General features: G+C 70.9%; 39 protein-coding genes (1 of these 39 only partly in view). 27 read left to right on the plus strand and 12 right to left on the minus strand.

What is annotated here, in order from left to right; genetic code table 11:
• The 4 genes from ACIBJG_RS27795 to nusB all read left to right on the plus strand — a co-directional run.
• Positions 1-716, plus strand: the 3' portion of a protein-coding gene (locus ACIBJG_RS27795; RefSeq protein ID WP_399311428.1) for a Pro-rich N-terminal domain-containing protein. The gene continues 160 nt to the left of window position 1, outside the view; the window shows 716 of its 876 coding nt (coding positions 161-876); the start codon falls outside the window, past its left edge; its stop codon occupies positions 714-716.
• 104 nt (positions 717-820) lie between these two features.
• A complete protein-coding gene (locus ACIBJG_RS27800) occupies positions 821-1927 on the plus strand; it encodes an aminopeptidase P family protein (protein WP_399311429.1) in 1107 nt (368 codons plus the stop codon).
• Between the two features lie 50 nt (positions 1928-1977).
• Positions 1978-2544 carry an elongation factor P gene (gene efp / locus ACIBJG_RS27805; RefSeq protein WP_399311431.1) on the plus strand — a complete coding sequence of 189 codons (567 nt, stop codon included), beginning with the start codon at positions 1978-1980 and terminating at the stop codon, positions 2542-2544.
• Between the two features lie 2 nt (positions 2545-2546).
• A complete protein-coding gene (gene nusB, locus ACIBJG_RS27810; RefSeq protein ID WP_136318263.1) occupies positions 2547-2978 on the plus strand; it encodes a transcription antitermination factor NusB in 432 nt (143 codons plus the stop codon).
• Positions 2979-3142: 164 nt separating this feature from the next.
• On the opposite strand, the gene bldD is transcribed toward nusB, so the two are convergent.
• Entirely contained in the window at positions 3143-3643 is a 501-nt protein-coding gene (gene bldD, locus ACIBJG_RS27815) for a transcriptional regulator BldD (protein WP_018103903.1), read from the minus strand.
• 222 nt (positions 3644-3865) lie between these two features.
• Here bldD and pyrR point away from each other — a divergent pair, with 222 nt between their 5' ends.
• The 14 genes from pyrR (at position 3866) to ACIBJG_RS27885 (ending at position 20596) form a co-directional block, all read left to right on the plus strand.
• The gene (gene pyrR, locus ACIBJG_RS27820) at positions 3866-4450 is read left to right on the plus strand and encodes a bifunctional pyr operon transcriptional regulator/uracil phosphoribosyltransferase PyrR (protein ID WP_148016313.1); all 585 of its coding nucleotides are present in this window, start codon (positions 3866-3868) and stop codon (positions 4448-4450) included.
• An 86-nt stretch (positions 4451-4536) separates the two neighbouring features.
• On the plus strand, positions 4537-5526 hold the full coding sequence (locus tag ACIBJG_RS27825; RefSeq protein ID WP_399311432.1) for an aspartate carbamoyltransferase catalytic subunit: 990 nt from the start codon (positions 4537-4539) through the stop codon (positions 5524-5526).
• Positions 5527-5528: 2 nt separating this feature from the next.
• Complete coding sequence (locus tag ACIBJG_RS27830) at positions 5529-6815, plus strand: dihydroorotase (protein ID WP_399311434.1); 1287 nt, start codon at positions 5529-5531, stop codon at positions 6813-6815.
• On the plus strand, positions 6812-7399 hold the full coding sequence (locus ACIBJG_RS27835) for a hypothetical protein (RefSeq protein WP_399311436.1): 588 nt from the start codon (positions 6812-6814) through the stop codon (positions 7397-7399). The genes ACIBJG_RS27830 and ACIBJG_RS27835 overlap by 4 nt, the downstream gene beginning before the upstream one ends.
• The gene (gene carA, locus ACIBJG_RS27840; RefSeq protein ID WP_399311438.1) at positions 7396-8565 is read left to right on the plus strand and encodes a glutamine-hydrolyzing carbamoyl-phosphate synthase small subunit; all 1170 of its coding nucleotides are present in this window, start codon (positions 7396-7398) and stop codon (positions 8563-8565) included. The genes ACIBJG_RS27835 and carA overlap by 4 nt, the downstream gene beginning before the upstream one ends.
• Positions 8558-11866, plus strand: coding sequence for a carbamoyl-phosphate synthase large subunit (carB, locus tag ACIBJG_RS27845; protein ID WP_399311440.1), 3309 nt, complete (start codon positions 8558-8560; stop codon positions 11864-11866). Before carA ends, carB begins: the two co-directional genes overlap by 8 nt.
• Positions 11867-11947: 81 nt before the next feature.
• On the plus strand, positions 11948-13057 hold the full coding sequence (locus ACIBJG_RS27850; RefSeq protein ID WP_399311442.1) for a quinone-dependent dihydroorotate dehydrogenase: 1110 nt from the start codon (positions 11948-11950) through the stop codon (positions 13055-13057).
• Positions 13054-13893: an orotidine-5'-phosphate decarboxylase gene (pyrF, locus tag ACIBJG_RS27855; protein WP_399311444.1), complete on the plus strand. Its 840-nt coding sequence runs from the start codon at positions 13054-13056 to the stop codon at positions 13891-13893. Before ACIBJG_RS27850 ends, pyrF begins: the two co-directional genes overlap by 4 nt.
• 245 nt (positions 13894-14138) lie before the next feature.
• Complete coding sequence (locus tag ACIBJG_RS27860) at positions 14139-14462, plus strand: integration host factor (RefSeq protein WP_024490957.1); 324 nt, start codon at positions 14139-14141, stop codon at positions 14460-14462.
• Positions 14463-14500: 38 nt separating this feature from the next.
• Positions 14501-15118 (plus strand): guanylate kinase, encoded by a 618-nt coding sequence (gene gmk / locus ACIBJG_RS27865; RefSeq protein WP_399311446.1) that lies wholly within the window; start codon positions 14501-14503, stop codon positions 15116-15118.
• Positions 15119-15210: 92 nt separating this feature from the next.
• Positions 15211-15483: a DNA-directed RNA polymerase subunit omega gene (rpoZ, locus tag ACIBJG_RS27870; protein ID WP_003970369.1), complete on the plus strand. Its 273-nt coding sequence runs from the start codon at positions 15211-15213 to the stop codon at positions 15481-15483.
• A 147-nt stretch (positions 15484-15630) separates the two neighbouring features.
• On the plus strand, positions 15631-16833 hold the full coding sequence (coaBC, locus tag ACIBJG_RS27875) for a bifunctional phosphopantothenoylcysteine decarboxylase/phosphopantothenate--cysteine ligase CoaBC (RefSeq protein WP_399311448.1): 1203 nt from the start codon (positions 15631-15633) through the stop codon (positions 16831-16833).
• 239 nt (positions 16834-17072) lie between these two features.
• Positions 17073-18281, plus strand: a complete 1209-nt coding sequence (gene metK, locus ACIBJG_RS27880) for a methionine adenosyltransferase (protein ID WP_399311450.1) — start codon at positions 17073-17075, stop codon at positions 18279-18281.
• Between the two features lie 164 nt (positions 18282-18445).
• Complete coding sequence (locus tag ACIBJG_RS27885) at positions 18446-20596, plus strand: primosomal protein N' (protein ID WP_399311452.1); 2151 nt, start codon at positions 18446-18448, stop codon at positions 20594-20596.
• Between the two features lie 511 nt (positions 20597-21107).
• Here the strand turns inward: ACIBJG_RS27885 and ACIBJG_RS27890 are convergent.
• The gene (locus ACIBJG_RS27890; protein ID WP_399311454.1) at positions 21108-21653 is read right to left on the minus strand and encodes a hypothetical protein; all 546 of its coding nucleotides are present in this window, start codon (positions 21651-21653) and stop codon (positions 21108-21110) included.
• Positions 21654-21894: 241 nt separating this feature from the next.
• On the opposite strand from ACIBJG_RS27890, the gene fmt reads away from it, so the two are divergent.
• The 4 genes from fmt to ACIBJG_RS27910 all read left to right on the plus strand — a co-directional run bounded on the left by fmt (position 21895) and on the right by ACIBJG_RS27910 (position 26330).
• Positions 21895-22827 carry a methionyl-tRNA formyltransferase gene (gene fmt, locus ACIBJG_RS27895; RefSeq protein WP_399311456.1) on the plus strand — a complete coding sequence of 311 codons (933 nt, stop codon included), beginning with the start codon at positions 21895-21897 and terminating at the stop codon, positions 22825-22827.
• A gap of 82 nt (positions 22828-22909) precedes the next feature.
• On the plus strand, positions 22910-24343 hold the full coding sequence (locus ACIBJG_RS27900) for an RsmB/NOP family class I SAM-dependent RNA methyltransferase (RefSeq protein ID WP_399311458.1): 1434 nt from the start codon (positions 22910-22912) through the stop codon (positions 24341-24343).
• A gap of 122 nt (positions 24344-24465) precedes the next feature.
• Positions 24466-25149, plus strand: a complete 684-nt coding sequence (gene rpe, locus ACIBJG_RS27905) for a ribulose-phosphate 3-epimerase (protein ID WP_399311461.1) — start codon at positions 24466-24468, stop codon at positions 25147-25149.
• Positions 25150-25313: 164 nt separating this feature from the next.
• On the plus strand, positions 25314-26330 hold the full coding sequence (locus tag ACIBJG_RS27910) for a sugar-binding domain-containing protein (protein ID WP_326666780.1): 1017 nt from the start codon (positions 25314-25316) through the stop codon (positions 26328-26330).
• 88 nt (positions 26331-26418) lie between these two features.
• On the opposite strand, the gene ACIBJG_RS27915 is transcribed toward ACIBJG_RS27910, so the two are convergent.
• Positions 26419-27441 carry a terpene cyclase gene (locus ACIBJG_RS27915; protein WP_399311462.1) on the minus strand — a complete coding sequence of 341 codons (1023 nt, stop codon included), beginning with the start codon at positions 27439-27441 and terminating at the stop codon, positions 26419-26421.
• Positions 27442-27748: 307 nt separating this feature from the next.
• On the opposite strand from ACIBJG_RS27915, the gene ACIBJG_RS27920 reads away from it, so the two are divergent.
• The 5 genes from ACIBJG_RS27920 (at position 27749) to ACIBJG_RS27940 (ending at position 34170) form a co-directional block, all read left to right on the plus strand.
• A complete protein-coding gene (locus ACIBJG_RS27920; protein WP_399311464.1) occupies positions 27749-29215 on the plus strand; it encodes a GuaB1 family IMP dehydrogenase-related protein in 1467 nt (488 codons plus the stop codon).
• Between the two features lie 195 nt (positions 29216-29410).
• Entirely contained in the window at positions 29411-30868 is a 1458-nt protein-coding gene (locus ACIBJG_RS27925; RefSeq protein WP_399311465.1) for an aldehyde dehydrogenase family protein, read from the plus strand.
• 147 nt (positions 30869-31015) lie between these two features.
• Complete coding sequence (locus ACIBJG_RS27930; RefSeq protein WP_018103925.1) at positions 31016-31471, plus strand: Lrp/AsnC family transcriptional regulator; 456 nt, start codon at positions 31016-31018, stop codon at positions 31469-31471.
• A gap of 150 nt (positions 31472-31621) precedes the next feature.
• Entirely contained in the window at positions 31622-32419 is a 798-nt protein-coding gene (locus tag ACIBJG_RS27935; protein WP_399311468.1) for a carbon-nitrogen hydrolase family protein, read from the plus strand.
• 50 nt (positions 32420-32469) lie between these two features.
• Entirely contained in the window at positions 32470-34170 is a 1701-nt protein-coding gene (locus ACIBJG_RS27940; RefSeq protein WP_399311469.1) for a flavin monoamine oxidase family protein, read from the plus strand.
• Positions 34171-34176: 6 nt separating this feature from the next.
• Here the strand turns inward: ACIBJG_RS27940 and ACIBJG_RS27945 are convergent, their stop codons facing one another.
• From ACIBJG_RS27945 to ACIBJG_RS27985, 9 genes are all read right to left on the minus strand, one after another.
• The gene (locus ACIBJG_RS27945; protein ID WP_399311470.1) at positions 34177-35025 is read right to left on the minus strand and encodes a fumarylacetoacetate hydrolase family protein; all 849 of its coding nucleotides are present in this window, start codon (positions 35023-35025) and stop codon (positions 34177-34179) included.
• Between the two features lie 47 nt (positions 35026-35072).
• Complete coding sequence (locus ACIBJG_RS27950; RefSeq protein WP_399311472.1) at positions 35073-36098, minus strand: hydroxyacid dehydrogenase; 1026 nt, start codon at positions 36096-36098, stop codon at positions 35073-35075.
• Entirely contained in the window at positions 36082-37137 is a 1056-nt protein-coding gene (locus ACIBJG_RS27955; protein ID WP_399311474.1) for a dihydrodipicolinate synthase family protein, read from the minus strand. Before ACIBJG_RS27955 ends, ACIBJG_RS27950 begins: the two co-directional genes overlap by 17 nt.
• 8 nt (positions 37138-37145) lie before the next feature.
• The gene (locus ACIBJG_RS27960) at positions 37146-38174 is read right to left on the minus strand and encodes an NAD-dependent epimerase/dehydratase family protein (protein ID WP_399311476.1); all 1029 of its coding nucleotides are present in this window, start codon (positions 38172-38174) and stop codon (positions 37146-37148) included.
• 6 nt (positions 38175-38180) lie between these two features.
• Entirely contained in the window at positions 38181-38999 is an 819-nt protein-coding gene (locus tag ACIBJG_RS27965; RefSeq protein ID WP_399311501.1) for a carbohydrate ABC transporter permease, read from the minus strand.
• A gap of 131 nt (positions 39000-39130) precedes the next feature.
• Complete coding sequence (locus tag ACIBJG_RS27970; RefSeq protein ID WP_399311478.1) at positions 39131-40036, minus strand: carbohydrate ABC transporter permease; 906 nt, start codon at positions 40034-40036, stop codon at positions 39131-39133.
• A gap of 91 nt (positions 40037-40127) precedes the next feature.
• Positions 40128-41384, minus strand: coding sequence for an ABC transporter substrate-binding protein (locus tag ACIBJG_RS27975; RefSeq protein WP_399311479.1), 1257 nt, complete (start codon positions 41382-41384; stop codon positions 40128-40130).
• A 44-nt stretch (positions 41385-41428) separates the two neighbouring features.
• Entirely contained in the window at positions 41429-42685 is a 1257-nt protein-coding gene (locus tag ACIBJG_RS27980) for a Gfo/Idh/MocA family protein (protein WP_399311481.1), read from the minus strand.
• 42 nt (positions 42686-42727) lie between these two features.
• Positions 42728-44349, minus strand: a 1622-nt coding sequence (locus ACIBJG_RS27985; protein ID WP_399311483.1) for a peptidase C14, incomplete at its 5' end; no start/stop codon positions are given.

Below are 44349 nucleotides of genomic sequence, written 5' to 3' on the forward strand. Positions count from 1 at the left end.
CGCCCCCGGCACCTCCCGCGCCGCAGGGCCAGGGCTGGACGGGGCCGGCGCCGCACCAGGCCCCCGCCCCGGTCTCCCGGGAGACCACCGGGCACATCCAGCTGCCGCCGGGCGGGCCCGTACCGCTGCCCGCACCGCCCGCCGGGCCCGGCACGGGCAACGCGACCCTCGCCGTGCTCCTGATCGGCCCGGCAGGCGCCGGGAAGACCACGGTGGCCAAGCTCTGGGCGGCCCGCCGCCGAGTCCCCACCGCCCACGTCAGCCTCGACGACGTCCGCGAGTGGGTCTGCTCCGGCTTCGCCGACCCGCAGGCGGGGTGGAACGACCAGTCGGAGGCCCAGTACCGCCTGGCCCGCCGTACCTGCGGCTTCGCGGCCCGCAACTTCCTGGCCAACGGCATCTCCTGCATCCTCGACGACGCCGTCTTCCCGGACCGGCCCGTGGTCGGCCTCGGCGGCTGGAAGCGCCACGTCGGCCCCGGCCTGCTGCCCGTCGTCCTGCTGCCGGGCCTGGAGATCGTCCTGGAGCGCAACGCCGCCCGCAGCGGCAACCGCCGTCTCTCCGACGAGGAGGTCGCCCGGATCCACGGCCGGATGGCCGGCTGGTACGGCTCCGGCCTGCCGATCATCGACAACTCCACGTACGACGTGGAGACCACCGCCCGCGTCCTGGACGACATACTCGCCCGCTCCCTCGCCAGCCCCCCGGCCTGGTGAGCCGCCGGCCGGCGGGGCCGCCCGCCGGCTGAGGGCCGGGGGACGACCGCCCGGTCGGGTGCGCTGGCCGGGCGGGCCCGCGCCCGCGCTCGTACGCTCGACGCATGTCAGAGGTGTACGCCGTCCGCCGCGGGCTGCTCCGCGACCGGTGCGCCGCCGTCGGATCCGCGGCCGCTCTGGTCTCCCGCCCCGCCAATGTCCGCTACCTGGCGGGCGGAGCGCCCCCGGGCGCCGTGCTGCTGCTCGGCCCCGACGAGGACGTCCTGCTCTGCCCGCGCCCCCCGACCGGTGATCCGGCCGACGGGCGCACCGACGAACAGCTCCGGGTGGACCTCCTGCCGGTGTCCGGCGGTGATCCCGTGGTCGCCGCCGCGGATCTGGCCACCGCGGGCGGGGCGGAGTCCCTGGCCGTCGAGGAACACGACCTGACCGTCGCCCGGCACCGGGCCATGGCCTCGGTCGCCCCGAAGCTCCGGCTGGCCGATCTCGGAGCCAACGTCGAGCAGCTGCGCATCGTCAAGGACGAGGAGGAGATCGGCTGTCTGCGGATCGCCGCCGAGATCACCGACCATGCGCTGGGCGAACTCCTCGAATCGATTCTGGTCGGCCGTACGGAGCGGCATCTCGCCCTCGAACTGGAACGCCGGCTGGTGGACCACGGTGCCGACGGCCCCGCCTTCGCGACGTCCGTCGCCACCGGCCCCAACTCGGGCCGGGGGCGTCACCGCCCCTCGGACCGACGGGTCGAGGAAGGAGATTTTCTCTCCGTCTGCCTCGGCGCCAACTACCGCGGCTACCGGTGCGAGATCGGCCGCACCTTCGTCATCGGGACGGCGCCGGCCGAGTGGCAGATCGAGCTCTACGACCTGGTTTTCGCCGCTCAGCGGGCCGGACGTGAGGCGCTGGTGCCCGGCGCCGCCTACCGTGATGTGGACCGTGCGGCCCGTCATGTCCTGGAGTCCGCGGGCCATGGTGAGGGCCTCGCACCCCGGACCGGGCACGGGGTGGGGCTCGAAATCGACGAGGACCCGCAGCTGGCACCTGCAGCCATGGGTAAACTGGACGCTTGTGTGCCGGTCACCGTCGAACCGGGGGTCCACCTCCCGGGCCGGGGCGGAGTCCGGATCGATGACACGCTCGTCGTGCGCCCCGAGGCGGACGGCGGACCCGAGCTACTCACCATTACGACCAAGGAGCTGCTCGCGCTCTAGCGCGCATCCTCGGTCGTTCCACCAGCTTCAGTCCAGGAGATTCCGCAACCGTGGCTTCCACGAACGACCTCAAGAACGGCCTGGTGCTCAAGCTCGACGGAGGCCAGCTCTGGTCCGTCGTCGAGTTCCAGCACGTCAAGCCCGGCAAGGGCCCGGCCTTCGTGCGCACCAAGCTCAAGAACGTGCTCTCCGGCAAGGTCGTCGACAAGACGTTCAACGCCGGCGTGAAGGTCGAAACGGCCACCATTGACCGGCGCGACATGCAGTTCTCGTACATGGACGGCGAGTACTTCGTCTTCATGGACATGAACACCTACGACCAGCTGATGGTCGACCGCAAGGCCGTTGGCAAGGCTGCCAACTACCTGATCGAGGGCTTCACCGCCTCCGTCGCCCAGCACGAGGGCGAGGTGCTCTACGTCGAGCTGCCTGCCGCGGTCGAGCTGACCATCCAGCACACGGACCCGGGCGTCCAGGGCGACCGGTCCACCGGTGGCACCAAGCCCGCCACGCTGGAGACCGGCTACGAGATCGGTGTCCCCCTCTTCATCACCACCGGTGAGAAGATCAAGGTCGACACCCGCACGGGCGATTACCTCGGCCGGGTGAACGGCTAACCGTGGCTGCCCGGAATACGGCCCGCAAGCGAGCCTTCCAGATCCTCTTCGAGGCCGACCAGCGCGGTGAGTCCGTGCAGACGGTCCTCGCGGACTGGGTCCGGCACTCGCGGTCCGACACCCGTCAGCCGCCGGTCACCGAGTACACGATGGAGCTCGTCGAGGGGTACGCACAGTACGCGGACCGCATCGACGACCTCATCGTCACCTACGCCGTGGACTGGGAGATCGACCGCATGCCGGTCGTCGACCGGAACATCCTGCGGCTCGGTGCGTACGAGCTGATCTGGGTGGACGCGACGCCGGACGCGGTGGTGATCGACGAAGCGGTGCAGATCGCCAAGGAGTTCTCCACCGACGAATCCCCGTCCTTCGTGAACGGCCTGCTGGCCCGTTTCAAGGACCTCAAGCCGAACCTTCGCCGGGAGCAGTAACCCCGGCGGTGTTCTGCCGCCGAAGGGCCCACGGTCGGACGACCGTGGGCCCTTCGGCATGCTCGGGCCGTCTGCGAGGACGGCCCGGAAAACGGAAACGCCGGGTCCGGCGGGGCGCCCGGAAAGGGCCCCGCCGACCCGGCGGTACGTTTCTGCTGGGGTGGTCAGCCCTCGTCGTGAGCGACCGCGCGGCGCGCGTCGGCGTCCAGGACGCCCCAGCTGATCAGCTGCTCCGTGAGCACGGACGGCGACTGGTCGTAGATCACGGCCAGCGTGCGCAGGTCGTCCTGGCGGATCGACAGCACCTTGCCGTTGTAGTCGCCGCGCTGGCTCTGGATCGTCGCCGCGTAGCGCTGCAGGGGCCCGGCCTTCTCCGGCGGGACGTGGGCGAGGCGCTCGAGCTGGAGAACGAGCTTCGGCGGCGGCTCGGCAGCCCCGCCGGGCGTCGTGCCGGGCAGGAGCTCCTGCACCGGAACGCCGTAGAAGTCGGCCAGCTCGGCAAGGCGCTGCACGGTCACGGCACGGTCACCGCGCTCGTACGAGCCGACCACGACGGCCTTCCAGCGGCCCTGGGACTTCTCCTCCACGCCGTGGAGGGAGAGGCCCTGCTGGGTGCGGATGGCGCGGAGCTTGGCCCCGAGCTGTTTTGCGTATTCGCTGGACATAAGGCTCCCCGGACGCTGGAACATTGTGCGGCTCCGCCGCGTGGCTGGTAACTCACTGTGAGGTTACGCAGCGTTACTTGGGTGCGTCAAGCTGAATGGTCCGGACCGGTACCTCCCGGGGGTGGGGGCAAGGGGCCTGCTCAGGCCCTGGTAACGTGGATGACGCAATTTCGACGTCCTTTAAGATCCGTCCAGAGAGGCGGAGAAGGAGGTCCGTTTCTTATGGACGCACAGCACGACGCCACCGGCAATGCGGCACGCCCCGTTCTCGAGGCTCCCGACATCGCCCGAGTACTGACCCGCATCGCCCACGAGATCGTCGAACGCGCCAAGGGCGCCGACGATGTGGTGCTTCTCGGCATCCCGACCCGGGGCGTCTTCCTCGCCCGCCGGCTCGCCGACAAGCTCGAAGAGATCACCGGCCGCAAGATGCCGGTCGGATCGCTCGACATCACCATGTACCGCGACGACCTGCGGATGCGCCCCGCACGCGCCCTGGCCCGCACCGAGATCCCCGGCGAGGGCATCGAGGGCCGCCTGGTCGTCCTCGTCGACGACGTCCTCTTCTCCGGCCGCACGATCCGCGCCGCACTCGACGCGCTCGGCGACATCGGCCGGCCCCGCGCGGTGCAGCTCGCGGTCCTCGTCGACCGCGGACACCGCGAACTCCCGATCCGTGCCGACTACGTCGGCAAGAACCTCCCCACGTCGCTGCGGGAGACGGTCAAGGTCCAGCTCGCCGAGGAGGACGGCCGCGACGCCGTGCTGCTCGGGGTCGAGCAGGCCGCCCCGGCGGTCGAGCGCTAGCTGTCCTCCCGTACGGCCCACCCGCCGTACGACGGCTTCCGCACGCCCGCACGCCTGAATCCTCCAGCCACCCGGAGAACACCCAGATGAAGCGCCACCTCATCTCGGCCGCCGACCTCACCCGCGACGACGCCGTCCTGATCCTCGACACCGCCGAGGAGATGGCCCGGGTCGCGGACCGGCCGATCAAGAAGCTCCCGACCCTGCGCGGCCGAACCGTCGTCAACCTCTTCTTCGAGGACTCGACGCGTACCCGCATCTCCTTCGAGGCGGCCGCCAAGCGGCTGTCCGCCGACGTCATCAACTTCTCCGCCAAGGGCTCCTCGGTCTCCAAGGGTGAGTCGCTCAAGGACACCGCCCTCACCCTGGAGGCGATGGGCGCCGACGCCGTCGTCATCCGGCACGGCGCCTCCGGAGCCCCGTACCGCCTGGCCACCTCCGGCTGGATCGACGGCGCGGTCGTCAACGCCGGCGACGGCACGCACGAGCACCCCACCCAGGCCCTCCTCGACGCCTTCACCATGCGCCGCAGGCTGGTCGGGGCCGACACCGGACTCGGCAAGGACCTCGACGGCCGCCGGATCACGATCGTCGGCGACATCCTGCACAGCCGTGTCGCCCGCTCCAACGTCCACCTGCTGACCACCCTCGGCGCCCACGTCACCCTCGTGGCCCCGCCCACCCTGGTCCCCGTCGGCGTCGAGCAGTGGCCCTGCGACATCAGCTACAGCCTCGACGAGGTGCTGCCGAAGTCGGACGCTGTGATGATGCTTCGTGTGCAGCGTGAGCGGATGAACGCCGCCTACTTCCCGACCGAGCGCGAGTACTCACGCCGCTACGGCCTGAACGGCGAGCGGATGGCGAAGATGCCCGAGCACGCCATCGTCATGCACCCCGGCCCGATGGTCCGCGGCATGGAGATCACCGCCGAGGTCGCCGACTCCGACCGGTGCACGGTCGTCGAGCAGGTCGCCAACGGCGTCTCGATCCGCATGGCCGTGCTCTACCTGCTGCTCGGCGGCTCCGAGCCCGCCGCCCCCACCGCCACCGCCGCCCGTACCGAGGAGAACAAGTAACCATGAGCAAGATCCTTATCCGCGGCGCGAAGGTCCTCGGCGGCGAGCCCCAGGACGTCCTCATCGACGGCGAGAGCATCGCGGCGGTCGGCACCGGGCTCGACGCCGGCGACGCCACCGTGATCGAGGCGGCGGGCCAGATCCTGCTGCCCGGTCTGGTCGACCTCCACACCCACCTGCGCGAGCCCGGCCGCGAGGACTCCGAGACCGTCCTGACCGGCACCAAGGCCGCCGCGGTCGGCGGCTTCACCGCCGTGCACGCCATGGCCAACACCTTCCCGGTCGCCGACACCGCAGGAGTCGTCGAGCAGGTCTGGCGGCTCGGCAAGGAGTCCGGCTACTGCGACGTGCAGCCCATCGGCGCCGTCACCGTCGGCCTGGAGGGCAAGCAGCTCGCCGAACTCGGCGCCATGCACGATTCGGCCGCCGGAGTGAAGGTCTTCTCCGACGACGGCAAGTGCGTCGACGACGCGGTGATCATGCGCCGCGCCCTGGAGTACGTGAAGGCGTTCGACGGGGTCGTCGCCCAGCACGCCCAGGAGCCCCGCCTCACCGAGGGCGCCCAGATGAACGAGGGCATCGTCTCGGCCGAGCTCGGCCTCGGCGGCTGGCCCGCCGTCGCCGAGGAGTCGATCATCGCCCGTGACGTGCTGCTCGCGGCCCACGTCGACTCCCGGGTGCACATCTGCCACCTGTCGACCGCCGGCTCCGTCGAGATCGTCCGCTGGGCCAAGTCCAAGGGCTGGAACGTCACGGCCGAGGTCACCCCGCACCACCTGCTCCTCACCGACGAGCTCGTACGGTCCTACAACCCGGTCTACAAGGTGAACCCGCCGCTGCGCACCGAGGCCGACGTCATGGCCCTGCGTGAGGCCCTCGCCGACGGCACCATCGACTGCGTCGCCACCGACCACGCCCCGCACCCGCACGAGGACAAGGACTGCGAGTGGGCCGCGGCCGCCATGGGCATGGTGGGCCTGGAGACAGCGCTCTCCGTCGTCCAGCAGACGATGGTGGAGACCGGTCTGATCGACTGGGCCGTCGTCGCCGACCGGATGTCGTTCCGCCCCGCCGCCATCGGCCGCCTCGACGGACACGGCCGGCCCGTCTCGGAGGGCGAGCCCGCCAACCTCACCCTGGTCGATCCGGCATACCGTGGAGTCGTGGACCCCGCGGGCTTCGCCTCCCGCAGCCGCAACACCCCCTACGAGGGGCGCGAGCTGCCGGGCCGAGTGACCCACACCTTCCTGCGGGGCCGTGCCACGGTCGTCGACGGGAAACTCGCGTGACATCACTCAGCCCCACCCACCAGCTGTACCGACTGGCCGCCGAGCAGAAGTCGGCGGAGGTCACCGACTGGTCCGCCCGCATCAGCTGGGTGATCGGACTGGCCGTCCTCATCGCCCTCGTCTACTGGCTGATGCGCCAGGGATGGAAGTGGCGCGGCAGCCTCCAGTCGGATCTCCCCGACCTCGCGACCACCCCGGTCGGCTTCCCGGACGGCGAGAAGCTGCTCACGCTGACCGGGCGCTACCACGCCTCGACGACGGCCGGGCAGTGGCTCGACCGCATCGTCGCCCACGGCCTCGGCACCCGCAGCCGCGTCGAGCTCGCCCTCACCGAGCAGGGCCTCGATGTCGTACGGCCCGGCGCGACGGACTTCTTCGTCCCCGCCGCGGACCTGCGCGAAGCCAGGACCGACAAGGCCCTCGCGGGCAAGGTCCTGCCCGAGGGCGGCCTGCTGGTCATTACCTGGGCGCTCGGCGACCAGCTGATCGACTCCGGCTTCCGCTCCGACCACTCGGCCGAACACGCCGCCTGGGTCGAAGCCGTCAACCACCTCACCAGCACTACGGAAGGCACCGCACGATGACGATCTCCACCCGGGGAGCAGCCAAAGCTCCCGCCGTACTCGTCCTGGAGGACGGCCGCGCCTTCCGCGGCCGCGCCTACGGGGCTGTGGGGGAGACCTTCGGTGAGGCCGTGTTCTCCACCGGTATGACCGGCTACCAGGAAACGCTGACCGACCCCTCGTACCACCGCCAGGTCGTCGTGATGACCGCCCCGCACGTCGGGAACACCGGGGTGAACGACGAGGACCCCGAGTCGAAGCGGATCTGGGTTGCCGGCTACGTCGTGCGCGACCCCGCGCGGGTGCCCTCCAACTGGCGTTCCCGCCGCTCCCTGGACGAGGAGCTCGCGAGCCAGGGCGTCGTCGGCATCAGCGGCATCGACACCCGCGCCCTCACCCGCCACCTGCGCGAGCGCGGCGCGATGCGCGTCGGCATCTTCTCCGGCAACGCGATCGCCGACGAGGGCACGCTGCTCGCCCGGGTGCGCCAGGCCCCCGAGATGAACGGCGCCGACCTCTCCGCCGAGGTCGCCACCAAGGAGACGTACGTCGTCCCCGCGATCGGCCCCGGCGGCGAAGCCCTGCCCATCGGGAGCGCGAAGTTCACCGTCGCCGCGATCGACCTCGGCATCAAGGGCATGACCCCGCACCGGATGGCCGAGCGCGGCATCGAGGTGCACGTCCTGCCCGCCACCGCCACCCTGGAGGAGGTGTACGCGGTGCAGCCCGACGGCGTCTTCTTCTCCAACGGCCCCGGCGACCCGTCCACCGCCGACCACCCCGTCTCCGTCATGCAGGGCGTCCTGGAGCGGCAGACCCCGCTCTTCGGCATCTGCTTCGGCAACCAGATCCTGGGCCGCGCACTCGGCTTCGGCACGTACAAGCTGAAGTACGGCCACCGCGGCATCAACCAGCCCGTGCAGGACCGCTCGACCGGCAAGGTCGAGGTCACCGCGCACAACCACGGCTTCGCCGTCGACGCCCCGCTCGACAAGGTCTCCGACACCGCCTACGGGCGCGCCGAGGTCTCCCACGTCTGCCTGAACGACCAGGTCGTCGAGGGCCTCCAGCTCCTCGACCGGCCGGCCTTCAGCGTCCAGTACCACCCCGAAGCAGCTGCCGGCCCGCACGACGCCGCGTACCTCTTCGACCGCTTCGTTTCCCTGATGGAGGGCCAGCGTGCCTAAGCGCTCCGATATCCAGTCCGTCCTGGTCATCGGCTCCGGTCCGATCGTCATCGGCCAGGCCGCCGAGTTCGACTACTCCGGCACCCAGGCGTGCCGCGTCCTCAAGGCCGAGGGCCTGCGCGTCATCCTGGTGAACTCCAACCCGGCGACGATCATGACCGACCCGGAGATCGCCGACGCCACGTACGTCGAGCCGATCACGCCCGAGTTCGTCGAGAAGATCATCGCCAAGGAGCGCCCCGACGCGCTGCTCCCGACCCTGGGTGGCCAGACCGCCCTCAACACCGCGATCTCGATGCACGAGAACGGTGTCCTGGAGAAGTACGGCGTCGAGCTCATCGGCGCCAACGTCGAGGCCATCAACAAGGGCGAGGACCGCGAGCTCTTCAAGGGTGTCGTCGAGGCCGTCAAGGCCAAGATCGGCTACGGCGAGTCCGCCCGGTCCGTCATCTGCCACACCATGGACGACATCATCAAGGGCGTCGACACCCTCGGCGGCTACCCCGTCGTCGTCCGCCCCTCCTTCACCATGGGCGGCGCCGGCTCCGGCTTCGCCCACGACGAGGAGGAGCTGCGCCGCATCGCGGGACAGGGCCTCACGCTCTCCCCGACCACCGAGGTGCTCCTGGAGGAGTCCATCCTCGGCTGGAAGGAGTACGAGCTGGAGCTGATGCGCGACAAGAACGACAACGTCGTGGTCGTCTGCTCCATCGAGAACTTCGACCCGATGGGCGTCCACACGGGTGACTCGATCACCGTCGCCCCGTCGATGACCCTCACCGACCGCGAGTACCAGCGGCTCCGTGACATCGGCATCGCGATCATCCGCGAGGTCGGCGTCGACACCGGCGGCTGCAACATCCAGTTCGCCATCGACCCGGTCGACGGCCGCGTCATCGTGATCGAGATGAACCCCCGCGTCTCCCGCTCCTCGGCGCTCGCCTCCAAGGCGACCGGCTTCCCGATCGCCAAGATCGCCGCCAAGCTGGCCGTCGGCTACACGCTGGACGAGATCCCGAACGACATCACCGAGAAGACGCCGGCCTCCTTCGAGCCGACCCTCGACTACGTCGTGGTCAAGGCCCCGCGCTTTGCCTTCGAGAAGTTCCCCTCCGCCGACTCCACCCTCACCACCACCATGAAGTCGGTGGGCGAGGCCATGGCGATCGGCCGGAACTTCACCGAGGCGCTGCAGAAGGCGCTGCGCTCGCTGGAGAAGAAGGGTTCGCAGTTCGCCTTCACCGGCGAGCCCGGCGACAAGGCGGAGCTGCTGGCCGAGGCCGTCCGTCCCACCGACGGCCGGATCAACACCGTCATGCAGGCGATCCGGGCCGGCGCCACCCAGGAGGAGGTCTTCGACGCCACGAAGATCGACCCCTGGTTCGTCGACCAGCTCTTCCTGATCAAGGAGATCGCCGACGAGCTGGCCGCCGCCGACAAGCTCGTGCCCGAGCTGCTGGCCGACGCCAAGCGGCACGGCTTCTCGGACGTCCAGATCGCCGAGATCCGCGGCCTGCGCGAGGACGTCGTCCGCGAGGTGCGGCACGCGCTCGGCATCCGCCCGGTCTACAAGACGGTCGACACCTGTGCAGCCGAGTTCGCCGCGAACACGCCGTACTTCTACTCCTCCTACGACGAGGAGAGCGAGGTCGCGTCCCGCACCAAGCCCGCGGTGATCATCCTCGGCTCCGGCCCCAACCGCATCGGCCAGGGCATCGAGTTCGACTACTCCTGCGTGCACGCCTCCTTCGCCCTGAGCGACGCGGGCTACGAGACCGTGATGGTCAACTGCAACCCGGAGACGGTCTCCACGGACTACGACACCTCCGACCGCCTGTACTTCGAGCCGCTGACGCTCGAGGACGTGCTGGAGATCGTGCACGCGGAGTCCCTCGCGGGCCCGATCGCCGGTGTCATCGTCCAGCTCGGCGGCCAGACCCCGCTGGGCCTGGCGCAGGCGCTCAAGGACAACGGTGTGCCCATCGTGGGTACGCCCCCGGAGGCGATCCACGCCGCCGAGGACCGCGGCGCCTTCGGCCGCGTGCTCGCCGAGGCCGGCCTGCCCGCCCCGAAGCACGGCACCGCCACCACCTTCGCCGAGGCCAAGGCCATCGCGGACGAGATCGGCTACCCCGTCCTCGTCCGTCCGTCCTACGTCCTCGGCGGCCGCGGCATGGAGATCGTGTACGACGAGACCCGGCTCTCCTCGTACATCGCCGAGTCCACCGAGATCAGCCCCACCCGGCCGGTCCTGGTCGACCGCTTCCTCGACGACGCCATCGAGATCGACGTCGACGCGCTCTACGACGGCACCGAGCTCTACCTCGGCGGCGTCATGGAGCACATCGAGGAGGCCGGTATCCACTCCGGGGACTCCGCCTGCGCCCTGCCCCCGATCACCCTCGGCGGCTACGACATCAAGCGGCTGCGGGCGTCCACCGAGTCCATCGCCAAGGGCGTCGGCGTCCGCGGACTGATCAACATCCAGTTCGCGCTCTCCGGCGACATCCTCTACGTCCTCGAAGCCAACCCGCGCGCCTCCCGCACCGTCCCCTTCACCTCGAAGGCGACCGCGGTGCCGCTCGCGAAGGCCGCCGCCCGCATCTCGCTGGGCGCGACCGTCGCGGAGCTGCGCGCGGAGGGCCTGCTGCCCAAGCACGGCGACGGCGGCACCCTGCCGCTCGACGCGCCGATCTCCGTCAAGGAGGCCGTCATGCCGTGGTCGCGCTTCCGCGACGTCCACGGGCGTGGCGTCGACACGGTGCTGGGCCCGGAGATGCGTTCCACCGGTGAGGTCATGGGCATCGACTCCGTCTTCGGCACGGCGTACGCCAAGTCGCAGGCGGGCGCCTACGGCCCGCTGCCCACCAAGGGCCGCGCCTTCATCTCGGTCGCCAACCGCGACAAGCGGACGATGATCTTCCCCGCCCGCGAGCTGGTCGCCCACGGCTTCGAGCTGATGGCCACCTCCGGCACCGCCGAGGTGCTCAAGCGCAACGGGATCAACGCGACCGTCGTGCGCAAGCAGTCCGAGGGCGAAGGCCCGAACGGCGAGAAGACGATCGTCCAGCTCATCCACGACGGCGAGGTCGACCTCATCGTCAACACGCCGTACGGGACCGGCGGCCGGCTCGACGGCTACGAGATCCGCACCGCTGCCGTCGCCCGGTCCGTGCCGTGCCTGACCACGGTCCAGGCGCTCGCCGCGGCCGTCCAGGGCATCGACGCACTCAACCACGGAGACGTCGGCGTACGTTCCCTCCAGGAACACGCGGAGCATCTGACCGCAGCTCGCGACTAGCAGCCCAGAGGGGGACACCGGAAACGGTGTCCCCCTCTTCGCGAGACCACCGACGCTTCGCGAGAACACCGAGGACACCCGATGTACAAACTCTTCTTCCAGCTGGTCTTCAAGCGCATGGACCCGGAGCGCGCCCACTACGCCGCCTTCCGCTGGATCCGCCTGGCCGCCCGCGTCCCCGTCCTGCGCACCTTCGTCGCCGCCGCGCTCGCCCCCCGCCACAAGGAGCTGCGCACCGAGGCCCTCGGCCTGCGGATGCACGGCCCCTTCGGCCTCGCCGCGGGCTTCGACAAGAACGCCGTCGCGATCGACGGCATGGCGATGCTCGGCTTCGACCACGTCGAGATCGGCACCGTCACCGGCGAGCCGCAGCCCGGCAACCCCAAGAAGCGGCTCTTCCGCCTCGTCGCCGACCGTGCGCTCATCAACCGCATGGGCTTCAACAATGAGGGCTCCGCCGCCGTCGCCGCGCGTCTGGCCGCCCGCAACCCGGTCTTCCGGACCACCGTCGGCGTCAACATCGGCAAGACCAAGGTCGTCCCCGAGGCCGACGCCACCGCCGACTACGTGAAGTCCACCGAGCGCCTCGCCGCGCACGCCGACTACCTCGTCGTCAACGTCTCCTCGCCCAACACCCCCGGCCTGCGCAACCTCCAGGCCACCGAGTCGCTGCGCCCGCTGCTGACCGCCGTGCGCGAGGCGGCCGACCGGACCGTCACCGCCCGCCGGGTGCCGCTCCTGGTCAAGATCGCCCCCGACCTCGCGGACGAGGACGTCGACGCCGTCGCCGACCTCGCCGTCGAACTGGGTCTGGACGGCATCATCGCCACCAACACCACCATCGCCCGCGAGGGCCTCGGGCTGAAGTCACCGGCCACTCTGGTCAAGGAGACCGGCGGACTGTCCGGCGCGCCCCTCAAGGAGCGCTCCCTGGAGGTCCTGGGCCGCCTGTACGCGCGCGTGGGGACCCGGATCACCCTGGTGGGCGTCGGCGGCATCGAGAACGCCGAGGACGCCTGGCAGCGCATCCTCGCCGGCGCCACGCTCGTCCAGGGCTACAGCGCCTTCATCTACGAGGGCCCGTTCTACGCCCGCGCGATCCACAAGGGCCTGGCCGCGCGCCTGGCCGCCTCCCCGTACGCCACCCTCGCCGACGCGGTCGGCGCGGAAACCCGGAAGGCCGCGAAATGACCCAGGAACCCTTCGGCGCACGTCTGCGCCACGCCATGGACACCCGTGGACCGCTCTGCGTCGGCATCGACCCGCACGCCTCCCTGCTGAGCTCCTGGGGGCTCGGCGACGACGTCGCGGGCCTGGAGCGCTTCACCCGTACGGTCGTCGAGGCGCTGGCCGACCGGGTGGCCGTGCTCAAGCCGCAGTCCGCGTTCTTCGAGCGGTTCGGCTCGCGCGGCGTCGCCGTACTGGAGAAGGCCGTCGAGGAGGCCAGGGCGGCCGGCGCGCTGGTCCTGATGGACGCCAAGCGCGGCGACATCGGCTCCACGATGGACGCCTACGCCGCCACCTACCTGGACAAGGACTCGCCGCTCTACTCCGACGCGGTCACGGTCTCGCCGTACCTCGGCTTCGGCTCGCTGCGGCCGGCGCTCGACGCGGCCGCCATCTCCGGCTCGGGCGTCTTCGTGCTGGCCCTCACCTCGAACCCGGAGGGCGCCGAGGTGCAGCGCGCCACCGCGGCCGACGGCCGTTCGCTGGCCCAGGTGATGCTCGACCACATGGCCGCCGAGAACGAGGGGGCAACCCCGCTCGGCTCGGTCGGCGCGGTCGTCGGTGCGACGCTCGGGGACGCGGGGGTGAACCTCGCGATCAACGGCCCGCTGCTCGCGCCCGGCATCGGTGCCCAGGGCGCCACGCCCGCGGATCTGCCGGGCGTCTTCGGTGACGCGGTCGGCAACGTGGTGCCCAGCGTGAGCCGGGGCGTGCTGCGCCACGGTCCGGACGCGTCAGGGCTGCGCGAAGCCGCCGAGAGGTTCGCGGACGAGGTCCGCGCGGCCGTCTCGGACGGCTGACACTGTCACGTAACAGCCTGTTGACGGAATCCTGACCAAAAATCTCGGTACTTATGCCAGGAATGTCCTGGTCGGCTAAGGCTGACCAGGACTTTTCGTCTGTTCTCGCTGACTCCGGCGGTCCTGGCCGCTAGTCTCCGTCGAGAGCCAACGAGCACAGGTTGTTCGCGGCTCACCAGGTGAGGGACGATCCCGTTGCCTCACCGGTCCGTATCCGACAGATCGACATCCGAGGTGACGTAGGCGTGGCTCTTCCGCCCCTTACCCCTGAACAGCGCGCAGCCGCGCTCGAAAAGGCCGCCGCGGCTCGCCGGGAGCGGGCCGAGGTCAAGAATCGACTCAAGCACTCCGGCGCCTCCCTCCACGAGGTCATCAAGTCGGGCCAGGAGAACGACGTCATCGGCAAGATGAAGGTCTCCGCCCTGCTGGAGTCCCTGCCCGGCGTGGGCAAGGTCCGCGCCAAGCAGATCATGGAGCGGCTCGGCATCTCCGAGAGCCGCCGGGTCCGGGGTCTTGGCTCCAACCAGATCGCATCCCTGGAGCGTGAGTTCGGCGGCAGTCCCGCCTGACGGTCTCAGGCACTCCTGAGAACCGGGATAATCGCCCCATGGTTGCAACATCCCGGGGGACGTCCCCCGTACCCCCGGACGTACGTCCGCGGCTGACCGTGCTCTCCGGCCCCTCGGGGGTCGGCAAGAGCACGGTCGTCGCGCATATGCGCAAGGTCCACCCCGAGGTATGGCTCTCGGTGTCGGCGACGACCCGTAAGCCCCGCCCCGGCGAACGCAACGGCGTCCACTACTTCTTCGTGGACAACGAGGAGTTCGACAAGCTCATCGCCAACGGCGAGCTGCTGGAGTGGGCCGAGTTCGCCGGTAACCGCTACGGCACGCCGCGGCGTGCCGTGCAGGAGCGGCTGGAGGCCGGTGAGCCGGTGCTGCTGGAGATCGACCTCCAGGGCGCCCGGCTGGTCCGGCAGTCCATGGCGGACGCCCAGCTGGTCTTCCTCGCGCCGCCGAGCTGGGACGAACTGGTGCGCCGGCTCACCGGCCGGGGCACCGAGGCGCCCGACGTGATCGAGCGCCGTCTCGGCGCGGCGAAGGTCGAACTGGCCGCCGAATCCGAGTTCGATACGACGCTCGTCAACACCTCCGTCGAGGACGTGGCACGTGAGCTGCTAGAATTGATGCTGGAGGCTTCCGGCCACCGTGCCGGCGGCGAATGAGCATCATGAACGCACCGACGCGGGGGCACCGGCCACAAAGCCCCTGATCGTCAAAGATTTCTTTGATCTTCACCCCCTTCGGAAGGCAGAGAGTGTCCTCTTCCATCACCACGCCCGAGGGCATCATCAACCCGCCGATTGATGAGCTCCTCGAAGCAACCGACTCGAAGTACAGCCTCGTGATCTACGCCGCCAAGCGCGCGCGCCAGATCAACGCGTACTACTCGCAGCTCGGTGAGGGACTCCTCGAGTACGTCGGTCCGCTCGTCGACACCCACGTCCACGAGAAGCCGCTCTCGATCGCGCTCCGCGAGATCAACGCGGGCCTGCTCACCTCCGAGGCCATCGAGGGCCCCGCGCAGTAAGCAGGAAAAACGCACCTTCACCACAGGCCCGGCGGTCACGACCGCCGGGCCTGTGGTGTGTCCCGGGGCGACGGACCCGCGCGGGCGGCGGTGAGGCAGCATGGGGGATGTACGGAGCGCGTACGTATCCGAGTGCGGGGAGACGCAGTGGACAAGCCGAAGGTCGTCCTGGGGGTCAGCGGGGGCATCGCCGCGTACAAGGCGTGCGAGCTGCTGCGCCGACTGACCGAGTCGGGACACGACGTACGGGTCGTCCCGACCGAGGCCTCGCTCCACTTCGTGGGCGCCGCCACATGGTCGGCACTCTCCGGTCACCCCGTCTCCACCGAGGTCTGGAACGACGTCCACGAGGTCCCGCACGTGCGGATCGGACAGCACGCCGACCTCGTCGTCGTCGCCCCCGCCACCGCCGACATGCTCGCCAAGGCGGCCCACGGCCTGGCCGACGACCTGCTCACCAACACCCTGCTCACCGCCCGCTGTCCGGTCGTCTTCGCGCCCGCCATGCACACGGAGATGTGGGAGCACCCGGCCACCCAGGAGAACGTCGCGACCCTGCGGCGCCGGGGCGCCGTCGTCATCGAGCCCGCCGTCGGGCGCCTCACCGGCGTCGACACCGGCAAGGGCCGGCTGCCCGACCCGGCGGAGATCTTCGAGGTCTGCCGCCGCGTCCTGGTTCGCGGCCCTCTCGCCCCCGACCTGACCGGCAGGCACGTGGTGATCAGCGCGGGCGGCACCCGTGAGCCGCTCGACCCGGTCCGCTACCTCGGCAACCGTTCCTCCGGCAAGCAGGGATACGCGCTCGCCCGCACCGCCGTCGCCCGCGGTGCCCGCGTCACGCTCGTCGAGGCCAACACCGGACTGCCCGATCCGTCCGGCGCCGACATCGTCCGCGTCGGCACCGCGGTGCAGTTGCGCGAGGCCGTGCTGAAGGCGGCGGCGGACGCCGACGTCGTGGTGATGGCGGCGGCGGTCGCCGACTTCCGTCCGGCCGAGTACGTGACGGGGAAGATCAAGAAGAAGGACGGCCAGGAGCCCGCCCCCCTCACCCTCGTACGCAATCCCGACATCCTCGCCGAGGTGGCGGCCGACCGCGCCGCGCCGGGACAGGTCGTCGTCGGATTCGCCGCCGAGACCGACAACGTCCTCGCCAACGGCCGGGAGAAGCTCCTGCGCAAGGGCTGCGACCTGCTCGTGGTCAACGAGGTGGGGGAGCGCAAGACCTTCGGCTCGGAGGAGAACGAGGCGGTGGTGCTTGCGGCCGACGGGAGCGAGACCCCGGTGCCCTACGGGCCGAAGGAAGCGCTCGCCGACACGGTCTGGGATCTCGTGTCGGCGCGTCTCGGGTGAATATCTCGTGTCGCCTTTCCGGCGGCCCGACCCCTTGCGGCACGGGCGGTGCGGGCGCAGGGGCGGAGTTTGCGGGCCTCCGGGTGGCGGTGCCGCATGTCACAGATCTCCCAAAGGGCGAGACACGTTGTCCGACAGCCGGAGCCGACCGATAAACTGGTCCAGGTTCGTACCGGGCGCAGCTCCCGGGCCGTCCGCCAAATGATCAGCCAGCAGCCGCTGCAACCCCAGGGAGCGATGTGTCCCGCCGTCTCTTCACCTCGGAGTCCGTCACCGAGGGTCACCCCGACAAGATCGCTGACCAGATCAGCGACACCATTCTCGATGCACTCCTGCGCGAGGACCCGACGTCGCGTGTCGCCGTCGAGACCTTGATCACCACAGGTCTGGTGCATGTTGCGGGTGAGGTCACGACCAAGGCCTACGCCCCGATCGCACAGTTGGTGCGCGACAAGATCCTGGAGATCGGCTACGACTCCTCCAAGAAGGGCTTCGACGGCGCCTCGTGCGGCGTCTCGGTGTCCATCGGCGCGCAGTCGCCCGACATCGCGCAGGGCGTCGACACCGCGTACGAGAAGCGTGTCGAAGGCGATGAGGACGAGCTCGACAAGCAGGGCGCCGGCGACCAGGGCCTGATGTTCGGCTACGCCTGCGACGAGACGCCCGAGCTGATGCCGCTGCCGATCCACCTCGCGCACCGGCTGTCGCGCCGGCTGTCCGAGGTCCGCAAGAACGGGACGATCCCGTACCTGCGTCCCGACGGCAAGACGCAGGTGACCATCGAGTACGACGGCGACAAGGCCGTCCGTCTCGACACGGTCGTCGTCTCCTCGCAGCACGCGAGCGACATCGACCTCGACTCGCTGCTCGCTCCCGACATCCGCGAGTTCGTCGTCGAGCACGTCCTGAACCAGCTGATCGAGGACGGCATCAAGCTCGACACCGACGGCTACCGCCTGCTGGTCAACCCGACCGGTCGTTTCGAGATCGGCGGCCCGATGGGCGACGCGGGTCTGACCGGCCGCAAGATCATCATCGACACCTACGGCGGCATGGCCCGTCACGGTGGCGGCGCCTTCTCGGGCAAGGACCCGTCGAAGGTGGACCGCTCGGCCGCATACGCGATGCGCTGGGTCGCCAAGAACGTCGTCGCGGCGGGCCTCGCGGCCCGGTGCGAGGTGCAGGTGGCGTACGCGATCGGCAAGGCCGAGCCGGTCGGTCTCTTCGTCGAGACCTTCGGCACCGCCTCGATCGAGACCGAGAAGATCGAGCACGCCATCGGCGAGGTCTTCGACCTCCGCCCGGCCGCGATCATCCGCGACCTCGACCTGCTGCGTCCGATCTACGCGCAGACCGCCGCGTACGGCCACTTCGGCCGTGAGCTCCCCGACTTCACGTGGGAGCGCACCGACCGCGTGGAAGCGCTGCGCAGGGCCGCGGGCCTGTAGGTCTGCCGGCCGCCCCTCCCGGGGCGTCGTACGTTCGCCGGAGCCCGGATGCCGTCACGGTGTCCGGGCTCCGGCGCGTTCGCGCCCGGGCGGGCAGGCCCGTCCACCCGGCCGCGGTTCATCGACGGCCTCGGCTGTCAGTGGTGTCTGGTAGGAATTTGGCTGTGAGCAGCGAAGACAAGCGGTCCGACGAGCCCGACGCCGGGGCACCGGAGCAGCTTGCGCTGATCCGGGAGACCGTGCGCCGGGCCGAGGTGCCGCGCGCCAAACCGCGGACCTGGCGTGGGTCCGCGCTCGCCAAGGAGCTTCCCGTCGCCCGTGTGCTGGTCAACAAGGGGGCGCTCCACCTCGATCAGTACTTCGACTACGCCGTGCCCGAGGAGCTCGACGCCCAGGCGCAGCCCGGTGTGCGGGTGCGGGTGCGCTTCGGGGCCGGGGGGCGCAACGTCCGGGGCGGGCGCCGCGAGGGCGGCGGACTCATCGACGGATTCCTGGTCGAGCGGCTTGCCGAGTCCGACTACAGCGGGGCGCTGGCCGCGCTCGCCTCCGTCGTCTCGCCCGAACCGGTCCTCGGTCCGGAGCTGCTCTCCCTCGCGCGCGCCGTCGCCGACCGGTACGCGGGCAGCCTCGCGGACGTCCTTCAGCTCGCGGTGCCGCCGAGGAACGCCCGGGCCGAGGCCAAGCCGTCGCCGGAGCCGCTGCCCCCGCCCCCGCCGCCGGAGCCCGGTACCTGGCAGCGGTACGCGCAGGGCCCGGCCTTCCTGTCCGCGCTGGCCGACGGAGGAGCGCCCCGAGCGGTGTGGACCGCGCTGCCGGGACCGCACTGGCCGCAGGAGATCGCCGCCGCCGTCGCCGCGACCCTCGCCTCGGGACGCGGCGCGCTGGTCGTCGTCCCCGACGGGCGGACCGCAGGGCGCGTCGACGCCGCCCTGACTGGACTGCTCGGCGAGGGCCGCCACGCCACTCTGACGGCAGGTTCGGGACCGGAGAAGCGCTACCGGGAGTGGCTCGCCGTGAGCCGCGGAGCCGTCCGGGCGGTCGTCGGGACCCGGGCTGCGATGTTCGCGCCCGTCGCCGATCTCGGCCTGGTCGCGATCTGGGACGACGGGGACTCCAGCCACAGCGATGACAACGCCCCCTTCCCGCACGTCCGAGAGGTCCTGGAGCTGCGGGCGGCGCACGGCCGGTGCGCCTTCCTGCTCGGCGGCACGAGCTGCACCGTGGAGGCCGCACAGCTGGTCGAGAGCGGCTGGGCGCTGCCGCTGCGCGCGGACCGGGAGCAGTTGCGGATCGCGGCGCCCCTGGTCCGCACCGTCGGAGACGGTGAACTCGCGCGGGACGGCGCCGCACGGCAGGCCCGGCTGCCGAGTCTGGCCTGGCAGACCGTGCGCGACGGGCTGCGTACCGGGCCGGTGCTGGTGCAGGTGCCGCGCCGCGGCTACGCCCCCCGGCTGGCCTGCGAGCGCTGCCGGGAGCCCGCACGGTGCCGGCACTGCGCCGGGCCGCTGGAGGCGCCCGACCAGCAGGACCTGAACTGCGCCTGGTGCGGGCGGGCCGAGACATCGTGGCACTGTGCCGCCTGCGGCGGCCGCCGTCTGCGGGCCCAGATCGTCGGCGCCCGCCGGACCGCGGAGGAGCTCGGCCGGGCCTTTCCCGCCGTGCCGGTACGGACCTCCGGCCGCGACCACATCCTGGACTCGGTGCCCGACCAGCCCGCGCTGGTGGTCAGCACCCCGGGCGCCGAGCCGGTGGCCGAGGGCGGATACGCGGCGGCGCTGCTGCTGGACGGTTGGGCGATGGTCGGCCGCCCCGACCTGCGGGCCGGTGAGGAGGCCCTGCGCCGCTGGACGGCCGCCGCCGCGCTGGTACGGGGGCAGCCGGAGGGCGGCACGGTGGTGATCGTTGCCGAGCCCACGCTACGGCCGGTGCAGGCCCTGGTCCGCTGGGACCCGGTCGGACACGCCCGGCGCGAGCTCGCGGACCGGGCCGAGCTGGGTTTTCCGCCGGTGTCCCGGATGGCGTCGGTGACGGGAACGGCCGAGGCGCTCGCCGCGTTCCTCGCCGCCGCGCAGCTGCCGCCGGACGCCCAGGTGCTCGGCCCCGTGCCGGTCGCGGGCGGCGAGCCCGGACGACCCCGCCGCCCCTCGGACGCGCCTGTCGGCGAGTCCTGGGAACGGGCCCTGATCAGGGTGCCACCGGGCAGCGGGGCGGCGCTGGCGGCCGCGCTGAAGGGGGCACAGGCCGCGCGGATGTCCCGGGGCGCGGGCGCCTCGGGCGCGGTGCGGATTCGGGTGGACCCGCCGGATATCGGCTGACGGTGGGCTGCGCCTGCCCTTGGTGCGGGGTTCTGGGGCGCGGGTTCTTGTCCTCAATCGCCGGACGGGCTTGGTGTGTGCGGGTGCTCCGCGTTGCGAGGCGCCTTACCCCGGTGGGTGGGGGTCCGGGGTCCCTCCGGGGCGTCTCCTCGGACGACGAACGTTCGGCGGGTACGCAGCGGACCCGGGTCGATGTTCGTCGTCCTGCGGGGACTCCCCTGCACGCCCCCGGACCCGGCCGCCGTGCGTCTGCGGCGGTCGTATGGCCGGTGTGCAGACGCAGGTGAGAGTGGGTGGGGGCGTGCAGGGGAGTCCCCGCAGAAAATGGCGTACGACCCGGGTACAGGTTCGTCGTCGGGTGCACACGCCATTTTTGAGGAGTCTCCCCGGAGGGCCCCCACCCCCACCCACCGGACGTGACGCGCACCCCGCGGGGGACCCGCACACAAGCCTGTCCGGCGATTGAGGACGGAACCCCGCGCCAAGGAACCCCGCACCCGGTCCCGGAGGGTCAGCCGTTGCGCGGGCCCGGGAAGGCACCCGGGCGCAGATCCTCGCGCAGTGGCGGACGCTCCGCCGACGGCTGCGGCGGCATCGTGCGCGCGGCCGGGACGGTGGGCAGGGCGGGAGCGGGGGACCCGGGTACCACCGGCACCGGACGCTGCGCCACGACCTCGGCCGAACCCTCGGCCGTCACCGGCTGGGGAGCGGCACGCCGTGCGCCGTAGCGGCGGTGGACGGCCTGCTTGGTGACTCCGAGCGCGGAGCCCACGGCGTCCCAGGAGAAGCCCAGCGAACGGTCGAAGTCCACCGCCGCCGTGACCAGGGTCTCGACGCTGTCCCGCAGTTCCTGCGCCAGCCTGACGGTGGGGGCCGGGGCCCTGCCGTAGACGACGAAGCCCGCGGAAGGGCCGGAGCGGCGCGGACGGTAGACGTTGCCCAGTTGGGCGGTGAGTGTGCGCAGCGCGTCCACCTGCCGCCGAACCCGCTCGATGTCCCGCACCAGAAGATGCAGGCTGGCCCGCGCTTGGGCGTCGTGGGTTGCGTGGTCGGCCATGAAGAAGCCTCTCGAACCGGCGTTGAAAGGGATCGGGCCGCACCAGGGCGGCTCGCTTCGGTCAATCTCTCTTGACCAACGCTTCACCGGGGGATCTGGTCACGCTCAGGGGGCGCATATGCATATACAAGGGGCGCGCGAGCGTGCGTACGCCCCCCAGCGCCCTCCCGGCCTCCGGGACCATAGACTTGTGCGTTGCTCGTCACCGTAACGTTTCGGCCTGAGAGGCAGTCAGCCACCCATGAAGCTCGTCTTCGCAGGCACCCCCGAGGTAGCCGTACCCGCACTGGACGCCCTGATCGCCTCCGGCCGTCATGACGTGGCCGCCGTCGTGACCAGGCCCGACGCGCCCGCCGGGCGCGGCCGCCGGCTGGTGGCCAGTCCGGTCGCACAGCGGGCGGAGGAGGCCGGCATCGAGGTGCTCAAGCCGGCCAGGCCGCGGGACGAGGACTTCCTGGCCCGGCTCCGGGAGATCGCGCCGGACTGCTGCCCCGTCGTCGCTTACGGGGCACTGCTGCCCAAGGCGGCACTCGACGTCCCCGCGCGCGGCTGGGTCAACCTTCACTTCTCGCTGCTGCCCGCATGGCGCGGCGCCGCGCCCGTCCAGCACTCCGTCATGGCGGGCGACGAGGTGACGGGGGCGTCCACCTTCCTCATCGAGGAGGGGCTCGACTCCGGACCGGTCTACGGCGTCCTCACCGAAGAGGTGCGGCCCACCGACACCAGCGGTGATCTGCTGACCCGGCTGGCCTTCGCCGGCGCCGGGCTGCTCGCCGCGACGATGGACGGCATCGAGGACGGCACCCTGCACGCCGTGCCGCAGCCCGCCGAGGGGATCACCCTCGCACCGAAGATCAGCGTCGAGGACGCGCGGATCCAGTGGTCGGCGCCCGCGCTGCGCGTCGACCGGGTGGTCCGCGGCTGCACCCCCGCCCCCGGGGCGTGGACCCTCTTCCGCGGGGAGCGCCTCAAGCTGATCCAGGCCGTGCCCGTCGTGGACCGGGCCGATCTGGCGCCCGGCGAGCTCGCTGTGGCCAAGAACAACGTGTACGTGGGCACCGGATCGCACGCGATCGAGCTGCTCTGGGTCCAGCCGCAGGGCAAGAAGCCGATGCGTGCCGCGGACTGGGCGCGTGGGGTGCGCATCGTCCCCGGCGAGCTCGTGGGCAGCTGACGGCCCGCGCGGACCGGCGGGCCGGGCCGGGGACGTAGGCTGGGACGGTTCGCCCCCTCACCATCAGCGGAGCACCTTTCACGTGAACGACCAGCCGCGTCGCCGTCCCGCCAAGCCGCACCGCCGTCCGCAGAAGGACGCGGTCCGGTTCCTCGCCTTCGAGGCCCTCAGGGCCGTCGACGAACGCGACGCGTACGCCAACCTCGCCCTCCCCCCGCTGCTGAAGAAGGCCAGGGCCAAGGGCGACTTCGACAACCGGGACGCGGCGCTCGCGACCGAGCTGGTCTACGGGACGCTGCGCCGCCAGGGGACGTACGACGCGATCGTCGCGGCCTGCATCGACCGGCCGCTGCGCGAGGTCGACCCGCCCGTCCTGGACGTCCTGAACATGGGTGTGCACCAGCTGCTCGGCACCCGCATCCCGACCCACGCCGCCGTCTCCGCGAGCGTGGAGCTGGCCCGGGTGGTGCTCGGCGAGGGGCGTGCCAAGTTCGTCAACGCCGTCCTGCGCAAGGTGTCGGCCGACGACCTCGACGGCTGGGTGGCGCGGGTCGCCCCCTCCTACGAGGACGACGCCGAGGACCACCTCGCGATCGTGCACTCGCATCCGCGATGGGTCGTCTCGGCGCTCTGGGACGCGCTGGGCGGCGGCCGCGCGGGGATCGAGGACCTGCTCGAAGCCGACAACGAGCGGCCCGAGGTCACCCTGGTCGCCCGCCCCGGGCGCTCCACCACCGAGGAACTTCTCGACGCCCTCGGCGAGGAGAACGGCCTCCCGGGCCGCTGGTCCCCCTACGCCGTGCGGATGGCCGAGGGCGGCGAGCCCGGCGCCCTGACCGCCGTGCAGGAAGGCAGGGCCGGTGTCCAGGACGAGGGCAGTCAGCTCGTCGCCGCCGCTCTCGCCAACGCCCCGCTGGAAGGCAGCGACACCCGCTGGCTCGACGGCTGCGCCGGCCCCGGGGGCAAGGCCGCCCTGCTGGCCGCCCTCGCCGCCGGCCGGGGCGCCGCCCTGCTGGCCGCCGAGAAGCAACCGCACCGGGCCCGCCTCGTCGAGCGCTCGCTGGCCGGCAACCCCGGCCCGTACCAGGTGATCACCGCAGACGGCACCCGCCCGCCGTGGCTGCCCGACACCTTCGACCGGATCCTGATGGACGTCCCGTGCTCGGGCCTCGGCGCGCTGCGCCGCCGGCCGGAGGCCCGCTGGCGCCGCCGCAAGGAGGACCTGGAGAGCTTCGCGCCTCTCCAGCGCGGACTGCTGCGCGAGGCGCTGAAGGCCGTCCGGATCGGCGGCGTCGTCGGATACGCGACGTGCTCGCCGCACCTGGCGGAGACCCGGGTGGTCGTCGAGGACGTACTCAAGGGCCACGGCGGCGCCCCTGTCGAGGCCGAGTGGGTGGACGCCCGGCCGCTGATGCCCGGGGTACCCGCCCTGGGTGACGGGCCGGACGTCCAGCTCTGGCCGCACCTGCACGGTACGGACGCGATGTACCTGGCGCTGCTGCGGCGAACCGCCTGATCGCCCCGGGGGACCTGGGCCGGGGGCGAAAAAGCCGGGAATGTGCGAACTGTAATGATCCCGTGAGGCTTTGGAGCGCACCGAAGCGGGGAACTGCCCCGGAACATGGCAGGCTTGGCCCCATGGCCCAGATCAACCCCAGCATTCTTTCCGCCGACTTCGCACGTCTCGCCGAGGAGGCGCAGGCCGTCGAAGGTGCCGACTGGCTCCATGTCGATGTCATGGACAACCACTTCGTGCCCAATCTGACGCTCGGCGTCCCGATCGTGGAATCGCTCAGCAGGGCCACCAGCACGCCGCTGGACTGCCATCTGATGATCGAGGACGCGGACCGCTGGGCCCCGCAGTACGTCGAGGCGGGGGCGGGATCCGTCACCTTCCACGCGGAGGCCGCGGCGGCCCCCGTCCGGCTCGCGCGGGAGATCCGGGCCAAGGGCGCCCGCGCATCCATGGCGCTCAGGCCGGCGACGCCCATCGAGCCGTACGAGGATCTGCTCCCCGAGCTCGACATGCTGCTGATCATGACGGTGGAACCGGGATTCGGGGGCCAGGCCTTCCTCGACATCATGCTGCCGAAGATCCGCCGCACCCGTGACCTGATCTCCAGGCACGGCCTCGAACTGTGGCTCCAGGTCGACGGCGGCGTCTCCGAGTCCACGATCGAACGGTGCGCGGAGGCCGGGGCGGACGTCTTCGTCGCGGGTTCCGCCGTGTACGGCGCCAAGGACCCGGCCGATGCCGTCCGGGCCCTGCGCGCCAAGGCCGACGGGGCCATCGCCTCGGCGGGTTGGGCGTGCGGCCACTGACGCCGATGACGGCGCAGGCACCCCCTCCGGCCCCCGATTGCAGGTCGGCCGGGCCAAGTGCAGATGAACGCGGTCCGACGGGACCGATCAAGGATCGCCGTATCTGACAGGATGAACGGCGTATCGAGAGCGTGAACAGCAGTGAGGAGAACGCGGTGTCTGCAATGTCGGCGGGCCGGTCCGCCCTGCGGATGGGGCCCGCGGAGCTGGTGCAGGCGGCGGCCATGGCCCGCCGCTTCTACCTCGAGGGCAAATCCAAGATCCAGATCGCCGAGGAGTTCGGCGTCAGCCGCTTCAAGGTGGCCCGGGTCCTGGAGACGGCTCTGGAACGTGACCTCGTACGGATCGAGATCCGCGTCCCCGCGGAGCTGGACGCCGAGCGCTCCGACGCGCTCCGTGCCCGCTACGGGCTGCGCCACGCGGTCGTCGTCGAATCCCCGGCCGAGGAGCAGGACGACGCCGCCGACCCGGAGAACCTGGGCGAGGTCGCGGCCGACCTGCTCGGCGAACTGGTGAACGAGGGCGATGTGCTCGGGCTCGCCTGGGGGCGGTCCACCATCCACATGGCAGCGGCCCTGGACCGGCTGCCGCCGTGCACGGTCGTGCAGCTCACCGGGGTGTACGACGCGGGAACGGCCGAGCGCGGCTCGGTCGAGGCCGTGCGGCGGGCCGCGCAGGTGTCCGGCGGCGAGGCCCACCCGATCTATGCCCCGATGCTGCTCCCCGACCCGGCGACGGCCGCCGCGCTGCGCCACCAGACGGGGATCGCCCGCGCCTTCGAGTACTTCGACAAGGTGACGGTCGCGGCCGTCTCCATCGGTTCCTGGGAACCCGGGATCTCCACCGTCCACGACATGCTCTCCGACGAGGAGCGTGAGCACTACGCCTCGCTCGGCGTCGCCGCCGAGATGTCGGCCCACCTCTTCGACTCGGACGGGCGGCGGGTCGGCCGGGACCTGGGCGAGCGCTGCATCACGGTCGAGGCGGACCGGCTGCGCCGGATCCCCGAGGTGGTGGCGATCGCCGGCGGGCAGCGCAAGGCCGCGGCGATCGGAGCCGTACTGCGGTCCGGCCTCGTCACCAGCCTGGTGACGGACACCGCGGCGGCCGACTACCTGCTGACGGACTCGGCCGCGCCGCGCCGGCCCGCACTGGAGCGTGCCGACCCTGACGGGGAGTGAGCCCGGAGGGTGACGGAAGGGGGGGGGGGGGGGTGGTGCACCCCCCCCCCCCCCCCCGCCCCCCCCCCCCCCCCCCGGCCGTGCCCGGTCAGTCCTGCCCGACGCCCAGGACCGTGGCCTCCAGATACTGCTCGGGCTCCTTGTACTGGCTGACGTCGGCCGGGTTGTAGCGCGGCGTCTGCCGGGACCAGTCGAGGTTCCCGCGCATCCAGCTCCGCATCCCGTCCAGATACGGCTCCAGCATCCAGGTGAGCTGCGGGTGAGCGGCCAGCAGCTCGGCCTCCGCGGTGCGGAAGCGTTCGGTCTCCGTGGCTATCTCCGCGCAGACGTGTTCCAGCGCCTGCTCCTTGCCGAAACCGCGATGGTGGCGGACGAGGTGGACGAGGTTGTGGATCTCGCCGAGCACCTGTTCCTTCTCGTACGAGTACACGTCGTTGGCCCAGCACACGACGTTGCACGAGGCTTCGAGCGCGGTGATGAAGCGTGGGTCGTTATGGATCGACTCGGGCGCCTCTATGCCGGCCACGATCTCTATCAGGTCCATGCAGACGTGTATCGCGCCCGTGTGGCGGCGCTTCTCGATGTACGTCGCCTCGGACGGGACCACGCCGTCCGCACGGTTCCCGGCCTCCCAGGTGGTGGCCGTCGTGAGATAGGTGATCAGGTGCCAGGCGAAGCGCGCCCGCCAGTGGGCCGCGGCGGCCGGTGTCGTGCGTTCCCACAGGTCGGTGAGGGCGACGACCGCGGCCGGCAGCCGCTCGTTCGCCAGGGCGCCTGTGCCGGTGCCCTCCACCACGGACTGCATCAGCGCGACGACGTCGCGTACGCGGTCCGGACTGCGGCCCAGGTGTCCGTCGTCCAGTTGGTCGTCGACGAGAAACAGCCAGACGAACCAGTCGGCGACAAGGTCCAGGTTCTCGCGGCCGGCGGTCGGATAGACCATGCCGACGAAGGCTCCGAAGTCCGCCTGCTCGAAGCGATCCCTGGCTGAATCCCGGTGTACCAGGCCGGTGTTGCGGGTCCAGCTGTCGAGGTGCTCCCGTACGTGCCCGACGTGCGGGTTCGTCCGCTGGGGGAACGGGCAGTAGATGTCCGGCAGTTCGTGCTCCACGGGCGGGTCGTCATCCTCTCCGGTCGTACGTGTGGCGGGAGTTGCAGACGCACCGCCTTGATGCTCCGGGGTGTCTGGTGACCCGCGGGACCTGCGCGTTTGAAGCTACCTGACCCCAAGTCACCAGGTCCAGAGACGGTGATCACGAATGATTCCGGCGCCCCTCGGGTAAGGTCTGCGGGCAAGGCAGGTTCCACTTGCCCGGGACTCCCGATCCTGTTCCTTGGAGGAACACACGAAGGCGGGAGTCATTTGCTGTGTCTTCGTGGAAGCGACCTGCGCCATTTCGTATGAAAAAATGAGTGTTATGCGTTTTCTTGAGCCCGGCACCGGTCGATACACAGAGTCCCCCTCCGTCCCGTACGACCTCACGTACGACGACGTCTTCATGGTTCCGGGCAGGTCGGCGGTCGGATCCCGCCAGGGGGTCGACCTCTCCTCGCCCGACGGCACCGGCACCACCATCCCGCTCGTCGTCGCGAACATGACGGCCATCGCGGGCCGCCGGATGGCCGAAACCATCGCCCGTCGGGGTGGGATCGTCGTCATTCCGCAGGACATCCCGATCGAGGTCGTCACCGAGGTCATCAGCTGGGTGAAAACGCGCCACCTCGTGCTCGACACCCCCATCGTGCTGACCCCCGGCCAGACGGTGGCCGACGCCCTGTCCCTGCTGCCCAAGCGCGCCCACGGTGCCGGGGTCGTCGTCGACGACGAGCGGCGTCCCGTCGGTGTGGTCACCGACCACGATCTGACCGGCGTCGACCGTTTCACGCAGCTCTCCGAGGTCATGTCGAAGGACCTGGTGCTGCTCGACGCGGACATCGACCCGCGCGACGCCTTCAACAAGCTGGACGGCGCCAACCGCAAGCTCGCCCCCGCGGTCGACGCGGACGGCCGGCTCGTCGGCATCCTCACCCGTAAGGCCGCACTGCGCGCCACTCTCTACACGCCCGCCACCGACGCGGCGGGCAGGCTGCGGATCGCAGCCGCCGTCGGGATCAACGGCGACGTGGCGGGCAAGGCCAAGCAGCTCCTCGACGCCGGCGCCGACACCCTCGTCGTCGACACCGCGCACGGCCATCAGGAGTCCATGATCAGCGCCGTACGCGCCGTCCGGGCGCTGGATCCGCAGGTGCCGATCGTCGCCGGCAACATCGTCGCCGCCGAGGGGGTGCGCGACCTCATCGAGGCCGGCGCGGACATCATCAAGGTCGGTGTCGGGCCCGGCGCCATGTGCACCACCCGGATGATGACCGGAGTGGGCCGGCCGCAGTTCTCCGCCGTCCTGGAGTGTGCCGCCGAGGCGAAGAAGTACGGCAAGCACGTGTGGGCCGACGGCGGCGTCCGCCACCCGCGCGACGTGGCCATGGCACTCGCCGCCGGCGCCTCCAACGTGATGATCGGCTCCTGGTTCGCCGGGACGTACGAGTCGCCCGGCGACCTCCAGCAGTCCGCCGACGGCCGCTTCTACAAGGAGTCCTTCGGCATGGCGTCCGCGCGCGCCGTGAAGAACCGTACGTCCGACGAGTCGGCGTACGACCGGGCACGCAAGGCGCTGTTCGAGGAGGGCATCTCCACCTCGCGGATGTTCCTGGACCCGTCCCGTCCCGGCGTCGAGGACCTGGTCGACTCGATCATCGCGGGCGTCCGTTCCTCCTGCACCTACGCCGGTGCGGGCTCCCTCGCGGAGTTCGCCGAGAAGGCGGTCGTCGGTGTGCAGAGCGCCGCCGGATACGCGGAGGGCAAGCCGCTGCACGCCAGCTGGAGCTGATCCCGCACCCTCGCACCGACCGTGCCCCTTCCGGCTGTTCGCAGCCGGGAGGGGCACGGGTGTTTTCCGGGCAGCGGAGGCCGGGACATGGCCGGAAACGACACATGGGGCGGGCTGAGATCCATACCAACTCTGTTGAAAAATAAGTAATATGAATCCCACTCAGCTGCCCGCCACTCTGCGGTAAGGGATCTCATGTCCTTCTTCACTGACCTGGCCCATCAGTACATCGACGGCGAGTGGAGGCCGGGCAAGGGGTCCTGGGACATCATCGACTTCAACCCGTTCGACGGGGAGAAGCTCGCCTCCATCACGGTCGCCACGGCCGAGGAGGTGGACCAGGCCTACCGCGCGGCCGAGACCGCCCAGCAGGCGTGGGCGGACACCAACCCGTACGCCCGGCGTGCGGTGCTGGAGAAGGCCCTGCGGGTCGTCGAGGAGCGCGAGGACGAGATCGGTGACGCGATCGTCGCCGAGCTTGGCGGCACCCGCCTGAAGGCGGCCTTCGAACTGCACCTGGCCAAGGAGTTCCTGCGCGAGGCGATCCAGCTCGCGCTGCGTTCCACCGGGCAGATCCTGCCCTCGCCCACCCCGGGCAAGGAGAATCGCGTCTACCGGGTGCCGGTCGGCGTGGTCGGAGTCATCAGCCCCTTCAACTTCCCGTTCCTGCTGTCCCTGAAGTCCGTGGCTCCGGCCCTGGCGCTGGGCAACGCCGTGGTGCTCAAGCCGCACCAGAACACGCCGGTCTGCGGCGGCACCCTGGTGGCCAAGGTGTTCGAGGACGCCGGGCTGCCGGCCGGTCTGCTGAACGTCGTCGTCACCGACATCGCGGAGATCGGTGACGCACTGCTGGAGCACCCCATACCGCAGGTCATCTCCTTCACCGGCTCCGACAAGGTCGGACGGCACGTGGCGACGGTGTGCGCGGCGAACCTCAAGCGCTCCGTGCTCGAACTCGGCGGCAACAGCGCGTTGATCGTGCTCGACGACGCCGATGTCGACTACGCCGTCGACGCGGCCGTGTTCAGCCGGTATGTGCACCAGGGGCAGGTCTGCATGGCCGCCAACCGGATCCTCGTCGACCGCGCGGTGGAGCAGGAGTTCACCGAGAAGTTCGTCGCGAAGGTCGCCTCCCTGCGCGTCGGCGACCCGGCCGACCCGGCGACCCAGATCGGCCCGCTGATCAACTCGACCCAGGCCGAGGCCATCTCCACCCTCGTCGACCAGACCGTCGAGGCCGGCGCGACGGCGCTGCTGCACGGACGGGCCGAGGGGAACGTCGTCAGCCCCTCCGTCCTCACCGGGCTGGCGCCCGATTCCCCCGTGCTCTCCCAGGAGATCTTCGGCCCGGTCGCCCTCCTCGTGCCGTTCGACGGCGAGGACGAAGCCGTCCGGATCGCCAACGACACCCCGTACGGGCTGAGCGGCGCCGTACACACCGCCAACATCGAGCGCGGCGTCCGGATCGGGCAGCGCATCCGTACCGGCATGATCCACATCAACGACGGCACCGTCCACGACGAGCCCATCGTCCCCTTCGGCGGCGAGAAGAACTCCGGGCTCGGACGGCTGAACGGGGACTCCATGCTGGAGGCATTCACCACCCAGAAGTGGATCTCCGTCCAGCACGGACGCTCGCAGTTCCCCTTCTGAGCCCTTCCATCCGGCGCCACCTGCGCTGAGCGCGCCCTGCCGGGCGGGCACGTGGTCTACTTCCGGGGGCGGCACCGCCGCCCCCGGAACAGCCGTGCCCCGGCCGCCCCAAGGCCCTCGCCATCGCAGAGAAGTGACCCGTACGACGTGCGACTGAACGACCTCGACGAACGCATCGTCCACGCGCTGGCCGAAGACGCCCGCCGCTCCTACGCCGACATCGGCTCGATCATCGGGCTCTCCGCACCCGCGGTGAAACGCCGCGTGGACCGGCTGCGGGCCGAGGGCGCGATCACGGGGTTCACCGTCCGGGTGGATCCGGCGGCGCTCGGCTGGGAGACCGAGGGGTACATCGAGATCTACTGCAGCCGCAACACCTCACCCGAGTCCATCAAGCAGGGGCTCGCCCGCTACCCGGAGGTCGCCTCGGCGTCCACGGTCACGGGGGACGCCGACGCGCTCGTCCAGGTGTTCGCGGCGGACATGCGCCACTTCGAGCAGGTGCTGGAGCGGATCGCGGGCGAACCGTACGTCGAGCGGACGAAATCCGTGCTGGTGCTTTCGCCGCTGTTGCGGCGGTACTCGTCGGGGTCGCCGGGGTAGAACCCGAGCGTCGCGCAACGAATCGCCGCACCCCACCGATCCCGCGCAACGGATCGACGGTAGGTGCGCAACGGTCGCGCCTTGTCCGGGGGGAATCGCGGAACGTACCGTCAGTACGTCCCCTCCCACCCGTATCGTCCGAGGTCAGCCATGCCGCCGTTGCGCACCGCCCTGCTCCAGAGCTCCGGATGCCCGGGCTCGGTGGCCCGGAACATCGAGGCGCTGGAGAGCGCCGCCACGCGCGCCGCGGCGGCCGGCGCCCGGCTGCTCGTCTGCCCCGAGATGTTCCTGACCGGGTACGCGATCGGGGACGAGGTGCCCCACCTGGCCGAGGCCGCCGACGGACCCGCGGCCCGAGCCGTCGCCGGGATCGCCGAAAGGCACAGGATCGCCGTCCACTACGGCTACCCCGAACGCGACGGCGAGGTCCTGTACAACGCCGCGCAGCTCATCGGGCCCGACGGGACCGCCCTCGCCAACTACCGCAAGACCCATCTCTTCGGCGACTTCGAGGAGAAGTGGTTCACCCCGGGTGACCGGCCGGTCGTCCAGGCCGAGCTCGACGGCATCCGCATCGGCCTCCTGATCTGCTACGACGTCGAGTTCCCGGAGAACGTACGGGCGCACGCCCTCGCCGGCACCGATCTGCTGCTGGTACCGACCGCGCTGATGCACCCCTACCCGTTCGTCGCGGAGTCCGTCGTCCCGGTCCGCGCCTTCGAGAACCAGCTCTACGTCGCCTACGCCAACCGGACCGGCACTGAGGGCCCCTTCGAGTTTGTCGGCCTGAGCGGCCTCGCCGGCCCCGACGGCACGGTCCGCGCCCGCGCCGGACGGGGCGAGGAACTCGTCATCGGCGATGTCGACCCCGGCCTCCTGACCGCTTCCCGGGCGGGCAACCCCTACCTCCGCGACCGCCGCCCCGGCCTGTACGGCTCCCTCGTCTGAGTACGCCGCCCCGCTCACCCCACCTGTTTCCCGCAAGGAGTCCGTACCTCATGACGTCCACGGTGCCCCCGGCCGTCCCGCACACCGACGCAGCCCCGCCGATCACCATGTTCGGGCCGGACTTCCCCTACGCGTACGACGACTTCCTCGCGCACCCCGCCGGCATCGGGCAGATACCGGCGACCGAGCACGGCAGCGAGGTGGCCGTCATCGGCGGCGGGCTCTCCGGCATCGTCACCGCCTACGAGCTGATGAAGATGGGGCTCAAGCCCGTCGTCTACGAGGCGGACCGCATCGGCGGACGGCTGCGCACCGTCGAGTTCGACGGCTGCACCACGGACGGCGAACCGCTCACCGCCGAGATGGGCGCGATGCGCTTCCCGCCGTCCTCGACCGCGCTTCAGCACTACATCGACCTGGTCGGACTGGAGACGAAGCCCTTCCCCAACCCGCTCTCCCCGGTCACCCCCTCGACGGTCGTCGACCTGAAGGGCGAGTCGCACTACGCCCGCACCATCGACGACCTCCCGCAGGTCTACCGCGATGTCATGGACGCCTGGAACGCCTGTCTGGAGGAGGGCGCCGACTTCTCCGACATGAACCGGGCGATGCGCGAGCGCGACGTGCCGAGGATCCGGGAGATCTGGGCCCGGCTCGTCGAGAAGCTCGACAACCAGACCTTCTACGGCTTCCTCTGCGACTCCGACGCCTTCAAGTCGTTCCGCCACCGCGAGATCTTCGGCCAGGTCGGCTTCGGCACCGGCGGCTGGGACACCGACTTCCCCAACTCCATCCTGGAGATCCTCCGCGTCGTCTACACCGAGGCGGACGACCACCACCGCTCCATCGTCGGCGGCAGCCAGCAGCTTCCGCTGCGCCTGTGGGAACGCGAACCGCAGAAGATCGTCCACTGGCCGCTCGGCACCTCGCTGGCCTCCCTGCACGACGGCGAGCCGCGCGGAGCGGTGACCCGGCTGAACCGCACCGCCGGGAATCGGATCACCGTCACCGACGCCACCGGCGACATCCGTACCTTCCGGGCGGCCGTCTTCACCGGACAGTCCTGGCTGCTGCTCTCCAAGATCGCCTGCGACGACTCGCTCTTCCCGATCGACCACTGGACGGCGATGGAGCGCACCCACTACATGGAGTCCTCCAAGCTGTTCGTCCCCGTCGACCGGCCGTTCTGGCTGGACGAGGACGAGACCACCGGGCGCGATGCCATGTCGATGACGCTGACCGACCGGATGACGCGGGGCACGTACCTCCTCGACGACGGCCCGGACCGGCCGGCGAGCATCTGCCTCTCGTACACCTGGTGCGACGACAGTCTGAAGTGGCTGCCGCTGTCCGCGACCGAGCGCATGGACGTCATGCTGAAGTCGCTCGGCGAGATCTATCCGAACGTGGACATCCGGGGGCACATCATCGGCAACCCGGTGACGGTGTCCTGGGAGAACGAGCCGTACTTCATGGGCGCGTTCAAGGCGAACCTGCCCGGCCACTACCGCTACCAGCGGCGGCTGTTCACCCACTTCATGCAGGACCGGCTGCCCGCCGACAAGCGGGGGCTGTTCCTGGCGGGCGACGACATCTCCTGGACCGCCGGCTGGGCCGAGGGAGCCGTGCAGACCGCGCTGAACGCCGTCTGGGGCGTGATGACCCAGTTCGGCGGTGCGACCGACGGCACCAACCCCGGCCCCGGCGACCTCTTCGACGAGATCGCCCCGGTCGAACTCCCGGAGGACTGAGACCGGTTACGCGGGCCGGCAGGCGCTGCGCTGCCGGCCCAGACCCGAGATCTCCACCTCCATCACATCGCCCGGCCCCAGGTACGGGAAGCGTCCGGACAGGGCCACGCCCTGCGGCGTACCGGTGTTGATGATGTCGCCGGGCTCCAGCACGAGGTACTGCGACAGGTGGTGCACCAGGTGCGCCACGCTGAAGATCATGTCCGCGGTGGAGGAGTCCTGGCGGGGCTCACCGTTGACGAAGCTGCGCAGCCGCAACTGCTGCGGATCGCCCGCCTCGTCGGCCGTCACCAGGACCGGGCCCAGTGGGTTGAAGGTCGCGCAGCTCTTGCCCTTGGACCACTGACCGCCCGACTCCTCCAGCTGGAAGGCCCGCTCGGACACGTCGTTGCTGACCGCGTAGCCGGCGATGTGGGCGGCGGCGTCGGCGGGGGAGTCCAGATAGGAGGCGCGGCGGCCGATCACGACCGCCAGCTCCACCTCCCAGTCGGTCTTCTTCGAACCGCGCGGAATGAGGACGTCGTCGTACGGTCCGACCACCGTGTTCGGCGACTTGTAGAAGAGGATCGGCTGCTCCGGCGGTTCGGATCCGGACTCGGCGGCATGGGCCGCGTAGTTCTGCCCGATGCACAGGAGCGCGGAGGGCCGGGCGACCGGGGCGCCGACGCGCTGCCCGGTGATGTCGATTTCCGGGAGCTTCGGCTCGGCGGGGATCAGGTGCGGTTGGTCGGCCAGCGCGGTGAGGAAGGCGCCGTCGATGTCATCGGTGATGCCTGACAGGTCGTAGTGGCGGCCCTCGGGGCAGACGGCGACCGGGCGCTCATGGCCCGGCTCGCCGATGCGCATCAGTCGCATGGCGGTGGAATCTCCTGACGGGTACGGGTGGGGCAGGGCGTTCGGGTTCAGTGCAGACGGGTGAGGGCTTCGGCGGTGACGGCGTGGACCGGCGGACGTCCGGCGAGCAGCCGCACCACCTCGTTGACGGCGCTGGTGCCCAGCCGCTGCCGGCACTCGACGCTCCCCGCCGCCTGGTGCGGGGTGAGCAGCACGTTCGGCAGCGCGCGGAAGGGGTGGTCCACCGGCAGCGGCTCGGCGTCGAAGACGTCGATCGCCGCGTCGAGCCGGCCCGTGGCCAGTTCGGCGAGGAGCGCGTCCTCGTCGACGAGCCACGACCGGGCGGTGTTCACGAGGCCCGCCCCGTCCGGCATCAGCGCCAGCTGCGCGGCGCCGATCATCCTGTGGGTCTCCTCGGTGACCGGGGCGTGCACGGCCACGATCCGGCTGTGCGAGAGCAGCGTCTCCAGCGATACGGGCGTCACGCCGAGCGAGGCGGCCTCGACCTCGGAGAGGAACGGGTCGGTGACACTCACCCGCGCCCCCATCGCCTGCACCAGCCGGATGTAGGCGCGGCCGGTGCGCGACGCGCCGATCACCCCGATCTCGCTGCCGTGGATCTCGTGGCGCGGCGGCGCCTGGCTCGCCGCCGACCACCCCAGCCCGCCGCGCAGCGCATGGTCGAAGCGATGGATGCGGTGGAGCAGCGACAGCGTGAAGGCGAGCGCCACCTCGGCGACCGGGCGGGCCATCTCGTCTCCGGCCTGGGTGACCAGGATGCCGCGCCGGAACACGTCCTCGGTGACATAGGGGGCGACCGCCGAACCGGTGTGCGCCACCAGCTCCAGCCGGTCCGCGTGGGCCAGCAGTTCCGCGTCCACCTTCGGCGCCCGCCAGGCGGTGATCAGCGCGCGGGCCCCGGGCAGCGCGGCCGCGACCGCCGCCCGGTCGGAGTGCTCGTCGATGACGGTGAGTTCGGCCGCCCGCTCCAGCTCCTGCCACACCTCGGCGGTGAAGAACTGGGCGCGCAGGCCCGGTGGTACGGCGACGACGACCCGTGAGGAGCGGTCGGCGGGTTCAGGAGAGCCAGGCATCGAGGTGCTCCGCAACGAAGGCGTCATCGGTCAGCCAAGGGTAGGACTCGGCGACCCGGGTGATCTCGTCGGACTGTCCGGGGGAGAGCGTCTCGGCCGGGTCCAGGCAGCGGATGTTCGCCAACAGGCCCTGGCGGCGCAGTACTTCGTGCACCCCGGCGATGCAGCCCCGGAAGGCGCCGCGGACGTCGAAGACCGCACTGTTGGCGTCGGTGAGCTCGGAGCGGCGGGCCAGGCAGCGGACCATCGCCGCGTGGTCCCCGGCACGGGCCCGGCGGACATCGTCGAGCAGCGTCACGGCCGAACCCGTCCACACCGCCCACTGGCCGAGCAGCCCGCCCGCGAACCAGCGCGGGGTGCCCGCGGCCGTCTCGTACGGCGTGAGCAGATCGCCGATGATGTCGTCGTCGTTGCCCGTGTACAGCGCCACCTCGTCGGCCCGGTCCGCGGCGGCCACCGCCCGGACGACATCGGCGGTGCGGTACCGGTCGAACGGGGCGATCTTCACGGCGACCGTGTGCGGCAGGTCGGTGAACGCCGACCAGAAGCCGGGCGACAAGTACCGCCCGCCGACGGCCTCCTGGAGGTAGAAGCCGATCACGGGAAGCACCTCGCCGACCGCCCGCGCCCGCTCCAGCAGCCCCTTCTCGTCCGCTCCGGGCACGGCCGGGCTGAGCAGCACCGCGTCGTAGCCGAGCGCGGCGGCCGTCTCGGCCTCGGCGACCGCCTGAGCGGTGTAGCCGCAGGCACCGGCGACCTTCACGAACGGGCGGCCGGCCTCGGCGTCGATCGTCGCGGCGGCGAGCTCCAGCACGGGCCGGAACAGGCCCACCTCCCGCTCGCGGATCTCGAACTGGGTGGTGTGCACGGCGACGGCCGCGCCGCCGGCGCCCGAGGCCAGGTAGTACCGGGTCAGCGCCCGCTGACGGCGCTCGTCGAACGTGCCGTCCGCGTGCAGCGCGAGCGGATGGGCGGGGATGGCCGCGCCCTGGGCGAGCAGGTCCAGTGCGGGTGTGGACAGGAGGGAGGGAGTGGACATGGAGTGGATCAGAACCTTCCGTCACGTACCTGGAACTTGGTGGGCTTGCCGGACAGCGGCAGCCCGCGCCGCAGCCAGTCGGCCTGCCATTCGACGAGGGTGCGCAGCGCGACGTCCGGGTAGCCGAACAGGGCGTGGCAGCGGCTCGCGTCGGAGAGCAGCGCGGTGGGTGCCTCCGTACCGGCGAGCACCGGCTCACGGTCGAACTCCTCGCCGAACCACTGGGCGATCCGGCGCACCGACGCGGTCTCGGGACCCGTGAGGTTGAGGGTGAACGGCTCGCCGTCGGAGGCGTGCGGCAGGGAGCGCAGGGCGACCTCGTTGGCGTACCCCTGCCAGACCACGTTGGCATGACCGGTCGTGATGTCGACGGGCTCGCCTGCCAGGACCCGGTACGCGATGTCGGCGAGGACGCCGTAGCGCAGGTCGACCGCGTAGTTGAGGCGGATGTTGGCGACCCTGGTGCCACGGGTCAGCGCCGCGTGGGCGAAGATCCGCTCCCGTCCCAGGCACGACATCGCGTACTCGCCGACCGGTCCGACCGGGTCCGTCTCGGTGCAGCCGCCGGAGGAGACGGGCACCAGCGGATACACGTTGCCGGTGGAGAACGCGGCGATCCGCGCCCCCGACCAGCGCGCCGCCACCCTGTCCGGCATCGCGGCGTTCACCGCCCAGGCGTGCGAAGGAGCCCCGGCGGAACCGAACTTGGCGCCGACCATGAAGACGACGTTGCCGGCGTCTGGCAGTTCGGCCAGATCGGCGGCCGGGTCCATCAGGTCGAAGGCGACGGTCCGGACCCCTGCCGCCTCGAGTTCTGCGGCGGCGGCCTTGTCGGACCAGCGGGAGACCGCGTACACGGTCACGTCCCCGCGGCCCGCGGCGTCCAGCGCCCGGCGGGCCAGCCGGCACAGACTGGGGCCCATCTTGCCGCCCGCGCCGAGCACCAGCAGATCGCCTTCGAGACGGGCGAGATCGGCGACGAGCGCGAGGGAGGGGGTGGCGAGCCGCTCTTCGAGTGCGGCCACATCGGTGAACATGTGCGGCTATCCCTTGATTCCGGACGCGGTGACGCCCTCGGTGAAGTAGCGCTGGCCCACCATGTACGCGGCGAAGATGGGCACGAACGCGATGACGGAGCCGGAGAGCACCACGTTGAGCGGCACGTTCTGCTGCTGGAGCGAGGCGATGCCGACGGTGAGGGTGCGCATGTCGGTGGACTGGCCGATGACCAGCGGCCACAGGAAGTCGTTCCAGTGCCACAGGAAGACGAACACCCCGAGCGTGGCGAGGATCGGCTTCAGCAGCGGCAGCACGATCCGGTAGAAGATCTGCCACTCGTTGCAGCCGTCCAGCCGGGCCGCCTCGAACAGTTCGTCCGGCAGCCCCTGGATGAACTGCCGCATCAGGAAGACCGCCTGGGCGTTGGCCAGGGTCGGCACGATCAGACCCCAGTACGTGTCCACGCCGCCGAGCTTCGCGATCATCGCGAACGTCGGGATCATCGTGACGTGGTACGGGACCATCACCATCGACAGGAACGACCAGAACATCGTCTCCCGGCCCGGGAAGCGCTTCTTGGCGAAGGCGTACCCGGCGAGGGAGGCGAGCAGCAGCACACCGACGACCGAGACGACCGAGTAGACCAGCGTGTTCAGCAGCCAGCGCGGCACGTCCTGGGCGCCCATGACGGTGTCGTACGCCTCGCCGGTGATCGGCCACGGCAGCAGGCTTCCGGGGAAGTCGACCGCGGCGGACGGTTTCAGGGAGAGCACGACCATCGCGTAGAACGGGAACACCGTCACGAGCGCGGCGACCGTCAGCAGCACGCCGCGCGCGATCCGGCCGGTCCGGGTGGAGCGCATGCCGTACGGGACGGTGTCCTGCTCGGAGAGCTTGCGCAGTCTGCGCGCGGCCCGGTGTTCGGCCCGGTCCCGGGGCGCGGGCGTCCGGCCGGGGGGCTGGGTCTTCGTCTCTGTGGGTGCCGCGGTCATGGTCACTGGTCCTTCCCGATCACGAGCCGCTGGATCACGGCGACCACCACGGTCAGCACGAAGAGCGCGACACCGATGGCGGAGGCGTAACCCAGGTCGAAGTACTTGAAGCCCGCGTCGTAGAGCTGGAAGACGAGCGTGTAGCTGGCGTTGGCGGGGCCGCCGCCCGTCATGGTGTAGACGGCGTCGAAGACCTGGAACGACGCCGTCGTCTCGATCACCGCGAGGAAGAACAACGCCGGCTTGAGCTGCGGCAGCACGATGTACCGGAACCGCTGCCAGGGCCCGGCCCCGTCGGTGAGGGCGGCCTCCTCCAGCTCGCGCGGGATGTCCTGCATCCGGGCGAGCAGGATGAGCATCCCGTACCCGAAGCGGGACCAGACGCCGACGATGGCGAGCGCGGGCAGCACCAGCACGTCGTCGGAGAGCCAGGAGCCCTCGGACATCCCGAACCAGCCCATCAGGCTGGACCACGGGCCGCCGGTCGAGAAGATCCACACGAAGACGGTCGCGGCCAGCACCAGCGAGGTGACGACCGGCAGGAAGAACACCGAACGGAAGAACTTGGCCCCGCGGAACGCGCGCCGCGTGATCAGCGCCAGGGACACCGACGCGATGAGCGTGCCCGGTACGGCGAGCGCCGTGTAGAGGACGGTGACCTTCAGCGCCTGCCAGAACAGCGGGTCGGCCCACAGGCGGGTGAAGTTGTCGAGCCCGATGAAGCTGCCGCCGCCGGTGAGGGAGTAGTCGGTGAAGCTCATCAGCACACCGGCGACGCCCGGACCGAACCGGAAGGCGAGGAACAGCAGAAAACACGGAAGGACGAAGAGCAGGCCGATCCGGGCCTCGCGGCGCGCCTGCGGCCCGCTGCGACGGCCCCGGCGGGTGGGTTCCGCGACGACTGCCACGGGGATCTCCTTGCGGTGCGGGGGAATTGCGGGAGGTCGGGGGAGTACCCCCGAGGGGGCGGGGCCGGAGTCCGGCCCCGCGAAAGGACGGTCAGCGGCCGAGCATCGCCTGCGCGGCCTTCTGCGCGGCGTCCAGCGCGTCCTGCGGGCTCTTCTTACCGAGCAGCGCCGCCTGGATCTCCGGCGCGAGCATGCCCTGGACCTCGCGGGCCTTGTCCTGCAGCGGGCCCACGTCCATGCTCGGCAGCGTGGCGCCGACGGCGCTCTGGAGCGCATCGCCGGGGTACAGGTCGCCGCCGGACTTGCGGGCCGGGAAGAAGCCCGCGGCCTTCTGGAGGCCGGCCGCGTTCTTCGACTCGGCGACGAAGTTCAGCCAGTCGCCGGTGTTCTTCTTGTCGGCGCCCTTGAGCATCGAGAGCGCGCCCACGGTGCCGTAGCCGACCGACGCGGTGTCCTTCAGCGGCGGCTGGACGACGATGTTCTCCTTGCCCCAGAAAGGCTCGACGTCCGCCGTGGTGTTCTGCCACGTACAGGCCACCTTGCCCTTGGCGGTCGGGGTCTGCTCCAGCTTGGGCGTGGTCGTGACCAGGTCCTTGTCCGTGTAGCCGCCGTCGACGAGCTTCTTCAGGTACGTCAGCGCCTTGACGCCGGCGGCGTCGTTGAAGGTGACGTTCTTGCCGTCCTCGGAGAAGACGTCGCCACCGGCCTGCCACAGCAGCGGGTAGAAGGTCATGTTCAGCGTCTGCTGGGTGTCACCGCTGTAGCTGGTGGCGTAGTAGCCCTTCTCCTTCAGCTTCGGGGCCAGTGCCTCCAGGTCCGCCCAGCTCGTCGGGTAGGTCTTCTCGCCGATGGCGGCGAACACGCGCTTGTCGCAGATCAGCGGGTTGGCGCTGGTCAGGATCGGGGTGGCGAGCGCCGTGCCGTCGACCGTGACGGACTTCAGGGCGAAGTCCGTGTAGTCGGACTTGGCGTCGGCCGGCATGTAGTCGTCGGCCGGGACGATGCTCTTGGCGTACTTGGGCAGCTGGTCCGGGATCAGATAGACCGCGTCCGGGCCCTTGCCCGAGGCGATGGCCGTGGCCAGAGCGGTGTCGCGGTTGGCCCACGGGAAGGTCTCCACCTTCACCGTGACACCCGCGTGCTCCTTCTCGAAGGCCTTGACCAGACCGTCCCAGTACGCCTTGTTCTTGGCCTCGTCGAAGATGACCGGGTAGGTCCACATGGTGACGGTGTTGCCGTCGTCGCCGCTGCCGGAGCAGCCGGCCAGCACACCGGCGGCGAGCGCGGTGGCCATGACGGGAACGGCCAGGGCGCGGACTCTGGAACGACGGGTGAGGAGACGGGACATGAGGGGGTCCTCCGAGGACGTGAGGGCGGTTCGGGAAGAAGTAGTCACTGCGCCGGGACCGTCTGGACGGTGCCGGTGTGCCGGGCACGTTCGGCGGCGAACGCCGCGAGATGACTGCCGAGCGAGGTGGCGGGGCCGGAGCGGACGGCCCCGGCGTCACCGGTGGCGACGGCGGTGACGAACGCCTCGACGAGCGCGGCGTCCCCGCCGCCGTGCCCGTCGGCGGCGTTCGACCCGGACGCGCCGAGTTCGTGGACGGCCGACTCGCCGGTACGGAAGTCCTGCACCGTGACCCGCTCGCCGTCACCGACCAGCCAGCCGTGCGAACCGAAGATCCGGGTCTGACGGTGCGTCTGCTCGGTGAACGCCACCATCTGGAAGGTCGCGGTCACCCCGTCGGTCAGCTGCATGGCGAGCACCTGGTGGTCGACCACGTCGTTGTCGCCGCGGTAGGCGCAGACCCCGTAAGGACCCTCGCGCAGCGCAGCGACGAGACCGGCCTCGTCCGTCGCCTCGGTGACATGCGTGACCGGCCAGACCGCGCCCTTGTCGCGCAGCGTCGGCATGTACAGCTTCAGCGCGCTGTACGGGCAGTCGTGCTCGACCGCACAGTCCAGGCAGCGGTCGGCGGACCCGGCCGGGGCGTTCTCGGGCCGGAAGTGCTTCAGCCCGCCGAAACCGGTGACCTGCTCGATCCGGCCGCCCATGACGTACGTGATCCAGTCCAGGTCGTGACAGGACTTGGCGAGCAGCATTGGGGACGAGTCCTTCTCGCTGCGCCACGGTCCGCGCACATAGCTGTGGGCGTAGTGCCACCAGCCGACGGGCTCAAGATGGTCGATGGAGACCAACTGCCCGAGCACTCCGGAGTCCACGACCCCCTTCACCAGGTCGGTGTACGGGGTGTACCGCATGACGTGGCACACCGCGAACAGGACCCCGGCCCGCTCCACCCCCTCGACGATCCGCCGGGTCTCCTCCTCGGTCGGGGCGAGGGGCTTCTCGGCGAGGATCGCGTAACCGGCTTCGGCCAGGGCCAGCACCGGCTCCACATGGAAGCGGTCCTGGGTGGCGACGATCACGGCGTCCGCGATCCGGCTCTCGGCGAGGGGCCGCCAGTCGTCGAACTCGACGGGCGCACCGGCGGCGGCCCGCGCGGCGGGACGCGGATCGGCGACGGCGACGAGTTCGGCGCGCTCGGGGTGTGCCTTGATCCACTCGGCGTACGTCAGACCGCGGTTGCCCGCGCCGACGAGGGCGACCCGCACGGGCCGGCCGGTGATCGGGGTATGCGTGGACACGGGGAATCCCTGGTGCTCGGTGGTGCCTGATGAACGGGGTGGTCAGAAGCGGAGCGTGGCCGCGGTGTGGGCGACGCGGTCGTCCTCGTCCGGCAGTGCGGTGCGTTCGGTGCCGTCCTCGACGCAGCCGGTGTGCAGCAGATGACCGGTGGCGCCGAAGGCCGCGGGCCGCAGTTCGAGCCGGCCGCCGGTGAACGTGCAGCCGGTGGCCCGGTAGCGGTTGGTGCCCTCGGTGACCAGCACATGGGCGGTGCCCTTGGGTGCGGTCGAGTCGAGGCCGCTGAGCTGCCAGTCGACGGTGCGCCCGGAGCCGGTACGGGCGAGCAGGGCGCCGTCCTTGTTGGTGCCGGACAGCCGCGTGCCGTCGATGCGCAGGCGCTGGTCCTTGGCCGAGGTCAGCTTGAGCCCGGTGTCGCGGAGTTCGCCGCCGAGGACGGTGATGTCGGCGTGGGCGAGCGAGACGGGGGCGGTGTCCTTGGAGCCGGTCAGGGTGCACTGGTCGACGACGAGCGCCCCGGTACCGTTGAACGCCGCGCCGTCGACGCCCTTCAGCGTGGTGCGCTGGAGGGTGAGCGGGACGGTGACGCCTGCCTGGGTGACCTCCGCGCCCGCCGCGAAGGCGAACGAGGAGTCGGCGATGACATTGGGGCGGGCGGAGAGGTCCGAGGCCCGGGAGACGATCAGCGGACCGGTGGCCGTACAGCCCCGCAGCTGCACTCCGTCGGCGTTGACCCAGAGCATCCCGGAACCGGCCAGGGACTCCTTGCCGACGACCAGGACGTCCTCCAGCGTCAGATCGGTGATCTTGACGCGGGCGACGAACCAGGAGCAGGCGTGCCGGCGCACGGTGATCCGTTTGGCCCGGCCGCCCCAGGCCGCGCCGGAGTTGGCGAACGTCATCAGGCCGGAGTTGCCGGTGTAGACGAGGTCGTGCTCGAACTGGCCGTGCGTCACGAATGGGCCCTCGTCGTCACCGTCGCCGTGACAGTTGGTGACGTAGCAGTAGGCCGAGGCCGTGAAGTCGTTGAGGTGACGGGCGTTGGAGGTGTGACAGTCCTCCACGTGCCCGTACAGACAGTAGATCTGCTGGGTGAGATAGCCCGCGCCGCCGTAGGTGACGGACTTCGGGTTGGTGAGCGAGCACTGCTCGGTGCGGTAGTACGTGCACCAGCGGCGCATCACCACCGGCCAGAAGGTGCCCATGGCCTCGATGCCGGAGACGTCGCAGCGCACCGCGTACTCGTACGCGACCGGGTGCGAGCCGGTCATCTCGTCCTCGCCCCAGCCCTCGAAGACCATGTTGCGGACGTGGGCCCGCTCGACGGGCTCGACCCGGGTCCAGGTCAGGGTTCGCCCGGCCGCCAGGTCCCAGCCGATCTGGTAGTTGACCCGGATGTGCGCCGGATCGACGACGTCGGTGACCTGGACCAGGCGCTGGATCTCCCTCTCGTACTTCCCCGCCAGGGCGTTGATCTCCACGGCCCACCACTGCCCCACGGCGAACTTCGACGCGTCGCCCACCTCGAAGAGGTCCGAGAGGTCCGGCATCGCCGCGCTCAGGGTGTGTTCGACGGTGGTGTCGGTGGGGGTGCCGCGGAAGGAGAGGACGGCGCCGAAGGGGTTGTCGTGGGTGTTCTTCTCGATGCCGGTGGTGTGGATGTGGT

Source organism: Streptomyces sp. NPDC050422 (genome assembly GCF_044458665.1).
GTDB lineage: Bacteria > Actinomycetota > Actinomycetes > Streptomycetales > Streptomycetaceae > Streptomyces.

What these genes read in the sequence shown, in the direction of transcription:
- ACIBJG_RS27800 (WP_399311429.1), top strand. Translation starts at nt 821, where the DNA reads ATGTCAGAGGTGTACGCCGTCCGCCGCGGGCTGCTCCGCGACCGGTGC.
- bldD (WP_018103903.1), bottom strand. Translation starts at nt 3,643, where the DNA reads ATGTCCAGCGAATACGCAAAACAGCTCGGGGCCAAGCTCCGCGCCATC.
- pyrR (WP_148016313.1), top strand. Translation starts at nt 3,866, where the DNA reads ATGGACGCACAGCACGACGCCACCGGCAATGCGGCACGCCCCGTTCTC.
- ACIBJG_RS27825 (WP_399311432.1), top strand. Translation starts at nt 4,537, where the DNA reads ATGAAGCGCCACCTCATCTCGGCCGCCGACCTCACCCGCGACGACGCC.
- ACIBJG_RS27830 (WP_399311434.1), top strand. Translation starts at nt 5,529, where the DNA reads ATGAGCAAGATCCTTATCCGCGGCGCGAAGGTCCTCGGCGGCGAGCCC.
- carA (WP_399311438.1), top strand. Translation starts at nt 7,396, where the DNA reads ATGACGATCTCCACCCGGGGAGCAGCCAAAGCTCCCGCCGTACTCGTC.
- ACIBJG_RS27850 (WP_399311442.1), top strand. Translation starts at nt 11,948, where the DNA reads ATGTACAAACTCTTCTTCCAGCTGGTCTTCAAGCGCATGGACCCGGAG.
- pyrF (WP_399311444.1), top strand. Translation starts at nt 13,054, where the DNA reads ATGACCCAGGAACCCTTCGGCGCACGTCTGCGCCACGCCATGGACACC.
- gmk (WP_399311446.1), top strand. Translation starts at nt 14,501, where the DNA reads ATGGTTGCAACATCCCGGGGGACGTCCCCCGTACCCCCGGACGTACGT.
- ACIBJG_RS27890 (WP_399311454.1), bottom strand. Translation starts at nt 21,653, where the DNA reads ATGGCCGACCACGCAACCCACGACGCCCAAGCGCGGGCCAGCCTGCAT.
- fmt (WP_399311456.1), top strand. Translation starts at nt 21,895, where the DNA reads ATGAAGCTCGTCTTCGCAGGCACCCCCGAGGTAGCCGTACCCGCACTG.
- rpe (WP_399311461.1), top strand. Translation starts at nt 24,466, where the DNA reads ATGGCCCAGATCAACCCCAGCATTCTTTCCGCCGACTTCGCACGTCTC.
- ACIBJG_RS27910 (WP_326666780.1), top strand. Translation starts at nt 25,314, where the DNA reads ATGTCGGCGGGCCGGTCCGCCCTGCGGATGGGGCCCGCGGAGCTGGTG.
- ACIBJG_RS27920 (WP_399311464.1), top strand. Translation starts at nt 27,749, where the DNA reads ATGCGTTTTCTTGAGCCCGGCACCGGTCGATACACAGAGTCCCCCTCC.
- ACIBJG_RS27925 (WP_399311465.1), top strand. Translation starts at nt 29,411, where the DNA reads ATGTCCTTCTTCACTGACCTGGCCCATCAGTACATCGACGGCGAGTGG.
- ACIBJG_RS27935 (WP_399311468.1), top strand. Translation starts at nt 31,622, where the DNA reads ATGCCGCCGTTGCGCACCGCCCTGCTCCAGAGCTCCGGATGCCCGGGC.
- ACIBJG_RS27940 (WP_399311469.1), top strand. Translation starts at nt 32,470, where the DNA reads ATGACGTCCACGGTGCCCCCGGCCGTCCCGCACACCGACGCAGCCCCG.
- ACIBJG_RS27945 (WP_399311470.1), bottom strand. Translation starts at nt 35,025, where the DNA reads ATGCGACTGATGCGCATCGGCGAGCCGGGCCATGAGCGCCCGGTCGCC.
- ACIBJG_RS27950 (WP_399311472.1), bottom strand. Translation starts at nt 36,098, where the DNA reads ATGCCTGGCTCTCCTGAACCCGCCGACCGCTCCTCACGGGTCGTCGTC.
- ACIBJG_RS27955 (WP_399311474.1), bottom strand. Translation starts at nt 37,137, where the DNA reads ATGTCCACTCCCTCCCTCCTGTCCACACCCGCACTGGACCTGCTCGCC.
- ACIBJG_RS27960 (WP_399311476.1), bottom strand. Translation starts at nt 38,174, where the DNA reads ATGTTCACCGATGTGGCCGCACTCGAAGAGCGGCTCGCCACCCCCTCC.
- ACIBJG_RS27965 (WP_399311501.1), bottom strand. Translation starts at nt 38,999, where the DNA reads ATGCGCTCCACCCGGACCGGCCGGATCGCGCGCGGCGTGCTGCTGACG.
- ACIBJG_RS27975 (WP_399311479.1), bottom strand. Translation starts at nt 41,384, where the DNA reads ATGTCCCGTCTCCTCACCCGTCGTTCCAGAGTCCGCGCCCTGGCCGTT.